Below are 44,364 nucleotides of genomic sequence, written 5' to 3'. Positions count from 1 at the left end.
AAGCATTTATTACGGGCACTTTTGCAGGTTTATCGGCTGTTGCCCAAGTAGATGGACGCACCATAGGTAGTGGTCAAAAACCTATGTTAGCGCGACTACAAAAACTATATATTCAGTTGATTGAGACTGAAACACAAGGAAGTGACTGATGACGCTGAGGATTGCGATGTGGTCTGGTCCACGGAATATTTCTACAGCCATGATGCGTAGTTGGGAAAATCGCATTGATACACAAGTAATTGATGAGCCATTTTACGGATTTTATCTGTATAAAACCCGCAGCCCACACCCGTGTTTTGATGAAGTGTTGCAGAGTCAAAGTGTTCGTTATGAAGATGTGACCAGTGAGCTGGTTAACGCTAAGTGTACAAGCAAAGTACAGTATCAAAAACATATGACACATCATATATTAGCAGGGATCGATTTAAGCTGGGTCAAAGAACTACAACATTGTTTTTTGATCCGCGATCCCGCTGAGATCGTCAATTCTTATACCAATAGCCGTGGCGTCTGTTCGGTCGAAGATATAGGCATTAAAAGGCAGTTTGAGTTGTATCAAGAAATTAGTCTGGCTTCTGGTCAAGACATCCCTATTGTCGATTCAAATGATGTGCTCAAAGATCCTGAAAATACTTTAAGACTGTTGTGCGAAAAAGTTAAGTGTGCCATTTATGCCAGCAATGTTGAATTGGCCAAAAGGCAGCCGTGCAAGCGATGGTGTTTGGGCAAGACATTGGTATAAGAGTGTTGAAAACTCCACTGGTTTTGCACCGTATTCGGAGAAACAAATACAGCTGAATGATGAGCAGCTTGATGTGGTTAATCAAGTTCAGCCTTTTTATCAGCAACTCTATGATAAAAGAATCATTGTTTAGTCTTACTTACCAATCAAATGGGTGAGGCCGACTCAAAATGCGGCCCACCAGGTTTAGCTATTCTTGAGTTTTGTAACGGCGTTCCACTTTTTTTAACAGTGCCGGGTTGTCAATTTCCAAAACAACCACTTGGTGCAAGACAATTTTTCCTTTTACATCCGATGACTCATCAATCGTTAAGGTTGGTGGGTTATGTTCACGTGATTTGTCACTCCACCAACCCCCATCATCTTGAGACTCAAACTCTATATCTCCGCCAACAACTGAACCGTCAACAAGGTTGATGCTGCCATTTTTGGTCTTGACGTCATTGCTAACAAAGGTTTGGGTGAGTAGAAATATCGCCATTAACCGTCGAGACATCTTTACCTACCATTGAGTCAGCGCCAAGGGTAATGTTGCCATTAATCAGTGCTAACGTCACGTTTCACTGACAAATAGGTTTGTGCTTGGATGTCTCCATTGACGGTGGACAAATCATGTACCTGAACGTTGTTGTCTACTTCGATATTGCCATTGACGGCATTAACATCTTCAGCCCTAACATTATCTTCAATATTGATATTGCCGTTGACTGACGAAAGCTCACCCACTTGTTTGTTTTTGGAAACATCTACGCCACCAAACACACTACTATAATCAGCATTATCACTGTTATTATGATCTTGAGCACCCACGTGAATGATACAGCCTGATGTGCTTAAGGTTAAAGCGGTCAGTAATGCCGCGGTTGATAATTGAGAAGATGTCATAGTTGCCCTTTTTGCATAATGTGTTGTTGAGTCTAGTGTTAGTAGCGGGTAGGAGCAGAACATGTGCCAAATTGTTAAGTGTATGATAAATATAGTTATTTTTGTTTTGTTAATAGTTAGTCGCAAAGAAATCTACACAAATTTAGTCAAAATAGCAATTTATTGGTTAGCTATATTGATTTGAGACTGTGATAACAAAAATTAGTCCTATAATCGATGGCGTGAGTAAAGTGGTGCAGCCAATGGGCCGTTTAATGTGTTAGGTCAACGAGTCTTATTATCAATCCAGCATTGAAAGGGCTTAATGCATAAGGTTATCTGGTAACCTATGATGATGGTTATATCAGAAGCTTGAAATTTTGTCTTATATAAGCCATCTTGCTAGCCTTAATATCATCCCACTTCTTAGTAGTACGAGACACTTAAATGCTGACAAAAGAACAATTAACATCTTACCAACAAAATGGATATTTGGTACTCGAGCAGTGCTTTTCAGACGAGCAGATGCGTTCACTTAAAAATTCTGCAAATAAAATAGTGACCAATTTTGACCCCAATTCTACCCGGTCTGTATTTTCCACTGAAGATCATAGTAAAACGCGGGATGACTATTTTTTATCTTCTGGCGATAAAGTGAGGTGTTTTTTTGAAGAAGATGCCTTTGACCAAGCAGGTGGGCTTAAACAAGATAAGTCACTGAGTATTAATAAAATTGGTCATGCTTTGCATCAACTTGTTCCCGAATTTAAGACTTTTAGCCACAATAATAAAATTAAAAGTATTGCACAGGATCTAGGATTGCAGCGGCCTCAAATTCACCAATCCATGTACATTTTCAAACAACCTAAAATTGGCGGTGTTATTCGTTGGCATCAGGATGCCAGTTATTTTTTTACATCACCTCTTTCAGTGGTGACATTTTGGCTAGCAGTGGAAGATGCAACCTTGCTAAATGGCTGTTTGCAGGTGCAATCGGGCGGGCCGGTTATCCCCTTAAAAGAGCAGTTTTTGCGTTATCCCGATGACAGTACAGAGTTAAAAACTTTACATGATATGCCGTGGCCGAACGATGATTGTGCCAAACCTTTAGAAGTTAAAAAAGGCACATTAGTGGTATTTAATGGGTTGTTACCACATTTCAGCGCGCCTAATTTATCTGATAAGTCGCGTCATGCCTTCACCCTGCATATTACCTGTGCCAATACGCAATATGCCACAGAAAACTGGCTCCAAGCTGAGCCAAGTTTACTGTAGTGATTTTGATTCGATACTTAACAGAATTCAAATCACACAGAGCAATGAAAGCACATAATCGATAGATGAATAAGAATACGCAAAACCTTAGCTTTTTGTTGACGAGCGATTCTTGATTCTAACCTCGTATTTTCAAAGGATTTCAGATTTTCATGCTTGGTGCTGACTCGTTATTGAGCTTAATAGTTGATGTAACAATGGCCAGAATATAGAGAATTGTGCCAATCCAGATAATTAAGTGGTTTCTACAGGATAATGATGTGGGGTGAAGCGTAACATTCTGCGCTATGAGCCTTAAAGCATATGAAATAACCACAGACCTTATCTTTTCTCTCAATTATGAGGGGCAATTAAGGTAGTATTTGCGTTATCGCTATCCGCTGATAGGCGTTTAATTAGGTTAATCAATAAAGGGCAGGCAAGGTGTTTCAACTCGAAAAATTTAGTCTTAAAGACAAGGTTTCGCAGCAAGAATGGCAAACGCGAGTAGATTTAGCCGCATGCTATCGGCTGGTGGCTGATCATGGTTGGGGTGACCTTATTTATACTCATTTGTCAGCAAGGGTACCCAGTACAGAACATTATTTGGTGAATGCCTTTGGTTTAACGTTTGACGAAGTGACCGCGTCTAATTTAGTCAAAGTAGACTTGCAAGGTAACGTATTAGATGGCTCACCCTATCACATTAACCCTGCTGGTTTTACTATTCATAGTGCCATTCATGAAGTACGACATGATGCACAATGCGTGATCCATTTGCATACCAAAGCCACAATTGGCGTGGCAACGGTACAAGGTGGATTACAACCTTGGAGCCAATATGCGATGTTTTCGTTATCATCGTTAAGTTATCACGGTTATGAAGGGTTAGCCGTGGATGATGCTGAAAAAGTCCGCTTGCAAGCTGATCTTGGACAGACCAATCACATGCTACTGCATAATCATGGTGGATTAACGTTGGGCGCAACTGTAGGTGATGCGTTTATGCGTTTTTACGACTTACAAAGAGCCTGTGAGATTCAAATGGAGTTGATGCAAAGTGGTCAAGACATTATCGAAATTCCACAACCTATTGTCGAGGGTATTTATGCACAGGCAAACATTGTACATAGCGGAGAAACAGGTGGGCAAAAAGCTTGGCCAGCCATGTTAAGGCGCGCTTATAAACTTGACCCTACTTTTTGTGAGTAATCCAATTTTAGCGAATTAGCTTTCCAGAATTTAAGAATAGGAAATAAAAATGAAAATTAACCGTGTTGAAATTTTCGACATTCATTGCCCAAAACGCACCATGTGGAATCCGATTTTTGTGCGAATTCATACAGATGAAGGCTTGTCAGGCGTTGGTGAGGCAGGTTTAGCCTACGATTTAGGCCATAGCGCTGCTGCGCATATGATTAAAGAGATTGCAGAAGCTATGTTGATTGGTTTTAACCCTATGAATACCGAGTTATTGTGGTCGCGTATGCTGCGAGAAAGCTTTTGGGGACTAGGTGGAGGGCCGGTTTTATATGCTGCTATGAGTGCGATTGATACTGCCTTGTGGGACATTAAAGGCAAAATCTTTGGCGTGCCGGTTTATCAACTTCTTGGCGGTAAAACCAACGGTAAATTACGCACTTATGCCAGCCAGTTGCAGTTTGATTGGGACAAAGAAATCACAAAGTTAACTCATCCAGAGCAATATGCAGAAGCGGCACTGAAGGCGGTAGCAGAAGGTTATGATGCGGTTAAGGTTGATCCCATAGTGTACGATGCCCAGGGAAATGGTTCTTATGACCGCACTAAATTATTTACTAAACCGCAAATGCGCTTATTTGGTGATCGCTTACGGGCTATTCGCACGGCCGTAGGGCCAGATGTAGATATTATATTTGAGTCGCACTCGTTAATGGGCGCAGCCTCGGCGATTCAAATGGGTGAAGTGGTTGAAGAAGTAGGCTGCATGATGTACGAAGAGCCAGTGAACTACTTGAATTCTGCTGTGCATAAAAAAGTCGCTGAAAATGTACGAGTACCTATTGCTGGGGGCGAACGACTATATCACCGCTGGGATGTGCGCCCTTACTTTGAAGATCAAAGTATTGATGTTTTGCAACCCGATGTGGGGCTATGCGGCGGATTTACCGAAACTAAAAAAGTCTGTGATTACGCTGATGTATACGATATTCGCGTGCAAGCCCATGTATGTGGTGGCCCCGTGGCGACTGCTGCTAGTTTACATTTAGAAACTGCCATCCCTAATTTCTTAATTCATGAGCATCATACTTATGCGATTAAAGATTGGAATAGAGAGTTATGTATTCAAGATCCTCAGCCGGTTAATGGATTTTTTGAAGTGTCAGAAGAGCCGGGCATTGGTATTGAACTAAATGATGAATTGGTTTATCGCTCACCTAATATGGAAGTGAAGTAAGCTGTCTATGAAGCTACAGGGCAAAGTGGCTATTGTGACTGGTGGCTCTAGAGGTATTGGTGCGTGTGTTGCTCGAGAGTTTGCAGCACAAGGTGCGAAAGTTGTAGTGAATTACCTTAATAGCCAACAAAAAGCTGATGACATTGTTGCCGATATTATTAAACACGGTGGCTTGGCAGTAGCCGTTCAGGCAGATGTCAGTCAACAAAGTGGCATTGATACGTTAGTTGAGCAGGCATGTACGGCATTTGGCGGGGTTGATATTTTAGTCAACAACGCTGGATGGGCGACACTTGAGCGCTTGCAGGATATTACCCTTGCTGACACTAAGAAACAGTTTGAACTAAACGTATTTGGACCAATATTTTTAACTCAAAAAGTATCAACCATCATGCCAACTGGCAGTGTCATTATCAATATCAGCTCGATTGCTGCAAAAGGTGGGGCAGGGGGCAGCATCTACTCTGCTACCAAAGCTGCCATGAATACATTAACTAAGTGTTATGCGTCAGAGTTGGGTGACAAAGGTATTCGAGTGAACGCCATCGCCCCTGGTGCAGTTGAAACCGATTTATACATTGAGGCAGGTTTATTTAAACGTGAGGACGAGATTATTGGGCAAACTCCATTAAAACGACTGGGTCAACCTCAAGACATTGCAAGCTTGGCTTTATTCTTAGCTTCTGAAGATTCGTCTTGGATTACAGGTGAAGTGATTCAAATCAGTGGTGGAAGGTTTATGTCCTAACAACACTTATGCATTCAAGTGGTTAAGTGGTTAAGTGGTTAAGTGGTTAAGTGGTTAACGGATTTACATTTAAAAACCGGAGTTGAAATATCAACTCCGTTTTTGTTTTCAAATCACTCTGTCTTAGAGTTTACGCAGCGTTTGCCCTAGCTGAGTCTTTGTCGTTTACCAGCTCTACGTTGCTATCTAACAAGTCCATATCAAAAGTGAACTCGTCAACCCGGATAGCCAACTTACGTTTGTCATTGTATTCGATGACTAACGCGACTTCCTGTGCGGTCAGTTCACCGGCTTGTTGCAATTTACCAACCGCATGCTCAAAAGAAATGAAAGGCACTACAGGTGTCTTGCGCAAAGCTTTTTGAACCTTTTTGAGTTGTGGCATCACGGCATGTTTGGCCTTAAACGCCTGCTCGTTGATGTCGTTGCCATCCCCGGGGATGACTTTAACCAAATGGGACAACTGTGCTTTGATGCTGGTGTCTTGCATCGAAGCTTCAGATAGTTTACGTTTTAAGTCATCTGAAATACCTGTAACAGCCGTGGTGTATGTGTTGGTTAATACACGCATTAAGCCGCGTACAGCCGTATTTGGGAAATTCACAATAAACTCATTGAGTGCTGTTTCGCCTTTGTTTAAACACCACTGAATAGCATATTCAAAGTATGGTAATGCCTCGCTGCGACTCTCAACACGCTGCTCGTAAAACCGCACGACAGCCATGGCATGCGTACATGTAACTCATTACGTCACCAAGACGTGCTGATAACATTTCAGCTTTCTTCAAATCACCCGCCAGAACCAGTAGTGACAAATCAGCCATAGGGGCTAGTTTGGCAGAAAGGGCATTCATACGTTTTTCGTACTTTACGCACTTCCGGTAAGGCTGACTCGAGCGCCGCGAGTGAAAGGAGCAGGTAGCTCTTGGACAAACTGCGGAGCGCGTTTTTGACACTAAAAGCAATCGGTTTTGCCGAGTACCTTGTTGAATCGTAGCATCGGCATCTTGCTCGGTACTATGGATAAGGTCAACCATTTCTTTTAAGTGTGGGTGGCAGCGCATGGTACCTTGACCAAATATCATTAAACTACGTGTCAGAATATTTGCACCTTCCACTGTAATCGCGATAGGTAAAGCAACATAACCACCAGCTAAGGTATTTTGTGGCCCACGCTGAATGGCTTTACCTGCTTGGATATCCATCGCAGAGTTGACTACTTCACGGCCTAGTTCGGTCATATGATACTTAGCAATCGCCGTTACCACACCTGGTTTAAGACCTAAGTTAAGGCCTTCTGTGGTCAATACTCGCATAGCCTCAAGGACAAAGGTTTTACCGGCAATGTCAGCCATTTCTTCTTGAATACCTTCAAAACGCCCAATCGGTACACCAAACTGCTCACGCACAAAGGAATATTCAGCTGTAGATTTAAAAGATGTTTGGGCCGATGCTACGCCCATTGCTGGCAACGATATTCCACGGCCAGCACCCAAGCAGGCAACGAGCATCTGCCAACCACGGCCAATGTTATCTTGTCCGCCGATGACAAAGTCCATAGGAATAAACACGTCTTGTCCACGTGTTGTGCCGTTATAAAAGGTCACTCCCATCGGGTCATGGCGATTGCCTAACTCAACACCAGGGTGTGATTTAGGGATAAGTGCACAAGTAATACCCAGTTCGACTTGTGAGCCCAATAAGCCATCTACATCAAATACTTTAAAAGCCAAGCCTAGTACTGTCGCTATGGGTGCTAGCGTAATATATCGCTTGTCCCAAGTTACTCTGAGACCAATGACTTCTTTACCTTCCCACATGCCTTTAGTGACGATGCCTGCATCTGGAATAGCGCCGGCATCAGAGCCTGCTTCTGGGCTAGTTAAGGCAAAGCATGGAATATCTTGGCCCACAGCTAAGCGTGGAAGGTAATGATTTTGTTGTGCTGGTGTGCCGTAATGCATTAATAACTCACCTGGGCCTAAAGAATTAGGCACCATAACGGTAACGGCTAATGCACCACTTTTGGCTGCTAGTGTTGCTACTATGGTTGAGTTGGCATAAGGAGAAAACTCTAAGCCACCAAATTTCTTAGGAATGATTAAGGCAAAAAATTTGTTAATAGATAAAAAGTCTAAAATCTCTTGTGGAATATGTTTTGCGCTTTGCAAAGCAAAGTCATCCACCATGGATAGTACTTGATGAACGGGACCGTCTAAAAATGCCTGCTCTTGGGCACTTAGCTTAGCTGTAGGTATGGTACGCAATGCATGCATGTCAGGTTTACCCCGATAAATAGACGCTTCTAACCATACATCCCCTGCCTCTAAGGCTTCTTGCTCGGTAATTGAAATAGGAGGTAATACTTTTTTAAGACTTGTTCTAATACTCATTTTATCTCATCCGCTCATCTGACCAGTTGTTATTTATAATACTGATTTACATGAAAAGATCAAAATATTTAATATGTTTGTTAATGATTTACGTATTAACTATCTTTATGGGATATAAAATAGTTATATTTTTCAATGATCTAATTTAAAAATTTAATTTTAATAAAGTGAAAAAAATAATAATTTTTACTGTGATGAGATAATTTTGATGAGTATCTGTGATCTTTATATAGCTTTTTTTAAATAAATGTACATTCTTATAGGTAATTAAAACATTCTAATTGAGATCTAAAATACTATTAAAAGATGTTTTGTAGGTAAAAATAAATTGATGATGTGTTCATGTTAAATCTGTGTGATAAACGGGCTAATATGTGATGAAACATTTGCCAGTTTGGCATTGATTAACGCATAACAAGCCTGTTACGCGTCAATCATATTGGCTCTAGCGGTCGATAAACAACTTAGCTCACAAAATGGGCATTGCAGGTGCAATACCACAGGCAAGTAAACCAATATCATTGGAATGTCACTTTGGTTGAGTACAGTTGGTTTTAATGCTCTAACTGTTTATTAATACTGGCTCTGTAAGTATGTTGTGCTGTATTAACAGAGTGGTCATTGAAACCACAGGAGTAATATTATTCCAGCAAATATTTCCCATGGAACCTCAAGTGTTCTTCAATAAAGCTAGCAACAAAAAAATAACTGTGGTCATAACCTGGGTGATAACGAAATTCAGCTTTGTACCCTATTTCTAATGCTACGCTTTCTAATGGTTTAGTGAGTTTCTGAGTATGATAAAAATTATCATCTAGGCCTTGATCCACTAACATTGGAATATGCAGGAATTTTCCTTGTTGACGCATCAATGCACAGCTATCGTAAGCTTCCCAGTCCCTTTGGTTAGCACCTAAATAGTTGTTAAAAGCCTTTTGACCCCATTGGCAATCCGCGGGATTAACAATAGGCGCGAAGGCAGATACAGAGCAATATTGCTTCATATTAGACAGTGCAATGATGAGCGCGCCATGCCCCCCCATTGAATGTCCGCCTATTGCAGATTTAGCTTTGACATTAAATTCTTTATTAATCAGGGCGGGTAACTCTTCAACAATGTAGTCGTACATTTGATAATGCTCATGCCAAGGTTCTTGGGTGGCATTAAGGTAAAACCCTGCTCCTAAGCCTAAATCGTATGCCGCATCTGCCGCATCAGGTACGTTATCGCCACGAGGACTGGTATCAGGCATGATCAGCATGATACCTAGTTCAGCCGCTACCCTTTGCGCGCCAGCTTTTGCAGAAAAGTTTTCATCAGTGCATGTCAGGCCACTCAACCAATAAAGCGCAGGTAACTTTTCGTCTTGGTTGACAATCGGTGGAATAAATACGCTAAACTGCATTTCGCATTTGAGTACAGCTGATTTGTGGCTGTAGCGTTTTTGCCAACCACCAAAACACTTATTAGCACTGAGTTCCGCTAATCTGCTTGCACCTTTGGTTGCAACTGTCATTAGAAATGCACCACTGTACGAATAGACTTGCCCTCATGCATCAAATCAAAAGCAGAATTGATCTCTTCTAATGGCATGGTATGTGTAATGAAGGTATCTAGTTCAAATTCACCGTCCATATAACGCTGCACGTAATCGGGTAATTGGCTACGACCTTTTACGCCACCAAAAGCGCTGCCACGCCAGACTCTTCCCGTGACTAATTGGAATGGCCGAGTGGATATTTCTTGCCCCGCTCCTGCTACGCCTATAATAATGGATTCTCCCCAGCCTTTATGACAACACTCTAATGCCGAGCGCATCACGTCAACGTTACCGATACATTCAAAGGAGAAATCTACACCACCCTCTGTCATATCGACTATGACCTCTTGGATCGGTTTGCCGTAGTCTTTAGGATTAATAACATCTGTCGCCCCTAATTGTTTGGCGATTTCGAATTTACCATCATTAATATCGATAGCTATAATGCGCCCTGCATTGGCCATTTTTGCGCCTATTATCACCGAAAGGCCAATGCCGCCTAAACCAAATACCGCAACCGTATCACCTACTTTTACTTTTGCAGTGTTGGTCACCGCGCCCATACCGGTTGTGACACCACAACCTAGCAAACACACTTTTTCTAGTGGAGCGTCTTTTGGGATTTTTGCTAAAGCAATTTCAGGTATTACGGTATGTTCAGCGAAAGTAGAGGTGCCCATATAATGATAAATGGGTTGTCCTTTAATAGAAAATCGACTGGTGCCGTCGGGCATCACGCCTTTGCCTTGTGTGCTGCGTATTGCCTGACACAAATTAGTTTTGCCTGATAGGCAGAACTTACACTTTCCACATTCGGGCGTGTACAAAGGAATAACATGATCACCTACTTCAACCAGTGTCACTCCTTCGCCAATTGCTTCAACAATACCCGCGCCTTCATGGCCTAAAATCGCGGGGAATAATCCCTCTGGATCATCACCAGATAATGTATATGCATCAGTATGACACACGCCGGTAGCAACTATTCTGACCAACACTTCACCTTTTTGTGGTGGTGCTAAATCAACTTCTTCAACTTTTAGTGGTTCACCAGCAGCCCAAGCAACCGCTGCGCGAGTTTTAATACTTTTCATTATTTGTCCTTAATTTATTCAGTCTATTGCCCGGATTGGGGCTATTATACCCATATGACCTAAAAACAATATCCGAGTAAGCGAATACTTTCGGCTTTCCAGAACACATTACTGATCTCATATCCTTCAGCACAAAGCTGCTCTTTTACTAGTCTTTGTTTTAAGCCTTGAGCGGCCTGATCTTCCAAGTCAAGTTTGGTTTGGTTGTTGGCTTGCATGGCTAATCTATTGGGCCTTTCTTGCAAAAAACGCTCGTCAGTTTTAAGTCGCTTTATTTTGGTACGACCATCGCGGAGTAACGATTCCTGAGATGTATTCTGCCAAGAAATGCCATAAACAAATTCAGTTTGCCCTTTATCCGTTACCCGAGAGTCAAATTTTTCATCTGTCATGATTGGCGGGGCATGACTAGCACATGCGCTAACCAATAAGCTGATAGTTAAGATTTTAAATAAAACGTGGTTTAACAAAATGTGATTTAACAAAAGGCACTCCATATTTATATTCAATGATGCTCATATTAAACAGGGTCAAAGAGGATCGCAATTTGTCATCTGCATTTAGGGAAAATCTATCAATCAGTTAACCATAAATGGGTGATGAAAGAGGGGAGTTATTACGCAACCGTATCAAGATATAAGTTCGCACACTATTGCAGCAAAGTATGAATGTAGTATTGTATTATTAATAGTGAGTCATATGGAATTTTAGCGCTTTTAAAAAAGCAGATCGGTATATTGGTTCTAAGTTGAACGGTGAGTGTTCAAACATTAGCAGCTAATAATCTTTATAATGTATTTTCAGTGGGTTATTCAGATGTCGAATTTATTCAAGAACCCGACAAAAACCTTGGCTATATAATGGTTTTGGTTATCAGTTTGACCCTCAGTGGTATGTTGAAGCGGGTTACCAAAAATTGATCCATAATACTTTGTACTCGACTGATTTACCGACCGCCACAGATATTACCAATGCTGAAAATGTTCAACAAGGCGATGTTTTGTTTTTGACTTTTCTTGGTAAAGCGTCTAGTCCAACTGGAGAGTTATTTTATCGACTAGGTGTGCTAAAAACCGATATTCGTGGCCAGCAACTTTTAGTGGGCGTGAGGGAATGCGAATTTGGCCAAGCCAATGTAATGGCCATTGCTGATTTTGGTGCCGCGACAATCTGTGATTATGACGAAACAATCTGTGATTATGACGAAAGTGGTGTCGCTGGGGTTATTGGTTTAGGTTATGATTATTTTGACGGTGCCCGGATTATGGTTCGCGCTGAGATAGAATATATTAAGGGGCAAGATAACTTAACAGTGACCACGGCTACTGTTGGGCTGCGGTATAATTTTTGAGCCGATTGTCTCGTGATACCAGTTAAAAGCAATCATGAATTTAATCACAGAGATATATGCACACCGAGAGCATTGAGTTTAATGACTGCTCATTGAGCAGTCATCATTACATTGATTCATACAAGACCTAGATTCAATGTAGAAGTGCACTTCCTTTTTTCTTAGTGTTCAATCCTTACATTTCGTAAAAAGCATCCACTAAAACACCTACGTTTACTTCACTGACGATAGCATTATTATTCAGGAGCGCTTCAACAGCAGTTCTGTTTTCTTCTGTGGTGTTGCCATAACGTTCTGCGGATGTCACAGAGCCTTGGAATGACTCATTATCGTTTTCAAGACTGATATAAAGCTCTTCGGTATTGACTAGTGCTTCAAGACTATTAAAAAATTGTTCATATTGTTCATATTGTTCATATTGTTCATATTGTTCTTCTGATGCTTCGGTTAACACAAAGCTAAACTCAAAGCCTAAGATAGCCCACTCACCTAAATACATTTTTTTTTGAAGACGTTTTGTTCTGCTTGGTTGTACTGACATTATATTACCTGTAAAAGTTAAAAAAAATTAAGCCATGACTTACCCCGAGAATGCGCCCATCGATACTAAGTGTTTTCGAGCGCATACTATCAGCTTTTGTCAAATTGTATTGAAAGAATAATAACTGTTGATGGATGTTACATGATGATCCTGAAAATAAAGAAGTATGTGTGATTTATATGATTGGCAATCACCCAAGTAGGGTTTGTCAGTCGTGAAGCGACATTATATATATTGACTAAGCAGTTTTGGCATAGCCATCAGTGTTCATCCTACTGGTATCATGAGAAATACTTTATCGATAAAGTAAGAAAATAGTATGAGTGCTGAGCCTGTATGAAAAACAACCTGGCACCTATTTTTTTTGTTGCATTTTGTCTTTTAGATCTGCAAATGGATTGTAAGTGCTGGTTTTGATTTCGGTATCTTCAGTACTGCCGTAGCGCACCAGATTTTCAAACTTAGAATGCTCTTCATCATGACAATACAAACACAGCAGTTCCCAGTTACTGCCATCGCTGGGATTATTGCCATGATTATGATCGACGTGGTGAACCGTTAACTCCGAAAGATTTTTGTGGAAAAATTCACGGGTGCAACGGCCACAGATCCAAGGATATATCTTAAGGGCTTGTTCTCGATAACCCGATGCGCGCTTGGTTATATATGCTTGTTGCTCGGCTAATACTTGTTCGTAACTGCCTGCCCCAGATTTTTGATTCGACATGTGTTTTTCACTTAAAATAACTGACCCTTTATTGGAACACCCATAGTAACAGTGGTATGGGTATATACAACCAACTGAGTATTTCACTTTGTAAGGTGAGCCAATTTTACCTTTTGATCTGCTAGGGTCGAGGTTAAAAGTTCTGACCTCCTTCTTGCATGGTTATGGGGGGGTTATTAGAACTACATCGATGATACGATTGCTTATTATTTGTACGTTTGTGTGTCGGGTTATTTTACATATCCGAAAAATTTAATTTTGTTTTTTTATAACCCATTGTAATTGTTGAATATAATAATTTTGGCCTGCTTTGTGCTGTACCATTGTTTAGTACACGATGAATCATCAACTTAGTAACTACCTTCCAATGAAGGTATTAAGAGGAATATTAAAATGAAAAATAAATTTTTGAAAATGGCTTTTGCTGGATTAGTTTTGACGGCTAGTGGTTTTGCAAATGCCACAATTGACATTTGAAATGTCAATTGTGGCTGACAATGACTTTGCAGTGTTTAGTGGGAACGCTACAAATATTAACAACATTTTGTATCAAAACAACGTAGGTTGGAAAACTCAAATTGGAAATTTATCTTCTCTCAGCTTTACTCTTGCTGCGGGTGATGACAAATTCTATGTTTTGGGTATGGGAGGAGGGGGACAAGAAGAAAACATTAGCGGTTTGATTAATGGTGTGAATATGACATCCGTATCAGTTGCAATGAGCTCTAACCTTAGTTCCTACCTTACTGGTTACAATAACTTTGATGTAGAAGCAGCAACATACAGCGCTAGTTTAGCGGATGTACAAAATGCGTTCTCAAATGTATCTTCTTGGTCTGATGCAGCCTCAAACTTAAATAGTACTCAAACAGTAATTGAAAAAGCTGGTTACGGTTCTGGATTCGCATTTTCTACAGGCAATGCACACTTGTTTAGTTTCGATGCGGAAGATGCAGGTGTAAAGGTTCCTGAGCCATCAACCCTTGCCATCTTCGCATTAGGCCTAATGGGTTTAGCATCACGTAGATTTAAGAAAAAATCTTAATTTAGTTAAAAACTATTCTAGAAGCATCTGCCAATCGGTAGGTGCTTTTTTTTGTGCGCCAATCGATGGGGGCAGTGACGTTGATTGACCAAATTTTGTACTGCGGGCATGCTTTTTTGTCTTGTAACACTCTTACGGGCAAACATTAACGGCTAGGGGCAATCTTTATTGTCGCTACACCTCTAAGTAACCTCAGCTCTGGTTGAATAGCAAAACAGGCATTAATTACCTAAGTTAAGGTCGGTTTAGAATAATGTTCACAATAACTAATCGAAGACGTGCGTGGCTTTGAAAGCTAATGTTTGTATCATAAAAACGTTTCCATAAAGGGCGCAGTAACCAAAGTAACAAAAATACCATAGACGGTAAGTGTTTCTTTTTTCGCCATAGAAACGTGAATTGGCCTCTTAAAAATTCAGCGCCAAAAAATCGGTTAGCAAGCTCGATTGACTCACGTTTATTAACCGCCTGTAATTCTGATAAGGCAATGCCACCTAAAATTTTGCGTCTGCGGCCATCAATCACCCATTGCTGAGCTATTTTTTGAGCTTGGGCTTGCAGTTGATCTTTTGGTACGACCCATTGTACTAAACCCGCAGTGAGGGCTTCTTGTGCGTTGGGCCTCCAGCCTTCCTTTTTTAACATACGCTGTGCATTCTTTTCTCCCATCAGTGTTGCAAACTGAACACTAGAACACCCTTCTGGTGTAATCCCCAGTGCGGCGAAAGGGGTTGAAAATGTTGATGTGTTAGCCGCAATAATAGCGTCGCATAACGTGGCTGAAGTCACGCTGGCACCAATAGCAGGGCCATTGACTGCGACCAAAATAGGTTTGGGGAATGTTAGATACTTATCAAATAAGCTTTGGTTATGTTCAACAATCAATTGATGCAGTTTTTTAGGTGCCATTAGTTTTAAAGTGCCACCCAGATTGACACCTGCTGAATAATAATCCCCCGTTCCGGAGAAAATCACGGCTTTAGTGGCTTCATCTTTAGCTGCGTTTCAAACGCTGTCGCAAAGGCCTCCATCATTTCGGTTGTCCAGCCATTTAATTTCTTTGGCTTGTTCATCATGATAGTCAGTACGCCAGCTTTCAACGAGCTTTGTATATAAGTAGAAGAATTTTTACTAAGGTTTAGGTAATTCAAAAAAGGCACTCTAGTCATTCTGGTCTGGTGATTATTACCGAGTTTTAAAGGGATAACTAGCGCCGTATGTAACTCGGTGCAGGTTTTACTCAAAGAGAGTATTCAGTGAGCTCGAGAATATTTATTATCTAGCGTATCCTAGTAATAACTTAATGCATGAACGTTTAGTATGATTGTAGTAAAAAATATCCCCCCTACAGAAGTGACATGTTCCAACTGCAAGGCATGTTGTTGTAGTTTAGAAGTGATGCTCATCTCAGATACGGGTGTGCCTAGTCAACATATTCATGTTGATGAACATGGGAGTGAAACTATGCTGCGCTTAGACGATGGTTGGTGTTCCGCTTTAGACCGAGATACATTAATGTGTTCTATCTATGAGAATCGCCCATGGATTTGTCGAGAGTTTGAGATGGGTTCTTATGAATGTATCAATGAACGATTGGAGAAAATGTAGGTTTTTGTTCAAGGTAAACGGTACCAACTTTTAGCATTACTAAAAGTGATTTTTTCAAAACATTGAGCACTTATTTCAGGTAATACTGCGTAAGTATTCCATATGTCGGCGTAGGACATTGATAATAAACACAGTGGAAAGTTACTGGCTAACATCACTCTTGTATCGCCCAATGTTACTATACAGTCTTGTATTACATTCGCGGCATGCTCTGGTTGCCAGGCTCTATTCGACATTTCCCAGCCTGATAATTTAATCGCGACATTTTCACATTGACTCAGTTTTTGTAGGTTGAGCTTCCATTTTCCTTGGCTGTACACATCGTTTTTAGTGGGGGGAGCCCCTCCATGATTAATGATGATACGCACTGACTTATGTTTGGTTGCTAATTTAAATAATTGTTCGATAGCGGGTGCATCTGCCAGTGATAACTGCGCGTCAAAACTGAATTCATATTGTGATAACAAAGCAAAATGTTGATCTATTAATTCAGACGTCAGAATTTGTTCAGCCTGTTCATCGAGAATATACCGAATACCTACCACTGATTTTCGTTGTTTTAACAACTTGATATGTTCAGCAAAAGTTGTGGCGGTGATATCGGCAAAGGCCACAGATGAAAAAGGGATGGAGCAATGCTGTTGTAACCAGTCTATTTCTCGCCAAGGCAGGTGATTGTCAAAGCCTGCTTCGATGTGCACAAATCCAGCCAGTTGCTGAGGTGGATACATCCATACATCTGCTTCCACAAAACTTTTGTTTATAATTTGCTTGTCTGGCCAAAAAGGTGGATTTTGAGGTTTTAGCCAAGCGTAATCGCCTTTTTGCAGATTAAATAAGTGCAGATGGGGATCGATAATTTTGTGGTGTGAGTCAGTCATGGTGTTGGATGCGCTATTGCGCCGTATAACCGCCGTCGATGACTTGCAAACTGCCAGTGATAAATCGTGCATCATCAGTGGCTAAAAAATAGGTCAAAGCGGCTACTTCGCTAGTTTTTCCGAGTCGTCCTATGGGTTGCAGTGCTGCTTCTTCAGCATGTACTTGCTCAATATTGGCACCCGATTGAGCAACATAGCGATTAATTGCTTTATGATACAAAGGGGTTTCTATGGTGCCGGGGCAGATAGCGTTGGCTCTTATTTGATATTTAGCGTAATCCAAAGCCGTCGTTTTGGCCATTGAGGCCAATGCGGCTTTGCTCATGTTGTACACAAATGAGTTATGTTTAGCAATCAGTGCTTGGTCAGACGCCATATATAAAATTACGCCGCTTTGTTGTGATTTCATCTGCGGCAACACAGCTTTAGTCGCTGCTATAGCGCCTTTTACATTTAAGCCAAATACTTGTTCAAAATCCTTTTCATCTGTGTCTTCTATGGTTCCAGAAAAATGTATGCCTGCGTTTGAAACAAGGCAGTCAACTCTGCCATATTGCTTAATAGCGTCTTGAATACACTCGCTAACCTGAGACGATACTGACACATCACATTTACGCCAGTTTATTGCTTTTGATTGTGCTGGATTGGCTTGAATATCAAGGTTTATCACGGCGTAACCTTCAGCGCTAAACTTTTCGCACACGGCATCACCTATGCCAAAGCTTCCTCCGGTGACAATACAAACGGGCCTATTTAATGCGGGTGGTGTTATCGGGTAAGACATATAAACTTAATGTAAACTAAAAACATCCTATAAGAGTAATGCAACAAGGCTGGCTGACCAAGTATAAATACGTATTTTGTGCAATACAGTTGCTTGGGGCTATTGTAGAATATTGACCAAATTATTTTGTATTGTTAGGGCTGTTGAACTTTCCTATATCACCTTATCTTAAAGCGAGACGTTTTGTCCTTTTATCACTCTTTTTTTAGAACCTTGTTTTTACTCTCCCTATTATTATTGGCTTTGTTTGAGGTGCACGCAGCAGAAGTGGATATAAAAGGAATTGATGATGATCGGGTGTTAAAAAATGTCAGGGCGCATATTGAAAGCCTAGACATTCCCAATGCCAGTTATCAATTTGGGCAATACCTTGAAAACTTGCAGTTAAAAGTGGCAGCCGCCACACAGGTGTTTGGCTATTATCATGCAATTACTGTGGTGACTCCCCCAAGTGCGGCTTCAAGTGGTGTAACAAAAAATAAAAATTGGCGCTTACACGTTGAGTTAGGCCCCTTGACACTTGTCAGGCAACTTTCAATCAAAATTGAGGGGCAAGGAGTCGAGGATGAAGCAATTCAAACCTTACTTAGCTCCTTCACGCTTAAACAAGGCCAACCTCTTGAACATTCAGTCTACGAAAACGCTAAAAATGCATTGCAAAGTTTAGCTTTGTCACGGGGGTACTTTGATTTTGAATTTGAACAAAGCAATATAAAGGTATTTGAATCGCTAAATGTTGCTGATATTACCATTCTTATTCAAAGTGGTATTCGTTACAAATTTGGTGACTTGCGCATTCCAAATGATACTCGGTCACAAACGTTAGCCAAGCGTTTAGCGCCTTTTAAGATGGGTGATTTATATCAAGCCAGTCAACTGGGTTTATTGAATCAAAGGCTTAAACAAACTCAATACTTTCGCCATGTGATTGTCAGGCCTTTAGTGGCATCATCGGTCGACGCCGTTGTGCCTATAGACGTTATTTTAACCCATAAGCCAAGAGATAATTTTGATCTGGGAATGGGGGTGTCCTCTGATGTCGGCCCACGATTTACCGGAAAGTGGCAGCGTCCATGGGTAAACGATAGCGGCCATTCAGCAGGCGCTCAAATATATGTGTCTTCTCCTGAGCAATATGTGTCTTTTGATTACAAGGTACCTTTGGAAGACGCTATTCATAACTATTTGAGCTATCAGGCGGGGTATCAAGCGCAAAACGATAATGATACCAGTAGTCATAAGTGGTCTATATCCGCCTCTCGGCACTGGGCAGTTGAAAACTCAGACTGGCAACGTTCCGCTTTTCTTAGGCTAGAGCAAGAAACGTTTATTCAGGGTCTAGAGGCAGAACAAACCACTCGCTTGCTGACACCAGGTTTTACCTTCAGCAGATTACGTAGTAAGGGTGGCTTGGATATTAATTGGGGTGATAAACAAATCATCACTGCCGAGTTTGCTTCAGAGTCTTTGTTGTCAGATATCAATATGTTGCGGGTGACAGCTGCATCGAAGTGGGTCAGAAGTGTCGGGCAGCATCGCTTTTTATGGCGGGCAGAGTTGGGCGGTATCGTCACCAATGATTTTGAGCAAGTACCATCAAGTTTGCGCTTTTTTACGGGAGGTGACCAAAGTGTTCGTGGCTTTGATTACAAAACTTTATCCCCCTTCGAACTTGACTCAGATGGCGAACGCGAACTGACAGGTGGCCAATATTTAGCGGTTGCCAGTGTTGAATATTCTTATCCTGTTGCCAAAAATTGGCGAGCGGCAGCCTTTGTGGATGTAGGTAATGCCAGCGAGGAGTTATTTAATGGCCCTGCTATGGGTTTTGGACTTGGCGCCATATGGAACTCACCAATTGGACCCGTGCGTTTGTATCTAGCAAAAGGTAAAAGTGATTTTGGTGAAACACGCTATGTGCATATTTCCATGGGGCCTGCATTATGAGATCTGTAGCTGATGCCCATAAAAACGTGGAAGCACAACAAAATACCCCTAGTTTACACCGTAAAATCATCACTGCCATGCTCAAGTCATTGTTGCTGTTAATGATTGTTATCGGTATTTTGTTAGGATGTGTATTTACACCTTGGGGCACCCAAGCAGTCATAAGCTCGGTGAGCAGGGTAGTTGATGAATTAACTATTGATTATCACAGTGGTGGTCTGGGATCTGAGCTGAATTTGTCTTCTGTAAAGTGGCAACAATCTGCTAGTCACGTTGATATTAATGACTTACTTCTTTCAGTAAAACTGTCTTGTGTATTCAGGTTTGCCGTGTGTATTGATTCAGTCAGTTCACAGAGAATGGTGGTAAAAATACAAGCAACAGATCCATCGCCTAGTACTGAAGCTGCTGCAGCCTTTTCGTTACCCTTTCCTGTCTCCATCCAAAATTTCAGTATAAATACGTTTTCGCTAGAGGTACAAGATACGGCAGACATATCTTGGCAGAATCTTTCAGGTAAATTGGACTTTTATCAGCGCCTTCGTATTGAAAAAATGCAGTTGGACGGATTTAATCTAACAACCTATGCCACAGAAAATCAGCGATTAACCACTCAGGCTGAACCCTTTGATTGGGCTAAATGGCAGTATCAACCCATCACGCCACGCTCTATTGTGCTACCTGTACATTTTGATGTGTTGGCCTTCAACATGTCTGCCGCTAGTGCGCAACTGGGAGGGCAAGAGCCGATTAAACTTAAAAGTCTCAGCCTAAAGGCCACAGGCAGTAAGAAAGCAATAATGTTGCATGAGCTGTTGGTAGAGCATGGCCAAGGGCGGTTGTTCGCCAAGGGTAATCTGCAGTTAAATGGTGATTATGAGCATGCGCTTTCTGTAGACACCCATGCTAATTTAGACCAAAAATCACCCTTAAAGCTAACATTACGGTCTTCAGGCAATATCCATTCCCTATCGACAAAAGTCGAATTAATTGAGACATCTTTATCAGTTAAAACACAAACTAATGCTTCACAAGCCAAACCTTTAAAGCTAGTGATAGATATCACAGCACAACCTTCTAAAGCCACCTTACCTGTCAAAATAAGGTTAGACTGGACTTATTTGGAATGGCCTTTAGTCGCGCCAAAGTTTAAGTCCGCGTTAGGTGAGATTGATATTCAAGGTGACTTAAACACGATGAACATGGCGATGCAGGCTGGGTTCGTGGGTGAAAATGTCCCCGATACTCAAATCAATCTCAGGGCTATCGCCACATCAACCCCACGGGATAAACAGTTCGAACTGGATGCGTTTTTGCTGGAAACCTTGGGTGGTCAAGTCTTCAGCAAAGGTAAATTGACCTTTGCTGAGTTTATCAATTGGCAAGGCAGTTCTGTTATAAGCCACCTTGACCCAGGTATTTTATGGCCTGAATGGGGGGCAGATATTAATGGGGAAGTGTCCAGCCAAGCCAATAAAAGCCAAGGTATTTGGAATGCTAAATTAAATGAGGTAGAGATTAACGGACAGTGGCAAGGTTACCCTTTAAGTGTCTCAGGCAGAGTTGATTTTCATCAAAACAACGGTCTGCAACTGCAAGCATTGTCCTTAAAAAATGCTGAGAATATTTTTCTACTAGACGGCGGTGTATCCCAGCAGCAAGCACTTGATATTTCGTTTTCACTCGATGCTGCTGACCTTTCAAATTCACTTCCTCAATTAGGCGGTTCACTCAATTTAGTAGGCAATGTGAGGGGGAGTGTTGAACAACCAGAACTAAGCTATGCGCTGTCAGGTAATAATTTGCTGATTTCAGAGGTGTTCATTCAGCAAGCTAAAGGTAGTGGCTCTATTAAGTGGGATGAGCAAAAACCGGTGGAATTAAATCTAAATCTAGCGGGTATTCAAGGCATAAGTAACCAAGTTGATAGTGCCCAGATGATATTAAGCGGTGATGCTAATGATCACCGATTTGATGTGACAACCAGTGGACAAAACAGCAACGTTAATTTGAGTATTCAAGGCCAGCTTGATCAAACGTCTTGGCTAGGTAACTGGTTATCTGGTGACATTAAATCATCTTACGCAAATTTGACCTTACTTGAACCTTTTAAAATTGAGGCTGATTGGGGCAAACAGCAATATCAGATTGCACCTCATTGCTGGCAGCATTTTGACAATCAACTGTGTATTAATCAGGCCGAATTTATGCACAACACCGCAACTTGGAGTGTGTCACTTAAAGAGTTTGATATGCTTTCAGTGGTCCGTCGTTTGGTGCCGGGAATGCCAAAAATTCAAACTAATAGTCGACTAAATTTAGATATGTCCGGTGAGTGGGATATTGCACAGCTACCTCATGCAAACTTACGTGCTAATTTGAGTTCAGGGGATTGGGTATTTGGCGAGCAGGACAACTTTCAACTGACATTAGACGAAACGTTAGTTGAGGCACAGATCACTCCAAAAAACATTCTGGCTAAAATTAATTTGTCTGGTAATCAGGTTGGCTCTCTGAGCGCCAGCATACAAGGGCAGTCTGGCGTGTATGCCGACCCACTAAGCAGACCTATACAAGGTGAGTTACTTATTGAGCGTTTTGACTTGGCTGCGCTTAAAGTGCTAGTCCCGCAATTGGATGTATTACAAGGGGGAATTAATGGCCAAGTACAAATTGACGGCACACTTGATAATCCTTTGCTAACTGGCGAATTAAAGCTGTCCAACGGTGCGTTAAAAGATGAATCATTGCCTGTGGCACTCAGTGCCATTGAGCAAGGTATCAGCTTAAAAGGACAAAGTGCTGATTTCAATGGCAGTTATAAGCTAGGCAAAGGTATAGGTGAAATGCAGGGTAATATTGTTTGGTTGCCAACGCTTATAGGACATTTACACCTTACTGGTGAAGCATTGGAATTTGATTATCAAAATATAGTAAAAGCCAAGGTTAGCCCAAACATCAATCTTATGTTCGAACCCAATCATTTAGAATTAGTAGGTGAAGTGGCTGTCCCTTATGCACGCGTCAAAGTACGTGAATTACCAAAAGGGTCAATATCTCCATCAAAAGACGTAGTGTTAGTTGAAAAACAGGCCGAACAAAATACAGCTCAACAAAAGCTGGTGCTGAATGTGTTGCTGAAACTTGATCCTCTGGAGCGTCAGGAGGTCAAATTAGATGCCTTTGGATTAACCACCGACTTACAAGGTCAATTGCGACTGCAAAACAATAAAGCGGTAATATTTGGGAGTGGTGAGGTGCAACTGGTTAATGGAAGGTATCGGGCTTATGGCCAAAAACTGGTTATTCGTGACGGTGATATTTTATTTACTAATGCGCTAGGCCGTCCATATTTGAATATAGAAGCGGTGCGTGATCCTAAATTAACCGAGGACGATGTCATCGCTGGATTATTAGTTGTTGGTATGGCGCAAAACCCAACAGTCACAGTGTTTTCTGAACCTGTGATGGAGCAACAACAGATCTTGTCTTACATGTTAACTGGGCGAAGTTTAAATGAGTCAAGTGGTGACAGCCAAGATACTATTTTAACCAATGCCTTGCTGTCTCTTGGTTTGGGGCAAAGTGAAAATATTATCAGCAAAGTAGGCAATACACTTGGTTTTGAAGACGTCAGTTTAGACACGTCGGGGCAAGGTGATAGTACCCAACTATCGTTAACAGGTACTGTTGCTCCTGGTGTGCAATTACGTTATAGGGTCGGGGTATTTGATTCTATTTCAGAAGTCGCAATACGTTATCAATTATTACCTAAACTTTATATTGAAGCGGTGAGCGGCGCCAGTAATGCCATCGACCTTTATTACCAGTTCAGTCTCGATGGCAGCCAAAAGAAGCAAACCTTAAATGAATAATCTACTGCAATTGGAAGGGCCATGTTTGAATCACTGAGTTATGCTTTAGATGTGACCTTACCGATTAGCCTGATCATCGGCTTGGGTGTTTTGTTAAAACGTATAAGTTGGATAACAGACGAATTTGCAAAAGCAGGCTCAGACTTAGTATTTAACCTAACGCTACCCTGCTTACTGTTTGTCAATATTGCGACCACTAATTTGACTGATCATTTTCCTGCCTTGTTGATTGTGTTTGCTGGCAGTGCAATGACAGCTGTATTCTTGATTTTCCACCTCTTGGCATTTGGTATCGCTAACAAACTGGCTAGAGGCGCTTTTGTACAAGGAGCATGTAGAGGCAATATGGCTATCATAGGTTTGGCGTTGTCAGTCAATGCCTTTGGTGATTTGGCCTTAGCTATCGCTTCGATGTATTTAGCCGTTTTAGTGGTACCGTTAAATATCTTTTCTATTTTAACCTTATACTATCATCAAGAAAAAACACCTAGCGTCAGAGACGTTGCACACAGTGTATTGACTAATCCTTTAGCCATTGCTATTTCGTTGGCGATACTCGTGGCTTTGTTGCCTATTCAAGTCCCTAGGTTGATGCTCGATACAGGCCATTATCTCGCGAGTATGACTTTACCTTTGGCATTATTGTGCGTGGGAGCGATCATCCGTTTGCAAGAATTTCGCTCTTCAAGCGTCTTGTATTGGGCAATAAGCAGTAAGGTTGTATTTATCCCGGTGGTGGCCACGGCTTTGGGTTTCTATGTTGGACTCAGAGGTGAGGAACTTGGGGTACTGTTTATGATGACAGCTGCGCCCACAGCGGCTGCAGCGTACCCAATGGTCAGAAGTATCGGTGGCGATTACCATTTAACCGCCGCAATTATTGCTGGTAGTACACTGATGTCAATTTTTAGCTCAACCCTGGGGTTGTTCTTGTTACGTGAAATGCAGTGGGTATAATAATCCGAGCTCAGGTTAAGTCATCAAATAGCTCACTGGTTGAACATTTTTTCCTTACCCATCTTTAAAGTTGTAGTGGCTAACTGTACTTCTTTTAAAAATGTCAGTAAGGCAAAAATCAATAAAAACAGCGCAATAACAAACAATGTTATGATCAGTTGACTCAAATCAAACAGTAATAGATCGCCCAAGAACAATAACACGACCACAGAGCATACAAATAAAGCTGAGGCAGTACATAAGCCAATTGAGCGGTTAATCAGTTTTATCCTGCGCCATAAGTTTTTTAATTCGTTTTCTGATTGGTCTAAAAACTCTGGTTCCTTAATCGTAAAAACCCGGCGCTCCATAATACGTGCTCTATCTACGATCCGCCCTAAACGGCCCGACATCACGTTTAAAAACCCCGCGATACCGGTCAACATAAAGATAGGAGCCACAACGATTTGGATGACTTGGGCAAGGTCGGTAACAGAGGTTGACATAATTAAGTCCTTTTACACCTATTCAACAGTTTCAATCTCTTCTTTTACATCGTTTTCATCATCATCCACTTTTACCGCCCACAAATCGTATTCGTTACTATGAATGATTTGTGCCCAGATGATGTCGCCTGGCTCTACATCAAATTCGTCCGTTAAATGCACATTACCATCAATTTCAGGTGCATCGGCATAACAACGGCCAACCGCGCCTTCTGGTGTGACTTCATCAATGATTACTTGATATTCTAAACCAATTTTGTCTTTTAATTTAGCGGTACTGATGTCAGATTGTTTTTGCATGAAGCGGTCGTAACGCTCTTGTTTGATGTCTGCGCTTACGGGATCGGGTAAGTCGTTGGCTTTTGCGCCGTCTACATCTGAATATTTAAAACACCCTACACGGTCAAGTTGCGCTTCATCTAAAAAGTCTAATAACATCTGAAAGTCTTCTTCGGTTTCACCAGGGAAACCCACAATAAAGGTTGAGCGAATAACAATATTCGGGCAAACCTCACGCCATGCTTTTATACGCTCCATAGTACGTTCGGCTGCCGCTGGACGTTTCATTAGTTTAAGAATCCGCGGGCTGGCATGTTGGAATGGGATATCCAAATAAGGCAAAATCTTACCTTGTGCCATCAATGGCATAATCTTATCTACCGAAGGGTAGGGGTATACGTAGTGCAAACGCACCCAAATTCCCATTTCGCCAAGCTTTTCGCACAGTGATTTCATGTCGGTTTTCACCGGCGTACCATCCCAAAAATCAGTTTTGTTTTTAACGTCTACACCATATGCGCTGGTGTCTTGAGAAATCACCAATAACTCTTTTACACCCGCATTTTTCAAACGTTTTGCTTCGTCCAAAATACTACCAATAGGGCGACTCACTAGATCACCGCGCATAGAAGGGATAATGCAAAAAGTGCACCTGTGATTGCAGCCTTCAGATATTTTTAAATAGGCATAGTGACGAGGCGTAAGTTTCACCCCAATATCTGGCACCAAATTCAAATAGGGGTTATGTTCAGGCTGAGGTAAATGTTCATGAACTTGATTAACCACTTCTTCATAAGCATGAGGGCCAGTAATCGCCAGCACATTCGGGTGTACTTCACGTATTTCATCTTCTTTAATGCCCAAACACCCAGTGACTATCACTTTGCCATTTTCGGCTAGTGCTTCCCCTATAGTGTCTAAGGATTCTTGAACCGCCGAATCGATAAACCCGCAAGTATTCACAATCACCAGATCTGAATCGTTATAGGTAGGCACCACGTCATAACCTTCAGTTCGCAGCTGCGTCAAAATTCGTTCTGAGTCCACTAAATTTTTAGGGCAGCCTAAGCTCACGAAGCCAATTCTGGTGCCTTTCGTTTTTTGTACCGGAGAGCCATCAGCTTTAGGGGTAGAAGAGTCTTCCAAAATTCTGACTGGCGTTTCTAAAGTGGTAGTTTTATTGGGGGTATAGGTTTCAACTGTCATTGTAATATCTTAAACAAACATAATTAAAATTATTATACGTTAAGTGGTCGCTCTACGTCACAGGCAATAATATTTTTATCGAATGCAAACATAATATTTCCCTCTTACATGCTTTACCCGTTATCATTATTACCTTTGAAACCATCCACGGTATATAATATGAACTTAGACAAGTCACAAAAACGCATCAGTAAGCGTGTTAAACGTGGATTTCACGGGTATCCGATGATCAGCATTCATTATTTTGGGCCAAATCAGGCATTAGCTACAAAAGTAGAAGTGGGCTTTATTGAACAAGAAAATGCCGAACCTATGCTGGAAACCTTCAACAGCGACACGGATATTCGTCAAGATGAGACAGTGCAAACTACTATCATTAAAATTATTGACCGAGTGGATGCCAAAACAGTGACATTAGAACAGAGTGTAGGAGTTCTTATAACTTAAATAACAGGAAACATCAAAGCGCTTCGGCACGTTTATTTAGCATAATTTTATTTAACGCAACTATATGACATAGCCGTGTTGCGCTTCCACGTCAAGTTGAGAACATCAAACTCTTTAGAAAACCTTAGGGCTATTTATAATTGCAATGCCTGTTCAATATCATCAACTAAGGCCTTATTTGTAGGTTTTATGGCTGATGCATAGGCATTAACAACCTTTCCATTCTTATCCATTAGGTATTTGAAAAAGTTCCATTTAGGCGCTTGCCCTGACTTTTTAGCTAGCATCCGATACAAGGGATCCACATCTTCACCCCTTACAGACATCGCCTCAAACATGGGAAATTTAACCCCGTAAGTGAGTCGGCAGATTTGCCCTGTTTTGACTTCGCTTTTGTCTTCTTGATTGAAGTCATGTGAGGGAAACCCCAGTACCACAAGGCCTTTATCGTTATATTTACTATACAAAGCTTCAAGCCCTTCAAACTGAGGTGTAAAACCACAGTAACTGGCCGTATTCACAAATAGAATCGTTTTACCCTGATAGGCTTCACACATATTGACTGTGTCTTGAGAGTTGAGCTTACGTTTGACAAATTTGAGTAAATCTGGACAGTTGCTTGCTTGGGCACCTAATGATGCGACTGACAGTAAAACAATGGTAACAAATATCTTAATGTTCATTAATGCCTTCATGATGTTGTGCCTTCTTTCAAAAACCTATAAAAATCTAATTTGGGTTTCATTCGTGATTTTATGTTGTTCGCATAGTATTTAGTGGTTGGAATGGTTTTATGGAGCACTTTCACTTATTTTGGGTAATAAAAAGCCGGCAAGTGCCGGCTCTAATTTAGATGTTTACTGTTTAGTCAAACTCATACGATACGTTAATACCAAAGGTGCGTGGTTGATTAGGATAGACAGAAAAGCTTCCAGCTTGGGTTGGAGGTGGGAAGCCTGACATGTAATATTCATCATTAGTGAGATTACGTACATAAAGTTGCAGCATTACACCATTTTCTAAGTTCAGACCGGCACTTGCGTTAAAGGTACTGACTTCACGAGAAAGAGATCCTGGCAAGTTCGCCACAAGTCTAACCTCGCTTTCGTAGATGTAATCGGTGCGCACATATCCGTACATTCCGTTGTCCAACTCGTAGTTGTAGACAATTCCCGCGGAGATACTTTGCTCGTGAATACCCGCTGGTTTAGTACCTGATAAATCAACCTGGCCCGTAACACCTGCTGCACCTACAAATGAATCGTAAATTGGATCAAGGAAAGTACCTGCTAAGGTCAAGGTCCATTCATCTGAAGCACGATACACAGAATCAAACTCAATCCCTTTCGTCGTTTGCTCTCCCGCATTGGCTAACACAAAGCCGGTACCAATAAAGGTGCTTGATTGAAAGCCTTCAATGGTTTGATCAAATAAGGTCACATTCAGGCTGCCTTTTTTAAAGCGTGTCTTCATGCCTAACTCATATACAGTTGCTAATTCAGGAGAAGCATAACGAGTGCCGTAACTTTGATTTGCCTGAGTGAGTCCAGCAGCAACTAATGCAGCTTCATCAGTAGGGAAAGGGCGAGAATCCCGAGATAAATTCCATGATGTCGCTTTAAACCCAGTGGCAGCTGTGGCAAAGAAATTGACATTGTTATTTAAGGTATAGGCCAATCGTGCTGAGTAAGTTGTTTTACTGTCAGAGGTTGAGTTATCTTCAACTGAATTAGGTAAGTCTAGGTTTGGCGGTAAAAACTGAACGCCAGCTAAAGCCGCTAAAGAGGGGGGTAATTGAAATGATGAAAATGTCGCTCCGTTAAGGGGCTGCAGCATAGTGACTTCTTTTTCATCATTCGTATACGCGATGCCAAGGGTAGCGGTTAAACTATCCGAAATATGATAGTCAAAGTTACCAAATATTGAATATGCATCGTTTTCTTGGGTCAAGTCGGTATTAATCTGCGAACCTGCAGTGTAGAAGCTATCTGGAGGAAAACCGATTGCGCCCTCTAGAAAAGCAAGTGTACCAGGGCCACCAATTAAAAAGTCAATAAAACCACTGGCATCTTCACCAAAACTTAAGCTGTCGCTAAACTCAACTTGTTCAGAAAAGTAAAAACCACCTACCATCCAGTCGAGCGTGTTATCGCCTATGGAAGTCAGGCGGAATTCCTGAGTAAACGTTTCTATGTCGGTACGTGTCGAAAGACCTAAGACATCTGAAGAGTTATAGTCCACATCATGTGGCTCATCTTTGCCGGTAAGTACTTCGTTAGCTCGGAAGGCAGTAATAGAGGTAAATGCAAATTTTTCAAAATCCACATCTACCTGTATAGATACACCGCCATCTTCTACATCATTGGTAGGGCTAGTATTAAGGGCCGATTCAAAAGCAAAGGGGTCTGAAGCATCCAGCACCATACCACCTAACGCTTGAGTAGCCCCAGCAGTTGGGCCGTTTATGGCTGCAGCTACGGTACAGCAAATTTCACTGATTTCGCTGTAGTCTGCAATAAAACGAACTTTCACATCTTCGGTTGGTTCATACAACATTTGGCCACGCAAGTTCCATCTATCTTTGTCATTGAGGTTCTTGATCCCCGGAACGTTACTAATACTCTTGGTAAACCCATCGCGTGTGTTAAAACCACCGGATAAGCTGTAGGCTAAATTATCTGTGATGCCGTTAGTGATGTAACCTTTTACTAACCGGTTATTATAGTTACCAATACCGGCTTCAACTTTGCCTTGAAAGTCATAAGACGGTTCTAAAGTACGGACACTAATGACACCCGCAGAAGCATTCTTACCAAATAAGGTGCTTTGAGGGCCACTGAGTACTTCAATTTGCGACACTCTTGGTAAACTGTTAATGACGCCACCAGCGCGAGAGCGGTATACACCATCAATAAATATACCTACAGATGGTTCAATACCTGTGTTGTTTGCTCCGTTACCAAAACCACGAAGAGAAAAGGTAACGTTACTTGAGCGTTCTAATGGTGCTACACGCAGTGTAGGCACCAAAATTTGTAAGTCATTTATATTAGCAAGATTGGCTTGCTCCATAGCTTCGCCAGATACTACTTGAATGGCTACAGGGGTTTCTTGTAAACCTGTCGATCGTTTTGATGCGGTGACAAAAATTCGCTCAATGCCTCCATCATCAGCCTCATTAGTGTCGCCTTCTTGGGCTTGGAGGTTAGTCGCACTTAATGCGCTTATTACGGCTGAAACTAATAATGTTTTTTTAAATGTTCTGCGCGCATGCGGCAGGTTATTGAGCTTATGTCTGTTCATTGATGTTTTCTCTTTTTAGGCTTTTTTAGTAAACAAATGATAAAAAATGGATCCTTTTACAGCCACAAGCCAGAAAGGACCACTCATCTGACCTGAACTTTATCAATAATATTGGTAAAAAGTAAATGGTTAGTTAATAAAATGTCAAATCAAAATATAATGTCCTAAGTAATATGCGGCTATATTTTAGTGCAAGGGAATGGTTTAGATGGCAAAAGTTTGACTGCATCGTGGTCATTGTGGGTTTTTATCTAAAGCGACTTCCATTTTTAAGGCAACAAAAAGCCGGCATAAGCCGGCTTGAAATAATCTAACTTAAGCTGTAATAATTAAAAACGTTTCTTAACTGTCACACTAAACGTAGCTGGCTCGGACATGTATGCATTCAACTTACCAGTTTGTAATAGTGCGTTGAAGTTAGTACGATTAATATATTCTTCGTCTAGAAGGTTACGGGCTCAAACAACTATATCTATATCAGCATCTTAAAAGTTTATAAAGAATCTTAGGATAACCACATTGTAACCATCTTGAATAGCAAAAGGGTCGTTACTGCCGTCTAGAATAATATCGCTGGTGTGGCTGAAGTCTCCTTGCACACAACTATACACACCATCGGCTGTTTCGAAATCTTTCTTTACACTAATAACGGCATAGTGCTCTGGTTCGCCACCAGGTCTGTCACCTGAACGATCACAGAATTGGTCAGTGGCATTTTGACGACCTGGATCGTCTATACCAGTATGCCAAGCGAAGTTGACTTCAACAGTATCCATGGGTAATCAAGTTGCTTCAACCTCAAAGCCAGAAATCTCATAATCCCCGGCGTTCTGTAAGTTAAATCCATTACCTGTAAAGGTGTTGGCCTGGGAATCTTCAACGGTCGTATAGTGCGCTGCCGCGTTGATACGAAGATCATAATCGCGAAAATCCTTCTTAATACCTAATTCGAAAGATTGAGAGGTCTCAGCATCAAACAAAGGTGCAAAGCCATTTGCTATACGACCAGTGTTTGTACCGCCAGACTTATAACCAGTTCCATATGAACCATATACCAAAGTATCTCGGTTTGGTTGCCAGCTTAATTTAAGTGTACCTGTTATCTGATCATCTGCTATTGATTCGACAATGTTAGGACGAGCGGCTGTTGTTGCGCCTAAAGCATTAAACCCCCAACCTATTGTTTGAAAAGGTCGAGTCGCTTCTAAATCAGCAGCTGTAGGTGCTTGTCCTGAAAGTAATGCTGCACCAATGTTACCCAGTGCTGCTCCTGCTAAACCACCGCCAATTGCCAATTCAGTGGTATTAGCAAAAAATGTAGGGAAGTCTTCGCCGCCTGGCAAATTTTCACTAAATTCAGTGGCCAAATCTTTTGACTCATCTGTGTAACGAATACCGGCTGTTAATGTGAGTTCATCGGTAAACTGATAATCTAATTGTGCGAAAAGTGCATAACTCTCGTGCTCTTGCGCTACAACATGGTCGACCCCTGTACCATTTGGTGCTGCTACTGCTGTTGGAGCAATAAATCCGCTTGTTAAGGCACTTATTCCATCTAACCCGGCAAATAGTGGGTCAAATGCTCCTTGAAACTGAGCCAAGAAAAATGGATTAAATAGCGTATCTGTATAAAGGCTGTATTCTAAATCTAGCTCTTGGGTGAAATAATAAGCACCTAATATATAATTAAGTTTATCGCCAGTATAATCTAAACGTATTTCTTGTGAGAATGATTCTTGTTCAGATAAGTTACTGGTACCAAATAAATCAGCATCAGTAAAATCAGTATCAAGATTGTCAAAGGACTCAAAGTTTCGGTAGGCAGAGATTGAAACAAAAGTGTAATCGTCATCAATATCCCAATTTAGTTCTGCAGACAACCCTCTGTCTGTCATGCTTGACTCTGGTAAAAATGATACTGCTACTTCTCTGTCGTAAAATGCATCACCGCCAGCGAACACAGTACCGCATAGACTAGGTAATGTTGCGTCTGAGCCAAACTTTTCAGGTATTTCAAGCGCTTGAAAGTTACTTAACTGCACGGGTGCGCCACAACATATCTCACCAATTCCAGAGTAATCTGCGATAACTCTGAAAGATACGTCATCATTAGGTGTATACAGCGCTTGAAAGCGAGCACCCCAGCGATTTCTGTCATTAAGGGTATCTTCGCCTAAAATAACATCACTGATTGTGCCATCTCTTGAGCTACTGAAAGCGGTTGCGCGAAATGCGAGAACATCTTCAATAGCAGAAAATGACATCGCTCCTGAAAGATTGACTAAGCCATAATTTCCAAATGTTGCTTCAATAAAGCTATTATCGCCATCATGACTGGGCGCAATGGTGCTAACTAATATTGCACCTGATGGGGTATTTTTGCCAAAAAGTGTACCTTGAGGTCCACGTAATACTTCAACAGCGGCGACATCAACTAAGTTATTGATCATCGAATTTTGACGAGCACGATATACACCATCAACATACAAACCCACAGAAGATTCAAGACCAAAGTTTTGTGATGAGGTACCTACGCCACGAATAGAAAAACTAGAGTTGGTTGCACTTTGACTTTGGAATGCGCATAAACCTGACACATTTGTTTGCAAGTCGTACATGTCTTTAATGACCGCTTCGGCCATTTCATCACCGGTAAAAGTAGTGATTGACACGGGCACCTCTTGAAGATTTCGTGCTCTTTTTTGTGCGGTGACTGTGATAGTTTCTAAGCGGCCCTCTTATTCTGCTTCTTGCGCAAAAGTCATGGAACTACTTAGTGCAAGTGATAAAGCGACAATACTTGATACCGCAGAAGGCTTAAATTGTATTGGCAGCGTTTGTTTCATTATTTATTCCCTATTTGCTAGCGAAGCTAGTCTGTATTTGGATGGTTTAATTAAAAATGTTTAAAATATTGAAAATGAATCTCTGTGTAGAATGCTATTTCCGCCAAACCCACTCATCAGGGCTGTAGTTTATCAAAAATTATGATTTAAAGTAAACGCTTGGTTTGTTAATTGTTAACGAATAAATGTTTGTGCACACAATATTTCACATATTTGTCTTAATACTCTCACCAATCAGTATTTATAGAGCTTGTGATGCATCCCGATACTGTTTTGGTGCCTAATTTTCTACTTTGTTTTGTTTTAATATTACTTATATTTATCTAAGAATATAAGCGAAATTTTGGAGTGGAGTCTGAACATTCATCACGTGAGATATTGGCTAATCCAGGGTTGAATTTTTAAAGTGGTTTTGGCGATATAAATATAATAAATGTAATTTAATTAAAATAATAAATTCAACTTATAGATCTATTAATAATAATATCATGTGAATTAAAAATATTGGTGAATAAGTGTCTGAATTTTATTTAGTCCGCCATGGGCAAGCTTCATTTGGAGCAAAAAATTACGATAAGTTAAGTGATCTGGGTCATCAACAGGCGCGATGGCTTGGAGAATACTTCACATCAAGAGATATTATTTTCTCTCAAGCATTTATGGGAGACATGGTTCGCCATAGAGAAACTACTCAAGGTATTCTAGATGGCTTAAGTCAATCCCCAGTTGTAACAATAGATACTGGCTTTAATGAATTTAATTTCAAAAATATTGGTGACAGTTATCTGGCATTAAACCCACAAAGCAGTTTACCAGAAAACCCTAAACCTGCTGACTTTTACCGTTTGTTAAAACTAGCGATGCACGCATGGTCCGAGGAATTATTACCTTTAGACACACTAGATGAGAGTTGGCTAGACTTTAAACATAGAGTGCAGGGTGCTTTACAGGCAGCTTGCCAGCAAAATAGTGATAAGCCTATTTTGATTGTGAGTTCAGGGGGAGCCATATCCATGTTAATGAGCTTAGTATTAGGATTGGATGCTAAACAGGTCATAGAGTTGAACATGCAAGTCCGCAACACCAGTATCAGCCATTTCTTCTTCAACGAAAGCAATATACGTTTATCAAGTTTTAATAATATCCCACATTTAGACAGCCCAGATAGGCTGGACTCCATCACTTTTAGCTAAAGGAAATATAACCATGAATTTTGATTACTCCGAAAAATCGCAAATATTGATCGACCGCTTACAAGCCTTTATGGATGAACACATTTATCCTATTGAAAAAGATTATACTAATCTGGTACATGCCAATTCTGCCAATAAAGAAACACGCTGGGTGACACCGGAAGTGATGGAGGAATTGAAGCAAAAAGCTAAAGATGCAGGTCTGTGGAACTTATTTTTGCCCGAAGAATATTTGCCCTACGGAGCAGGTTTAACCAACCTTGAGTATGCACCATTGTGCGAAATTATGGGTCGGGTAATGTGGAGTTCAGAAGTGTTCAACTGCAGTGCTCCTGATACAGGCAATATGGAAGTATTGGCTAGATACGGTTCCGAGCAAGACAAGCAAAAGTTCTTGATACCACTGCTTGAAGGTAAAATACGCTCAGCTTTTGCTATGACTGAACCTGCAGTTGCATCATCAGATGCCACTAATATAGAAACATCTATACAACGAGATGGTGATGAGTATGTAATAAATGGTCGTAAATGGTGGACCAGCGGTGCCATGAACGCTAACTGTAAAATTATGGTGGTAATGGGTAAAACGGATCCTACTGCGGCTCGACATCAACAACAATCACAAGTTTTGGTACCACTGGACTCGAAAGGGATTACGGTCGTTCGACCTTTAGCTGCTATGGGCCACTACGATGAGCCGATTGGACATGCTGAAGTGTTATTTGACAACGTCAGAGTACCAGCAGCAAATTTATTGGTCGGTGAAGGCGAAGGTTTTGCCATTGCTCAAGGTCGCTTAGGGCCGGGCCGTATTCACCATTGTATGCGTTTAATTGGCTGTGCCCAGCGTGCCTTGGATATGGCATGTGAAAGAGTTGAAAACCGCATCGCATTTGGACAGCCCTTAAGTAAACAACAATCTATCCGTGAACGAATTGCGCAAATGCACTGTGATATTGAACAAGCCCGTTTACTAACACTTAAAGCGGCTGATAACATGGACAGATACGGTAATAAAGTAAGCCGAAATATTATTGCCGCAATTAAAATCGTGGCACCAAAAATGGCCTGTAATGTAATTGATCAATCGATTCAAATGCACGGTGGTGGAGGAACTAGTCAGGATTATGTCTTGTCTGCTATTTATGCTTACGCGCGCACCATAAGGTTAGCTGATGGGCCCGACGAAGTGCATATGATGCAGTTAGGTCGAAATCTGATAAAAGACCAAAACGCTTAATATGAGTGTGATAAAAAGGAAAATGTTATGACCGAAAAAGGCTCAGTTGATCAATTAGACGTGCAACTTCTTGCTGACTATTTAACCCAACATGTTGCAGGTTTTGAAGGGCCCGTCACGGCAACTAAGTTTGCTGGTGGACAGTCAAATCCTACCTTTAAGTTAATAACTGCTAATCAGTCTTATGTGTTACGACGTCAACCACCTGGTAAGTTGCTAAAGTCTGCCCATGCTGTTGATCGTGAATATAAGGTATTGGCTGCACTTGAAAATTCAACAGTACCAGTAGCAAAAGTCTACCATCTTTGTGAGGACACATCCCTGATTGGCAGCATGTTTTATATCATGGAATATGTTGAAGGTCGGGTGTTTTGGGATAGCGCATTACCAGAAATTTTAGATAACAAAATACGCAGCCAAATGTATCAAGAAATGGTTGAAGTACTCGCTGCTCTGCATAGTGTGGATATCGAAAAAGTAGGTTTGAGCGATTACGGCAAACCTGGTAACTATTATGAACGCCAGTTTAGCCGTTGGAGTAAACAATACAAGTTGTCAGAAACCCAAGATATCCCTGAAATGGACCAGTTAATCGCTTGGCTAGAAAAGCATTTGCCAGAAGATAATGACAAAATATCACTAGTGCACGGTGATTATCGTATGGATAACTTAATGTTTCATCCAACAGAGCCTAAGATTTTAGCTGTGTTGGATTGGGAGTTATCTACCTTAGGTCATCCTTATGCTGATTTGGCGTACCAATGCATGCAGCTGCGTTTGCCTGAAAACGTTGGAAAAGCGACTGGACTTGGTGGTATTGAGAGAGCCCCCTTAGGGATCCCAGAAGAACAAGAATATGTCGATGCTTATTGTAAATTAGTGGGTATCGAAAAAATCGACAATTGGAATTTTTACCTAGCTTTTAGTTTTTTCCGCTTAGGTGCCATTGCCCAAGGTGTGGCAAAGCGAGCTGAAGATGGCAATGCGTCAAATAAAGAAGCACAGGCTGTCGGCGCTATCGTTAAACCTTTAGCCCAATACGCATTAAAACTTACCCAATAGCATTCAACAAAACGTTAGAATTTTGCTTGAATACCAGACCTTTCACGGAGAATGTAATGAAAGCAATAGTATGTGAAGAATTTGCCCCAGTAGAACAACTGAAGTATATAGATGTTCCCGATCCCGTGGCCATAAAAGGCCACGTAGTTGTCAATGTTACGGCATGTGGTGTCAACTTCCCTGATGGACTGTTGGTACAAGGTTTGTATCAGATGAAACCACCATTTCCTTTCGTACCTGGTAATGAAGTCGCAGGTGTAATAAGCGAAATAGGTGAGGGTGTATCTCACCTTAGAGTCGGTATGCGAGTGATTGCTATGTGTATGTTAGGCGGGTACGCTGAAAAAGTATTATGTCCGATTTCACACATCATGCCTATTCCCGACGAAATCCCTGATGAAGAAGCAGCCGCATTAGTTACCGCTCACGCTACGGCACATCATGCACTCAAGCAACGTGCACAGATTAAACCAGGTGAAACTTTATTGGTTACTGGTGCCGCGGGTGGAACGGGTTTAGCCGCAGTGCAAATTGGTAAAGAGATGGGGGCAACAGTTATTGCAGTTTGTTCTACCCAAGAAAAATTAGATATGGCTAAAGCCAATGGTGCAGACATTCTCATTAACTACACAGAAACCGATTTAAAAACTGCCGTTAAAGAAGTGACTGATGGCAAAGGTGTTGATGTGGTGTATGAATGTGTGGGCGGAGATACTTTTCATGCATGTTCAAGGAGCATGGCTTGGAACGGCAGACTGTTAGTGGTTGGCTTTGCTGGCGGTACTATTCCGGAATTTCCTGTGAATTTAGCTCTGGTAAAAGGTTACTCAGTGATGGGAGTTTTTTGGGGCTCGTTCACCCTACATCAACCCAAAGATTTTGCCGATAATATGAAAGAGTTATTGTTATGGTATGTGCAAGGTAAAGTCAAAGTGGTAGTTGATGAAGTAGTGCCTTTAGAAAATGCCAAAGATGCGTTGAATAAAGTCATGAACCGAGAAGTAAAAGGTAAAATGACCTTAAGGCCTTAATAACAGCTTATAAACATGGGTTTTGTCTGTTACTCAGATTTCTTTTGTATTCAGTCATAAAAAACGGCCTCCAGAGAGGCCGTTTGCTTAGGGGCAATTATTTAATTAGCATAATCGACCTACCATGTTGAACTTTAAGTTCGTTCAAGCACAATTCTTGCGCAGCCCGTAATTTATATTCTGTCTTTAAGAGCCGTCATAATTGGTGAAGCGTCTAAACCATTTTCATAAGCCTAAATCAATACTTTTTTCCGTGTACCTATAGTGAGATTAAGTCTCCTTTTGGCATCTTTTTGAGCATCAAAGTACCTGTTTCAACTGCTTAGTTAAGCAAAGTGGCTCGAATAAGGCTATTACTATCTTAAGCAACACCTGAATAGTAACCCTTAAGTTTAAGTGTAAAGTTGGACTGAATGGGTTTCATTTTTTTACATTATTCACTTTTTTCATCTGCTTTAACGATAGTGTGGATATTTTGTAATGCTTCGCAGGTGCGTTGCCATCAAAAATTAAAGAGGCGGTAGCGATAGAAGTTATCACCATTTTCAAGATAGTTAAGTTCCTCGGTGTTAAAATTAAAGTGTTCGGTGAAACGTTACTGCTTTTTGATGACGTTATTTAAACGATTTAAATTAATTAAAAAATCTGCGAGGTGGTACTTAGTGATTTGAAATGACAACTTTGATTATGAAGAGGATATATACTCAGTAATTTGATACGTAATCTAAAGCATACGCTGGCGTTAACGGCTATCTTGCGATGTCACCACATGGCTTCTTTTTAAAAAATCTTTCGTATAACCTATTTTTTGCTGCTGCTAAAAAGTAAGCAACAAAAATGGCTATTTACCTGATTAGAAATAAAACACCTATAAGCTAAATGCAATTAAAAGTAGCATTCAGTTTTAAACGGGTGCCTTGGTATTTTTGAGTTTATCTGCAATGCATATACTAGTTTCTTCCGAGGAGCGGTGAATATTCAGTTACAAACAGATTTTTATCCCACTTTTTTGTAGCCATCTTTAAAATGTACATCGATAGCATTTAATACCGCGGTTCGATTAATACTGCCCAGTAAGTAGCCGTCATCATCCACGACGGGATAAAACTTAGGTTTTTCGCCTAACATCATTTGAGCAAGCTCAAATACAGAGGTATAGGGTTTTATGGATAAGACTTCTGTGCGCATTATGTCTTTTACCAAACATATCTGTTCCTGATAATAACTTGATGCCATCATCTGTTTGAGACAATCTTGCTCTGACAAAAATCCAATTACTTTTTTGTATTCATCGATCACCGGCCCACCGGTTTGATGGACACTTAACAAACGTTCAACCGCTTCCACGACCGGCATCTCAATCGTAAAGGTAACTGGATGGGTGTTCATATAATCGCCAACTTTTAATGATTCCACTTTATCTCCTTCATTACTTCAGATTTTTCATTACTATCAGAATAAAGTCTAGAAGCATTAAGATAGACTTCATTCTATATATTTCATAGCAATATCACAAAATACGGATGATGGTCATAATGTTTCTGTTCAAGCCAAAGAGTATTAATCCGGAGTAAATCCAACCTTAAGAGTAACCCGTCAGAAAACAGCCTTATCATTCTTGATGTCACATTACGTGCTAGTCACCTCAAACCAGTGCATATTGTGGATAGACTTCGCTAACGGATTGTTGATGGCCTGTTATCTCATATCACTAAATCACTAAATCACTAAATCACTGGATCACGGTATTCACCTATCACTATAGTTGAAATAAAAACCTTTTGAGGACACCACCAAGCAAGTACTCAATTTTCATCCCCAGATTTTTGTTAAGGCAGTTTTGTATTTGCCAATAATTTCGATTCAATTCGGATTTTAATTTTTATCTACCGTGATTTTTTGACTAAGCCGAGGATCTAATGGCATGCTTAAAATCTGCCTATTGCCCCTCAAAATTCAATTTGATTGAAATACAGCTATATTTCAATATCTAATCAAGGTTAGTTCATACGCTCAACAGGCTTTAATGTGAAATGACTGAGTACGACTAGCAGTTAGATTAAAGTTAGATTAAAGTTTCATTAGAACCTGGCTAACGTCGAATAATGACGGTAATCCCATCTATCAAAGTATTTGGTTTTCTGGGGCTGGATGTCAATTCTGAAGAGTTGGCTGCCCATAGTTAAGTTCAGCGTGAATGACAACACTATTGACAGTGCGCTGCTAAAATTAGCAAGTCAGGCATGTTAATGGATCTAGTGGGTAACCGCTCGAAAAAACAGCGAGTTTTGTTATTTTTCTTATTGGGCTAGAAAACCTCAAATGCAGGCTTACGTTTAAAATATCTAACAGTTAAACATCAGTCCACTCAGTCAGTTCAAAACCAATGACAGCACCTACTGCTAATAGATATACTGGCCTATTAGCAGAAAAGGGAGGGTGAGGTGAGTTAAATCTTTCCAACTTCGTACCATTCTCTAAGCCAGCTATCTACGGGATAAAGAATCTTATAAAAGGCTGGCACTACCAATAATGCTAAAATGGTAGAACTAATTAATCCCCCTATAACAGATAACGCCATAGGTGAATTCATCTCGTGGCCAGCACCACTGCCAAAAGCTAAAGGTAGCATGGCGCCTACCATGGCAAATGTGGTCATCAATATGGGACGTAATCGCTTTTCGCCAGCATGGATCAGTGCTTCATCAACAGATTCGCCCTGTTTTATAGCCCTGTTGGCAAAATCTACCACCAATATGGCATTCTTACCTACCATTCCTAATAATAAAATGATGCCAATCATGACAAACAATGAAAAGTTATTACCACTAAGACCTAATGCCGTTATCACGCCTGTAAACGCTAATGGCATAGTGACCATGATAATAATGGGTTGAATAAGTGACTCATATAATGCTGCCAGTATTAGGTAGATAAGTATCACCGCAAGGCCAACCGCGGTACTAAATGACACTACCGTTTTTTGCATTTGTTCAACATCACCGGCAAAAGTATAGTGGTAACCTTCGGGTAATACTTGGGCTATATTCGCATCTACCTGGTTGACGATTGAGCTCAAAGATACATTGGATACGTTACTGGTGATCAATACTTTTCGTTCGCGATCAAACCTGTTTATAGTCGCTATTGAACTGCTTTGTTCAAAACGAATTAAACCATCTAAAAAGACATATTCACCATTATTTGCACGGATCTGTAATTTTTTAAGGTTATCTATATTCGCGCGGCTCTCATCATCAAATCTTAAGGTGATGTCGTATTCTCTGCCTTTTTGTTCAAAATTACTGATTTTACTGTCACTAGAGTAATTTGAATTTAACAAGGCTGCAATTTGCATCGCAGTAATGCCTAGCCTCGCTGTATTATGTCTAATGACAGATATGCTGATTTCAGGCTTTCCATCTTGGTAATCACTGTCAATATCCACGGCCCCTTCAAAATCCCCTAACATCTGGGAGACTTGTTGAGATATTTCGCTAAGCTTTTCTAAACTGTCACCCGTGATAACAATCTGTAACGGGGCATTACTGCTACCAGTATTAATGAGCGGGATTTTTTCAACAGCTAACGTCATAGATTGTATTGATTTAAACTCTTCGCGGTAATTGACTATGATGTCTGCCTGACCCAGTCCTCGTTGTTCAATAGGTTTTAATTTTATATAAACCAAGGCTTTGTGTGACTCCTTGGCTGTTGTATGGCCAATGCTAAGAGCATAATAATCAACCATATTATCTTTTTTGATGACATCCATAATGGGTTTTATTCTGTTTTTCATTTCGGTAATAGATGTACCTACCTCGGCTTTGACCGTGATTTGAAATTCGCTATTGTCTTCTGCAGGGACAAAATCCATACCTACATTTGTGAATATTTTGCTGGATAAAATAAGGAGTCCAAAGGTGGCTAATACTGTAATATATTTAAACCTGATCAGGGGCTTCAGAATTTTAACATAAGCATTATCCAACGCTTGAAACATGGGCTCTGTTTTGGCGTGAAATTTAGTTTCTTTGTGTCTTAATACACGGGCGCCAATGGTGGGAATAAACATAATAGCCACAAAATAAGACAGTACGATACCGGAAGCCACCGTCATGGCAAAAGCATTAAAAAACTTGCCTATCAGTCCCCCCATAAAAGCAACCGGTATGAAAACAGCCAATAACATTGCCGATATTGCTAGCAGGGAAAAAGCAATTTCGTGTACACCTTCATAAGTGGCTTGATAAGCTTCCATGCCAGATTCCATTTTTTTTACTGATGTTTTCAACCACTACAATGGCATCGTCTATGAAAATGCCAATGGCTAAGGTGAGGCCAATTAAGGTTAATTTATTCAGGTCATAACCCATATAATCAATGATCGCGAAAGTACCGATGATAGAAGTTGGGATGGCCAGTGCAGAGACAATTGTGGCGGTAAAATTTCGTAAAAATATGAAAACAATGATAATAGCTAATATGGCGCCAAAGACTAAATCAAATTTCACTTGGTCGACACTGTGCATGATTTTATCTGACTGATCTTTGATTAAGCTTATTTGGTAATTATCCCCGGCTAGAGCTTTTAAATCGGGTAACAATTGCTTGGTTTCATCAATGATATCAATGACATTAGTACCTGAAATTTTCATAATATTCAGCATCACGCCCACTTGTCCGTTGTAAGACGAGTAACTTGCTACATCACTTAATCCATCAAAGACTTTTGCTACATCTTTTAAACGTAAGCCTGGTTTTATTGCTATATTGCCCAATGATTCGATGTCTTTGGCATCACCTTGAAATTTAATAATCAATTCTTGTTTATCGTTAATACTTTTGCCAGAACTGGATTTGAAATTTTCATTGCCAATTATATTTTGCAACTCAATCGCTGATAAATTGTATTTATTGAGCAGATAGGGGTCAACTAAGATACGAATTTCTCGATCTTGATAGCCATCAATATCAACGACACCCACATTGGAGATACGTTGAAGCTTTGGTTTTATTTTCTCATCAATAAGCTGCATCAAAGCAGGCATATCACCCGTTTCGCTGACCACAAATACACTGATAGCCTGGCCTGCAGTACTGATTTTCTGCACCCGTGGCGCCAGTGCATTATCGGGCAATATTACACCACCGATTTTATCTCGCACATCGTTAGCCGCTTCGTTAATGTCCATTTCTAAATCAAATATGACAGTGACATAACTCAAGCCTTCGTAACTCGTTGAGTTCAACTTATCGATGCCGTTGATACCCGAAACAGCTTCTTCAATTTTATCAGTAATTTTAGATTCAACTGTTTTAGCATCTGCACCCGGGTAAACCGTTTGGATGGTGACTATTGGGAAATCTACATTAGGGAAAAGTGCCAAAGGCATTGAGGTGTATGACTTAATGCCAAATATTATTAACGCCATGACGGCCATTAGGATGGTGATGGGACGATTGATTGCAAATTTATACATAAGGCTATTCTTGACTTTCTTTGGCTAAATGATGTCTATCATCCGATGTAATTATTTTACCTTCACCAAACAGTCCTACCTTTAAATCCTTGGCAATAACCTGTAAGGAAATTTTTCTATTATTACTGTTTGCTTCTGGATAGATCCTATAAATTTCGCCTTGGTATTGTTGGTCATCACCATCGACTCTATATAAAAAGGGATCGCCAATACTGATATCGCTGTTGTATTTTTGGTCCATCTGAACGATCAATATTCGGGCATGTTCACTTTGAATATTAAATGCAGTTTTTATCATCTGTCCACTAACTACATCTCCTATTTCAATCATTCTTTTGGTAATGACACCATCAAAGGGTGCTCTTAAAATTGTTTTTGCAAAGTGCGTCTTTTCTATTTCAATTTTGGCTTTTATGGCCTCGTAGGCCATGGCATATTTGTCTAGCATAGATTTATCAATCAACTTTTTCTGGTATAAATCCTTGTGCCTTTCGTAGTCTAAACTTGCATACTTTAATGTCACTTTAGACGCATTGTTTGTGGCAATCAGGTCGTCACTGGCTAATGTGGCCAGAATCTCACCCTTTTTAACTACACTCATAATGTCAACATGCAGTTCTTTTATGATACCGGTGGAATTGAACGCTAATTTGGCCCCCTGTTTTGCATAGACTGTAAATGTTGCATATATTTCTTTTGCTTGTGCGTTTGTAAAGCAAAGCACTAGGACTAACACTATAATTTTTTTCATTTTTTTATCTCTATCAAATCGAATAGCGTGTCTATAAAATCTTTAAATTCTTTTTTTAAGTCCCTGCCTTCTGCCCAAGCAATCACCATATACCCCCTTTCTGCACGCATTATTCCATCAATTAGGTTTCTAGAAACTTCGTTGATTTCGCCTTTATTGATCCCTTCTTCAATAATGTCTTCTAAGGTATTTCTGATAAAGTTTGAACATTCTCTGTTGAACTCGATCATTGGGCTGCATTTTGAAGAC

General features: G+C 40.7%; 38 protein-coding genes and 2 pseudogenes (1 of these 40 cut by a window edge). 16 read left to right on the top strand and 24 right to left on the bottom strand.

Annotation, left to right across the window (positions count from 1 at the left end):
* Positions 1–148 precede the first annotated feature (148 nt).
* Positions 149–875 (top strand): annotated as a pseudogene (locus tag Q0Y52_RS16510) (hypothetical protein).
* A 57-nt stretch (positions 876–932) separates the two neighbouring features.
* On the opposite strand, the gene Q0Y52_RS16505 reads toward Q0Y52_RS16510, so the two are convergent.
* Together Q0Y52_RS16505 and Q0Y52_RS16500 are read right to left on the bottom strand one after the other, a co-directional pair.
* The gene (locus Q0Y52_RS16505; protein ID WP_297823540.1) at positions 933–1,238 is read right to left on the bottom strand and encodes a hypothetical protein; all 306 of its coding nucleotides are present in this window, start codon (positions 1,236–1,238) and stop codon (positions 933–935) included.
* Positions 1,239–1,279: 41 nt separating this feature from the next.
* Entirely contained in the window at positions 1,280–1,627 is a 348-nt protein-coding gene (locus Q0Y52_RS16500; RefSeq protein WP_297823539.1) for a hypothetical protein, read from the bottom strand.
* Positions 1,628–2,053: 426 nt separating this feature from the next.
* Between Q0Y52_RS16500 and Q0Y52_RS16495 the strand changes: the two genes are divergently transcribed.
* The 4 genes from Q0Y52_RS16495 (at position 2,054) to Q0Y52_RS16480 (ending at position 6,045) form a co-directional block, all read left to right on the top strand.
* Positions 2,054–2,881, top strand: coding sequence for a phytanoyl-CoA dioxygenase family protein (locus Q0Y52_RS16495; protein WP_297823537.1), 828 nt, complete (start codon positions 2,054–2,056; stop codon positions 2,879–2,881).
* A gap of 423 nt (positions 2,882–3,304) precedes the next feature.
* On the top strand, positions 3,305–4,072 hold the full coding sequence (locus Q0Y52_RS16490; protein ID WP_297823535.1) for a class II aldolase/adducin family protein: 768 nt from the start codon (positions 3,305–3,307) through the stop codon (positions 4,070–4,072).
* Between the two features lie 49 nt (positions 4,073–4,121).
* Positions 4,122–5,297: a mandelate racemase/muconate lactonizing enzyme family protein gene (locus Q0Y52_RS16485; RefSeq protein WP_297823533.1), complete on the top strand. Its 1,176-nt coding sequence runs from the start codon at positions 4,122–4,124 to the stop codon at positions 5,295–5,297.
* Positions 5,298–5,304: 7 nt separating this feature from the next.
* Positions 5,305–6,045: an SDR family NAD(P)-dependent oxidoreductase gene (locus Q0Y52_RS16480; protein WP_297823531.1), complete on the top strand. Its 741-nt coding sequence runs from the start codon at positions 5,305–5,307 to the stop codon at positions 6,043–6,045.
* A gap of 130 nt (positions 6,046–6,175) precedes the next feature.
* On the opposite strand, the gene Q0Y52_RS16475 is transcribed toward Q0Y52_RS16480, so the two are convergent.
* The 5 genes from Q0Y52_RS16475 to Q0Y52_RS16455 form a co-directional block, all read right to left on the bottom strand.
* The gene (locus tag Q0Y52_RS16475) at positions 6,176–6,769 is read right to left on the bottom strand and encodes an acyl-CoA dehydrogenase domain-containing protein (protein WP_297823529.1); all 594 of its coding nucleotides are present in this window, start codon (positions 6,767–6,769) and stop codon (positions 6,176–6,178) included.
* A complete protein-coding gene (locus Q0Y52_RS16470) occupies positions 6,735–8,438 on the bottom strand; it encodes an acyl-CoA dehydrogenase (RefSeq protein ID WP_297823527.1) in 1,704 nt (567 codons plus the stop codon). The genes Q0Y52_RS16475 and Q0Y52_RS16470 overlap by 35 nt, the downstream gene beginning before the upstream one ends.
* 641 nt (positions 8,439–9,079) lie before the next feature.
* Positions 9,080–9,955, bottom strand: a complete 876-nt coding sequence (gene fghA, locus Q0Y52_RS16465; protein WP_297823525.1) for an S-formylglutathione hydrolase — start codon at positions 9,953–9,955, stop codon at positions 9,080–9,082.
* Positions 9,955–11,073, bottom strand: coding sequence for an S-(hydroxymethyl)glutathione dehydrogenase/class III alcohol dehydrogenase (locus Q0Y52_RS16460; protein WP_297823523.1), 1,119 nt, complete (start codon positions 11,071–11,073; stop codon positions 9,955–9,957). Before Q0Y52_RS16460 ends, fghA begins: the two co-directional genes overlap by 1 nt.
* A gap of 59 nt (positions 11,074–11,132) precedes the next feature.
* Entirely contained in the window at positions 11,133–11,558 is a 426-nt protein-coding gene (locus Q0Y52_RS16455) for a hypothetical protein (RefSeq protein ID WP_297823522.1), read from the bottom strand.
* A gap of 431 nt (positions 11,559–11,989) precedes the next feature.
* On the opposite strand from Q0Y52_RS16455, the gene Q0Y52_RS16450 reads away from it, so the two are divergent.
* Positions 11,990–12,424, top strand: coding sequence for a hypothetical protein (locus Q0Y52_RS16450; protein ID WP_297823520.1), 435 nt, complete (start codon positions 11,990–11,992; stop codon positions 12,422–12,424).
* A gap of 175 nt (positions 12,425–12,599) precedes the next feature.
* Here Q0Y52_RS16450 and Q0Y52_RS16445 read toward each other — a convergent pair whose 3' ends face one another.
* The gene (locus Q0Y52_RS16445) at positions 12,600–12,965 is read right to left on the bottom strand and encodes a 50S ribosome-binding protein YggL (RefSeq protein ID WP_297823518.1); all 366 of its coding nucleotides are present in this window, start codon (positions 12,963–12,965) and stop codon (positions 12,600–12,602) included.
* 355 nt (positions 12,966–13,320) lie between these two features.
* Positions 13,321–13,692 carry a YajD family HNH nuclease gene (locus Q0Y52_RS16440; protein WP_297823516.1) on the bottom strand — a complete coding sequence of 124 codons (372 nt, stop codon included), beginning with the start codon at positions 13,690–13,692 and terminating at the stop codon, positions 13,321–13,323.
* A gap of 457 nt (positions 13,693–14,149) precedes the next feature.
* On the opposite strand from Q0Y52_RS16440, the gene Q0Y52_RS16435 reads away from it, so the two are divergent.
* Positions 14,150–14,737 carry a PEP-CTERM sorting domain-containing protein gene (locus tag Q0Y52_RS16435; RefSeq protein ID WP_297823513.1) on the top strand — a complete coding sequence of 196 codons (588 nt, stop codon included), beginning with the start codon at positions 14,150–14,152 and terminating at the stop codon, positions 14,735–14,737.
* Between the two features lie 234 nt (positions 14,738–14,971).
* On the opposite strand, the gene Q0Y52_RS16430 is transcribed toward Q0Y52_RS16435, so the two are convergent.
* Positions 14,972–15,712, bottom strand: coding sequence for an enoyl-CoA hydratase/isomerase family protein (locus tag Q0Y52_RS16430; protein ID WP_297823511.1), 741 nt, complete (start codon positions 15,710–15,712; stop codon positions 14,972–14,974).
* A gap of 345 nt (positions 15,713–16,057) precedes the next feature.
* Between Q0Y52_RS16430 and Q0Y52_RS16425 the strand changes: the two genes are divergently transcribed.
* On the top strand, positions 16,058–16,345 hold the full coding sequence (locus Q0Y52_RS16425; RefSeq protein ID WP_297823509.1) for a YkgJ family cysteine cluster protein: 288 nt from the start codon (positions 16,058–16,060) through the stop codon (positions 16,343–16,345).
* A gap of 8 nt (positions 16,346–16,353) precedes the next feature.
* Here Q0Y52_RS16425 and Q0Y52_RS16420 read toward each other — a convergent pair whose 3' ends face one another.
* Together Q0Y52_RS16420 and Q0Y52_RS16415 are read right to left on the bottom strand one after the other, a co-directional pair.
* Positions 16,354–17,226, bottom strand: a complete 873-nt coding sequence (locus tag Q0Y52_RS16420; protein ID WP_297823507.1) for an amidohydrolase family protein — start codon at positions 17,224–17,226, stop codon at positions 16,354–16,356.
* A 13-nt stretch (positions 17,227–17,239) separates the two neighbouring features.
* Positions 17,240–18,010 (bottom strand): SDR family oxidoreductase, encoded by a 771-nt coding sequence (locus tag Q0Y52_RS16415; RefSeq protein ID WP_297823505.1) that lies wholly within the window; start codon positions 18,008–18,010, stop codon positions 17,240–17,242.
* A 183-nt stretch (positions 18,011–18,193) separates the two neighbouring features.
* On the opposite strand from Q0Y52_RS16415, the gene Q0Y52_RS16410 reads away from it, so the two are divergent.
* The 3 genes from Q0Y52_RS16410 to Q0Y52_RS16400 are packed head-to-tail and all read left to right on the top strand — an operon-like array spanning position 18,194 to position 24,789.
* The gene (locus Q0Y52_RS16410; RefSeq protein WP_297823503.1) at positions 18,194–19,957 is read left to right on the top strand and encodes an autotransporter assembly complex family protein; all 1,764 of its coding nucleotides are present in this window, start codon (positions 18,194–18,196) and stop codon (positions 19,955–19,957) included.
* Positions 19,954–23,832 carry a translocation/assembly module TamB domain-containing protein gene (locus Q0Y52_RS16405; protein WP_297823502.1) on the top strand — a complete coding sequence of 1,293 codons (3,879 nt, stop codon included), beginning with the start codon at positions 19,954–19,956 and terminating at the stop codon, positions 23,830–23,832. The genes Q0Y52_RS16410 and Q0Y52_RS16405 overlap by 4 nt, the downstream gene beginning before the upstream one ends.
* A 21-nt stretch (positions 23,833–23,853) precedes the next feature.
* Positions 23,854–24,789 (top strand): AEC family transporter, encoded by a 936-nt coding sequence (locus Q0Y52_RS16400; protein ID WP_297823500.1) that lies wholly within the window; start codon positions 23,854–23,856, stop codon positions 24,787–24,789.
* A 32-nt stretch (positions 24,790–24,821) separates the two neighbouring features.
* Here the strand turns inward: Q0Y52_RS16400 and Q0Y52_RS16395 are convergent, their stop codons facing one another.
* Together Q0Y52_RS16395 and rimO are read right to left on the bottom strand one after the other, a co-directional pair.
* Positions 24,822–25,274, bottom strand: a complete 453-nt coding sequence (locus Q0Y52_RS16395; protein WP_297823498.1) for a DUF2721 domain-containing protein — start codon at positions 25,272–25,274, stop codon at positions 24,822–24,824.
* A gap of 18 nt (positions 25,275–25,292) precedes the next feature.
* Positions 25,293–26,759 (bottom strand): 30S ribosomal protein S12 methylthiotransferase RimO, encoded by a 1,467-nt coding sequence (gene rimO, locus Q0Y52_RS16390; RefSeq protein WP_297823496.1) that lies wholly within the window; start codon positions 26,757–26,759, stop codon positions 25,293–25,295.
* A gap of 159 nt (positions 26,760–26,918) precedes the next feature.
* Here rimO and Q0Y52_RS16385 point away from each other — a divergent pair, with 159 nt between their 5' ends.
* The gene (locus tag Q0Y52_RS16385; protein ID WP_297823494.1) at positions 26,919–27,206 is read left to right on the top strand and encodes a hypothetical protein; all 288 of its coding nucleotides are present in this window, start codon (positions 26,919–26,921) and stop codon (positions 27,204–27,206) included.
* Between the two features lie 134 nt (positions 27,207–27,340).
* Here Q0Y52_RS16385 and Q0Y52_RS16380 read toward each other — a convergent pair whose 3' ends face one another.
* From Q0Y52_RS16380 to Q0Y52_RS16365, 4 genes are all read right to left on the bottom strand, one after another.
* The gene (locus Q0Y52_RS16380) at positions 27,341–27,889 is read right to left on the bottom strand and encodes a glutathione peroxidase (RefSeq protein WP_297823550.1); all 549 of its coding nucleotides are present in this window, start codon (positions 27,887–27,889) and stop codon (positions 27,341–27,343) included.
* 181 nt (positions 27,890–28,070) lie between these two features.
* A complete protein-coding gene (locus tag Q0Y52_RS16375; protein ID WP_297823493.1) occupies positions 28,071–30,509 on the bottom strand; it encodes a TonB-dependent receptor in 2,439 nt (812 codons plus the stop codon).
* A 485-nt stretch (positions 30,510–30,994) separates the two neighbouring features.
* On the bottom strand, positions 30,995–31,285 hold the full coding sequence (locus tag Q0Y52_RS16370) for a hypothetical protein (RefSeq protein ID WP_297823491.1): 291 nt from the start codon (positions 31,283–31,285) through the stop codon (positions 30,995–30,997).
* A 6-nt stretch (positions 31,286–31,291) separates the two neighbouring features.
* Positions 31,292–33,187, bottom strand: a complete 1,896-nt coding sequence (locus tag Q0Y52_RS16365; protein WP_297823489.1) for a TonB-dependent receptor — start codon at positions 33,185–33,187, stop codon at positions 31,292–31,294.
* Between the two features lie 683 nt (positions 33,188–33,870).
* Between Q0Y52_RS16365 and Q0Y52_RS16360 the strand changes: the two genes are divergently transcribed.
* From Q0Y52_RS16360 to Q0Y52_RS16345, 4 genes are read left to right on the top strand one after another with little or no spacing between them, the layout of a single operon-like run.
* Positions 33,871–34,548, top strand: coding sequence for a histidine phosphatase family protein (locus tag Q0Y52_RS16360; protein ID WP_297823487.1), 678 nt, complete (start codon positions 33,871–33,873; stop codon positions 34,546–34,548).
* Between the two features lie 13 nt (positions 34,549–34,561).
* Positions 34,562–35,788: an acyl-CoA dehydrogenase family protein gene (locus Q0Y52_RS16355; protein ID WP_297823486.1), complete on the top strand. Its 1,227-nt coding sequence runs from the start codon at positions 34,562–34,564 to the stop codon at positions 35,786–35,788.
* Positions 35,789–35,815: 27 nt separating this feature from the next.
* Entirely contained in the window at positions 35,816–36,850 is a 1,035-nt protein-coding gene (locus tag Q0Y52_RS16350) for a phosphotransferase family protein (protein WP_297823484.1), read from the top strand.
* Between the two features lie 56 nt (positions 36,851–36,906).
* A complete protein-coding gene (locus tag Q0Y52_RS16345) occupies positions 36,907–37,881 on the top strand; it encodes an NADPH:quinone oxidoreductase family protein (RefSeq protein ID WP_297823482.1) in 975 nt (324 codons plus the stop codon).
* Between the two features lie 233 nt (positions 37,882–38,114).
* Here the strand turns inward: Q0Y52_RS16345 and Q0Y52_RS19620 are convergent.
* The 6 genes and pseudogenes from Q0Y52_RS19620 to Q0Y52_RS16320 all read right to left on the bottom strand — a co-directional run.
* Positions 38,115–38,433 (bottom strand): annotated as a pseudogene (locus Q0Y52_RS19620) (DUF3718 domain-containing protein).
* A gap of 444 nt (positions 38,434–38,877) precedes the next feature.
* Positions 38,878–39,297, bottom strand: a complete 420-nt coding sequence (locus Q0Y52_RS16340; RefSeq protein WP_297823479.1) for a CBS domain-containing protein — start codon at positions 39,295–39,297, stop codon at positions 38,878–38,880.
* A 1,033-nt stretch (positions 39,298–40,330) separates the two neighbouring features.
* Positions 40,331–42,142, bottom strand: coding sequence for an efflux RND transporter permease subunit (locus Q0Y52_RS16335; protein ID WP_297823476.1), 1,812 nt, complete (start codon positions 42,140–42,142; stop codon positions 40,331–40,333).
* A complete protein-coding gene (locus tag Q0Y52_RS16330) occupies positions 42,117–43,364 on the bottom strand; it encodes an efflux RND transporter permease subunit (protein ID WP_297823474.1) in 1,248 nt (415 codons plus the stop codon). Before Q0Y52_RS16330 ends, Q0Y52_RS16335 begins: the two co-directional genes overlap by 26 nt.
* A 4-nt stretch (positions 43,365–43,368) precedes the next feature.
* Positions 43,369–44,115 carry an efflux RND transporter periplasmic adaptor subunit gene (locus Q0Y52_RS16325; RefSeq protein WP_297823472.1) on the bottom strand — a complete coding sequence of 249 codons (747 nt, stop codon included), beginning with the start codon at positions 44,113–44,115 and terminating at the stop codon, positions 43,369–43,371.
* Positions 44,112–44,364, bottom strand: partial view of a TetR/AcrR family transcriptional regulator gene (locus Q0Y52_RS16320; protein WP_297823470.1) — the 3' portion only. 344 nt of this gene lie beyond the right edge of the window; 253 of the gene's 597 nt are visible here — the last part of the coding sequence; its start codon lies beyond the right edge, outside the window — the gene reads right to left on this strand; its stop codon occupies positions 44,112–44,114. The genes Q0Y52_RS16325 and Q0Y52_RS16320 overlap by 4 nt, the downstream gene beginning before the upstream one ends.

This window comes from uncultured Paraglaciecola sp. (genome assembly GCF_943787955.1).
Taxonomy (GTDB): domain Bacteria; phylum Pseudomonadota; class Gammaproteobacteria; order Enterobacterales; family Alteromonadaceae; genus Paraglaciecola.
This window is presented reverse-complemented; position numbering and strand designations above follow the sequence as displayed.

Bases quoted from the DNA above. Each gene is read 5' to 3' on its own strand.
- Q0Y52_RS16505 (WP_297823540.1), bottom strand. From the start codon at position 1,238: ATGTCTCGACGGTTAATGGCGATATTTCTACTCACCCAAACCTTTGTT.
- Q0Y52_RS16500 (WP_297823539.1), bottom strand. From the start codon at position 1,627: ATGACATCTTCTCAATTATCAACCGCGGCATTACTGACCGCTTTAACC.
- Q0Y52_RS16495 (WP_297823537.1), top strand. From the start codon at position 2,054: ATGCTGACAAAAGAACAATTAACATCTTACCAACAAAATGGATATTTG.
- Q0Y52_RS16485 (WP_297823533.1), top strand. From the start codon at position 4,122: ATGAAAATTAACCGTGTTGAAATTTTCGACATTCATTGCCCAAAACGC.
- Q0Y52_RS16480 (WP_297823531.1), top strand. From the start codon at position 5,305: ATGAAGCTACAGGGCAAAGTGGCTATTGTGACTGGTGGCTCTAGAGGT.
- Q0Y52_RS16475 (WP_297823529.1), bottom strand. From the start codon at position 6,769: ATGGCTGTCGTGCGGTTTTACGAGCAGCGTGTTGAGAGTCGCAGCGAG.
- Q0Y52_RS16470 (WP_297823527.1), bottom strand. From the start codon at position 8,438: ATGAGTATTAGAACAAGTCTTAAAAAAGTATTACCTCCTATTTCAATT.
- fghA (WP_297823525.1), bottom strand. From the start codon at position 9,955: ATGACAGTTGCAACCAAAGGTGCAAGCAGATTAGCGGAACTCAGTGCT.
- Q0Y52_RS16460 (WP_297823523.1), bottom strand. From the start codon at position 11,073: ATGAAAAGTATTAAAACTCGCGCAGCGGTTGCTTGGGCTGCTGGTGAA.
- Q0Y52_RS16445 (WP_297823518.1), bottom strand. From the start codon at position 12,965: ATGTCAGTACAACCAAGCAGAACAAAACGTCTTCAAAAAAAAATGTAT.
- Q0Y52_RS16440 (WP_297823516.1), bottom strand. From the start codon at position 13,692: ATGTCGAATCAAAAATCTGGGGCAGGCAGTTACGAACAAGTATTAGCC.
- Q0Y52_RS16435 (WP_297823513.1), top strand. From the start codon at position 14,150: ATGCCACAATTGACATTTGAAATGTCAATTGTGGCTGACAATGACTTT.
- Q0Y52_RS16425 (WP_297823509.1), top strand. From the start codon at position 16,058: ATGATTGTAGTAAAAAATATCCCCCCTACAGAAGTGACATGTTCCAAC.
- Q0Y52_RS16420 (WP_297823507.1), bottom strand. From the start codon at position 17,226: ATGACTGACTCACACCACAAAATTATCGATCCCCATCTGCACTTATTT.
- Q0Y52_RS16415 (WP_297823505.1), bottom strand. From the start codon at position 18,010: ATGTCTTACCCGATAACACCACCCGCATTAAATAGGCCCGTTTGTATT.
- Q0Y52_RS16405 (WP_297823502.1), top strand. From the start codon at position 19,954: ATGAGATCTGTAGCTGATGCCCATAAAAACGTGGAAGCACAACAAAAT.
- Q0Y52_RS16400 (WP_297823500.1), top strand. From the start codon at position 23,854: ATGTTTGAATCACTGAGTTATGCTTTAGATGTGACCTTACCGATTAGC.
- Q0Y52_RS16395 (WP_297823498.1), bottom strand. From the start codon at position 25,274: ATGTCAACCTCTGTTACCGACCTTGCCCAAGTCATCCAAATCGTTGTG.
- rimO (WP_297823496.1), bottom strand. From the start codon at position 26,759: ATGACAGTTGAAACCTATACCCCCAATAAAACTACCACTTTAGAAACG.
- Q0Y52_RS16385 (WP_297823494.1), top strand. From the start codon at position 26,919: ATGAACTTAGACAAGTCACAAAAACGCATCAGTAAGCGTGTTAAACGT.
- Q0Y52_RS16380 (WP_297823550.1), bottom strand. From the start codon at position 27,889: ATGAACATTAAGATATTTGTTACCATTGTTTTACTGTCAGTCGCATCA.
- Q0Y52_RS16375 (WP_297823493.1), bottom strand. From the start codon at position 30,509: ATGAACAGACATAAGCTCAATAACCTGCCGCATGCGCGCAGAACATTT.
- Q0Y52_RS16370 (WP_297823491.1), bottom strand. From the start codon at position 31,285: ATGGATACTGTTGAAGTCAACTTCGCTTGGCATACTGGTATAGACGAT.
- Q0Y52_RS16355 (WP_297823486.1), top strand. From the start codon at position 34,562: ATGAATTTTGATTACTCCGAAAAATCGCAAATATTGATCGACCGCTTA.
- Q0Y52_RS16350 (WP_297823484.1), top strand. From the start codon at position 35,816: ATGACCGAAAAAGGCTCAGTTGATCAATTAGACGTGCAACTTCTTGCT.
- Q0Y52_RS16345 (WP_297823482.1), top strand. From the start codon at position 36,907: ATGAAAGCAATAGTATGTGAAGAATTTGCCCCAGTAGAACAACTGAAG.
- Q0Y52_RS16335 (WP_297823476.1), bottom strand. From the start codon at position 42,142: ATGGAAGCTTATCAAGCCACTTATGAAGGTGTACACGAAATTGCTTTT.
- Q0Y52_RS16330 (WP_297823474.1), bottom strand. From the start codon at position 43,364: ATGTATAAATTTGCAATCAATCGTCCCATCACCATCCTAATGGCCGTC.
- Q0Y52_RS16325 (WP_297823472.1), bottom strand. From the start codon at position 44,115: ATGAAAAAAATTATAGTGTTAGTCCTAGTGCTTTGCTTTACAAACGCA.